Below are 57671 nucleotides of genomic sequence, written 5' to 3'. Positions count from 1 at the left end.
CCCGAGGACGCCGACGGGGAGGTTGAGGCGCCGACCCAACCCGAAGACGACGCCGACGGGGAGGCTGAGCCGCCGGAGAAGTCTGAGGAGCCCGAGGCATAAACGCTCATTCGGCGCATCCTCCTCCCCTGTTGCGAACCGACCGGGAGACGCACATCACCCACACATTATGCGGTCCATGTCCGACTCTCGGTCGGGTTTGTGCCCGAATCGTCACAGATCCGGATGAGCGCTACCCCGCCCCCTGAACCTGCCAGCATCGTGCCGCAAGCGGGCCGCCCCTCCCCAACCCGGGGTCGAACATCACCCTTTGTTTATGCGGCGAATGTGCGACTCCCGGTCGGACACGCTCCCCGTTGCGCACCCGCAAACCCTCATTACGAACCTCCCCACATCGCGAACCCCCGGCGCCCCACAACCACACAACCACACAACCACAACCCGCACCCCTCCCAACTCACGCATCAACTCCCAACATCGCGCCCCCCCCCAACTCAAACCCGCTCCCTACGCCTCTTCCTGAAATACATCCATCCCAACACCACACTCCCCGGGAAGCATGCCCCCAGCGCAAACACGATTAGAAGATACGCCACAAAGTTCTTCCAATAGATAGAAATCTCTTCTTCGCTCTCTCTGTAGACCGGCCACACATCATCACACGAAAGATCAACCTCCAGAGAGTCGCTCCAGATCTCAACTTCACTGCCCGGAAGGTGTGCTTTCATCTGTACGGTATGCGTACCTTCTGACAACCCGCCCCCCTGGTTGTCCTCTTCACACCCGGCGTAGATCAGCGCTCGACCTCGGCCCGACAGCCCCTCACCCACCGGGCCTCCAAAGCCCGCGAGCGAACGGGAGTACTCCCAGCGCTCCCCATCCACATAGGTCGTGAAAATCAACAGCTCCCACCAGGGCAACACCTCTTCGGAGGGGAGGAGTGCTACCAGGGCCTGGTCGGCCGCGATCTCCCATGAACAACTTCCCGATGTTGTATCGACCTCCAGCGGCGCATCCGGGCGCTGATCCACACGAAGTCTTCCCAATTTCTCGGGAAATGGGGCGGGCTCCGTCGCCTTGAAGACATGCTCCATCACAGGTTCTGGCGGGTCCTCACAGAAGTTGGCTCCGCGCACCCGATAGGTAGCGCCGGGCTCAAGGGCTTCCAGCGGCTTCCAAAAATAGATGTTATGGTAGGAGGGCGAGCCTTCGTCGGCCTCGACTTTTTCCAGCACAACCGGGATGTCGACTTCTTTTTCACCATCCAAACGCGTCAGACGAAAACGTTCTTGGAGTGTTTTAATAGAAGGCGCTCCTTGTTCCAACGTGGGAACCCAGTACCCGCCTTCAAAATTGGCCGGCGCCTGATAACGAGGCAAAAACTCTTCGTTAAAACACTCCATTGCCGGTGAGCACGCGTCGGCCTTTTGATATAAACCTACCGACACACCCACAATAGCCAACGCGACCCCAAGATAATATTTAACTCGTCGCTCTACCAAAAGTGCACCTCTGACCCAAAGAGTGACAACGAAGAAAGCGCCCCTTTACGCGTGTGCCCACACTAGCAAAGGGAGATTTTCGCGTCTTCTGACAACTGGCCACCCTTTGCGCCCCCCCCAACGCACGTTTCAACTCCCAACATCGCGAACCACCGGCGCCCCCCCGCGCTCTCACAACTCGCGATGCGCCGGATAAGGCTCCAGGTGCTCGACCATCGCGCCGTCACCGAGCTCGCCGTTGTAGTTGCTGCCTTTGCAATGGGCCTGCCCCTCCATATCGAGCACACAGAGATGTTCAAACCCCATCGACACCGCGCTCACCTCAAAGCCCGTGTCCAGGGACCGCAACGCACCAACAATTTGCGAACCTCCCGCCACGATAAGCCCGTCCACATTCCAGCCGGCACAGCTCACCTCCCCATCACGCAACGCGCATAGGGTCTGATCGTAGAGCGCGATCTCATCCCAGGGACCGCCAAGCTCGATCGGCTCGGTGACCGTGGTGCTTCCTCTCGGCCCTCCGAAAAGCTCGCGGGTTCCCCAGCAATGCACCTCTCCCTCGTCGGTGCGCGCGCAGGTGTTGTACTGACCGGCCTCCACCTCCACATAGACCTCCTCCGAGGCGATCGTCTCAGGTGCTTTCCAATTCTGACTCGCCGCACGTCCGAGCTGGCCGTAGGCGTTGCTGCCCCAGCAACGGATCTCCCCGGCCTCCGTAAGCCCGCAGCTGTGGTGAGGCCCGACAGCGACCGACACATAGTCGGTGCGCGCCTCAACGCGCCGGGGCTCTGCGGCACTCATCCGGGGATCCATGCCGACCTCCCCATTATAGTTGGTCCCCCAGCAATACATCTCGCCACTGGCGGCGACGCCACACGCATGAAACTGGTTGAGCGCCAGCGTTTGAAAGTTCAACTCTCTCAGATCCGCCCAGGCCAACGCATGGCTCGCCTGGTTTGATGAATCTGATCCCAACCCCTGATGTTGATTGCTGCCCTGACACCTGGTCACGCTCTGCTCCCCCTCGAACGTGATGTTGCACGCGGTCCATCGGCCTAACACCAGCAGATCGTAAGTGGTGGCTCCGGTGGCGATGGAGGTGGGAAGGGCCAGGTCGCCGGCTTGCAAACGGTCCAGCTGCCCCTCGGCGTTGCGTCCCCAGCAATGCCAGCGGTCCTCGCCACGGAGTTGCCCACAGTTACTGCCATAGCCGGAGACCAACCTTGAGAAGCGCGCTTCCCCCTCAACCGGTCGAAAGGAGTTCCCACGAACCTGACGTCCATCCCCCACCTGCGCAAAAGCGTTCTGCCCCCAACACCACAGCTCGCCATCGCTATCAAGACCGCAGGTGGTTAACCCTCCCAGCTCCACCTGCATCCAGCGCAAATCACCGGCAACCTTGTCGGGCTCGGCGTCCCAGCTCTTTGTTCCGTGTCCGAGCTGACCACGGCGATTATCACCCCAGCAGTAGAGCTCGTCGCCAGTGGTGATGCCACACGCCGACTGAGTATGGAGGTGCACGGTGCGCAACGCCGGAACCGACGTGCTCCGGGTAGGAGGTTGCACCCCGTTGCCGGCGCGCTCCCCGGTCACTCCGGATGGGTTATACCCCCAGCAATACAACTCCCCATTCTCCAGGACCGCACACGCCGCGGTCACCCCCACGCCCACGCTGGTAGCGCGCCCCGGCAACACCAACCTGGAGGGCCGCGCGATCACCTCCTGGTTGCTCTCCGGGTTCACCAGGCCGAAGGTGTTAAGCCCCCAGCAATAGACTTTGCCATCGGTGGTCACAGCACAGGTGTTGTTGATGCCAACCGCCACTTCGGCAATGGGATCATCGATCCCGACCTGGACCGGAAGCGCGGTCGACACTCCTAACCCTTCTCCCACCGCACCGCGCGCGCTGTACCCCCAGCAGTACAACGCGCCGGCACGACTCAACGCACAAGTGTGGTAGGGCCCGGCGTCCACCCGGATGATGTCGTCAAGCTCGCGTACAGGAGTGGGCTCGAAGACCACCTCAGCTCCTTCCACGCCCGTCACTCCGTCGTAGTTCAGCCCCCAGCAGTAGACCTCGCCAGGGCGAGTAACGGCACATGCATGACCGCCCCCGACGGCAATATCGATGACGTCCGGGAGTCCTTCTCGCCGGACCGGCTCCGGGATCGGACGAACTTGTTGGTTCGTAGGCTCAATGATCGCGCCGGTGTTATGACCCCAGCAATAGACCGCCCCCTGCCAGTCGAGCGCACAGGTGAGATCGACAGAGGCCGAGACCTTCCGCCAACGCTCAAACTGCACCTCCACCTCAACAAGCTGCTCCAGCGCCTCATAGCGCACCGTCACCTGCGCACTTCCCTCCGCCACGCCGCGCAGCTGCCCATCCTCCCCGATCGCCACGACCTCGCTATCGCTGGAGGTGAGCTCCACATCATCGAGCAAGGTCGCCGGGTTGAGCCGCGTGCCGCTCGCGTCGAAGAACGCAATGTCGAGCGCCCGCTCCTCACCCACCGCCAAGGTCTGCGTCGCCGGCTCCACCAGCATCTCCTCAACCCAGACGCTGTCCTCATCCTCAACAATGATCAGCGGCTGCTCGGGCGAAGCAGGCTCGCCACATCCCCACAGAAGACCGCCGGCCAGCACAGCGCCTGACACATAAATAAACTTCGATGCGCTCACGTTTTCCTCACCGTTATTCCGGGTCTGCGACGCCACTGCCGCTCCCATTACAAAAATCGCGTTCTTCGTCCCTCATCGCCCACGCAGCGTCCCGGCCCAACATCACCGGGGGCCCCGAAGTCAGACCCGCGACACGTGCCGCGCACACATGCCCGCATGCCGCGCTCCCAAAGAGCAGACGACGATGGCACCTCCATGCCCGAACTGCGTTGTCAAAGGTTCGATGCATCTGTGCTAGCGGCCTACCCCGTAGGTGTCAACAAAACGTATCGTCGAGGTGCGATCGAATCGCCCCCTCCACCCCGACCCGGGGTCAAACATCCCCCTTTATCTATGCGGACTTCCGCCCCTGACCGCCCCCTCTTGCGCACCCTGAAACTCTCATTACGAACCTCCCCACATCGCGAACCACCGGCGCCCCTCAACCACACAACCACACAACCACACAACCACAACCCGCGCTCCCCCCAACACACGCATCAACTCCCAACATCGCGAACCCCCTCTCCCCAACCAGGAGTCTCCCATGCTCTCTCTCACCACCAGCCGCACCCTCGCCATCGCCACCCTCGCTGCACTTGCCTTCATTGCTGCCTGCGGCGATGCAGATCTCGAACCCGAGACCGACAGCACCTCCGCCCCCCTGACCTGCGAGAACCTCATCGAGCGCTTCGACACCTACGCCGAAGCCAACAAATCCTGCGAGGTGGTCGACGATTGTGTGGTCGTCGCCGCGCCCGAGCCCTGTGATTGCACCTCCTCCCTTGGCGACTTTAGTGGTGAAGCCATCAACATCGACGCCGAGGCCGGCGCTCAGCCCTACATCGAACTCTTTAACTCGGGAGATTGCGGCGACATCGGCGCAGAATCGGGCTGCGACATCGGCCCCTACCGCAACCTCGACTGCGTGGAAGGCCGCTGCGTGGTCGATGAGGGTATCGAGAGCTGCCTGCTTCCTGAATAATTTTATTGAAACCGACCACCGAAACCGACCGAGAGTCGCGCAAGGTCCCGATTCTATGCGGATTTGCGCGCCTCCCCCCGTCGTCACCGACCCGACCGGGAGTCACACATCACCCTTTATCTATGCGGACTTCCGCCCCTGACCGCCCCCCTTGCGCACCCGAAAACCCTCATTACGAACCTCCCCACATCGCGAACTACCGGCGCCCCTCAACCACACAACCACACAACCACAACCCGCACCCCTCCCAACTCACGCGACAACTCCCAACATCGCGAACCCCCGGCGCCCCTCAGAAATTGACGTCACCCCCACTCCGCTCTATCTCTGGTGGACCAGATCCCCCCGTAGTCCCCAGAGCTGGAGCCATTGATGGTTCAACCCGCTACTCCTCAAGTAGAGAGCGCCCAGAGCGCCCAGATCAAAAACCAGTTTGGCACCTTCGGCGGCGTCTTCACGCCCTCGATTTTGACCATCCTGGGCGTGATCATGTTTATGCGCTCGGGCTTTGTCACCGGTCAGGCCGGCCTGGGCTCGGCGATGCTCATTCTGGTCATCGCCTCCTCCATCACATTCTTGACGGGCCTGTCCATCTCGGCCGTCTCCACCAACACCGAGATCAAGGGCGGCGGGGCCTACTTCCTCATTTCCCGCTCACTCGGCCCGGAATTTGGCGGGGCGATCGGCCTGGCCCTCTTCTTTGCCCAGGCCCTGGCGGTGCCCTTCTACATCCTGGGTTTTGTCGAGGCGCTGGCCATCACTTTCCCGGCCGCGCAGGAGCATTTTACAGCGATCGGCCTGGCGACCATCGCCGTGCTCTTTGTGATCAACTACGTCGGCGCCAGCTGGGCGATTAAGACCCAGTACGTCGTCTTAACGATCCTGATCTTGAGCATCGGGGCCTTCTTGATCGGCGGGGTGCTCGACTTCGACCCGGCCATCGCTCGCTCCAACTGGGAGTCCGCCTACACCGAGGGTAATAACTTCTGGGTGGTCTTTGCGATCTTCTTTCCGGCAGTCACCGGCATCGACGCCGGCGTCAACATGTCGGGCGATCTCAAGGAGCCGGAGCGCTCCATTCCCCGGGGGACCCTGGCCGCCATCGGCGTGGGCTTTCTGGTGTACCTCTTCAACATCATTGTCTCCGGCGGTTCCACAAGCCGCGCCAACCTCATCGGCGATCCCTTCGGCTCGCTGCTGGCCCAGGCCGGCCCGGCGGCCTTTCTGGTCACCGCCGGCGTGTTCGCCGCGACCATCTCCAGCGCCATCGGCTCGCTGCTGGGCGCCCCGCGCATCCTTCAGGCCCTGGCCCGCGATGACATCTTCCCCGGCCTGGGATTTTTCGCCAAAGGCACCGAGCAGGGCGATGAGCCCCGGCGAGGCCTCTGGCTCTCCCTTGGCATGGGCATTGTGGTGCTGGTGCTGGCAGGCGCCGGAGGCGGCGCGCTCAACGCGGTGGCCGTGGTGCTCACGATGTTCTTCCTCTTTGCCTACGGCATGACCAACGCCGCGGCCTTTATCGAACAGTTCAGCCGCAACCCCTCCTTCCGCCCGCGCTTTCGCTTCTTCCACTGGTCCACCGCCCTCATCGGCGGGGTGGGCTGTCTGATGGCGGCCTTCCTCATCAACGCGCTCGCCGCCCTGATCTCCCTGATCCTTGTCTCGGGCATCTTCCTCTACATCTCGCGTCGCGTGCTTCAAAACACCTTTGGCGACGCGCGCCGCGGCTTCTACTACGAGCGCGTGCGCGCCAACCTCGCCAAGCTCGCCACCTTTGAGAAACACCCCAAAAACTGGCGCCCCACCTCGCTGGTCCTCTCCGGAAACCCACACACCCGCCAGACCCTGACAACCTACGCCTTGTGGCTGGGCAGCGGTCGCGGCATCACCACCATGGTCAACGTCCTTGAGGGCGACCTCTACGAGCGGCTCGACGAGCGCGCCCAGGCCCGCGAGGAGCTCGAAGCCTACGTGCACGACAACGAGCTGCAGGCCTACGTCGACGTCGTGGTCAGCCCCTCCTTTAAGGAGGGGCTTGCAATGCTTCTGCAGGCCCAGTCCATCGGCCCCATCAAACCCAACATGATCGTCTCGGGCTGGCCCTCCAAGCCTCGCGACTACATCGACTTCGCCCACCAGCTTCACATGACCCACGAGCTGGGCATGAGCCAGGTGATTCTGGTCGACCGCGGCCTGCCCGCCGAGCCCAAACGCATCGACATCTGGTGGCGCGGCGAACAGAACGGCTCTTTGATGGTCGTCCTGGCCTACCTCTTAAGCCACAACTGGCTCTGGAACCGCGCTCGCATTCGCCTCATCACCATGCTCGACCCCGGGGAGACCCGCGACGACGCGGCCGCCCAACTCGCCGCCCTCCTCGACGCAGCTCGCCTGGAAGCCGACTACGAGATCCTCCCCCTGGGCGACTTCGCCACCCAGCTCCCCCGGGTCTCCGCGGACGCCGACCTGGTCATGCTCGGCTTTCGCCCCCCCGCCGACGAACACGCCGAGGCCTTCCACAACGCCTACACCGGCTTCCTCAAAGACCTCCCCACCACCATGCTCATCTGCTCCACAGGTGACGTCGACCTCATGTCCTGACCCCGACCGACAGTCGCACACCCACCCGACCGACAGTCGCACATCCCCCAGCTTTTATGCGGCGATGCGCCACTTCTACCCTGGCTCGCATCGCCGCATTCAGCCGAATTCCCCCCCAGATTTCACCGCTCTCATCCACACCCAGGCTCCCCGCACCAAATTCGCCCTGCCTTCGCCCCCCTCAACACGCATTTCCCCCCAAGAATCTCACCCCACCGCCCCCCCGAACCCCCAACCAGCCCCCACCCCACGCAGAGCTTGGCCTCAAGCGCCCATCACGCGCCCGAAGCCAGACTTCCCCCACGTTTTTACCCTTCCCGCAACGCCCCCGAAGTCGCGTCGCCACGCATCTCCTTCAGCTTCGTCACATCTTCTCAGCAGCACGGCGCCACATCTTCCCGGCAGCGCAGCCCTGCATCTTCACAGCCCCGCAGCCCCTCGCCACCTGGCTCAACCCGCCAGCGACACCCCCGCCGCCCCGCCACACGCAGGCCGCATATTCGGCGCGAGCCCCGCCTCAGTCGGGTCGCGCTCCTGGCACTTCACCGGCGCATTTTGCTTGAGCCAGAGCGTCCCGCTGGGAAACACCACCCGCTTTTTGCCCTGCACCCACCGCTCCCGCTGGCGCGTGTACGCTGCGTAAAACGCCCGCTCCCGCTCGATCGCAGCCCGCATCACCTCGGGATTCTTCGACGCAAAACGCGGGCGAATCCCCCCGGCCTCTGACTCGGTCGCGGGCCGAAACGTCGGCAGTTTTGCCAGAATATCGGCAATCCCCGCCACGCGCCGCTTCTCGCGCTCCCGCGCGGCGATCAGCTCGTCTTCCTTCTCTTTGATGCGCCGCTCAAAGTAGGCCACAAGCTCCTCGAGCGTCATATGGTCGTAGCCCGGCGGCCGCTTCGCCTTGAACTCAATAAACTCGGGCTGGCGCTTGCTGTAAAAGTCCTGCGGACGCGGCACTTTGACCGTCTGCTCCCAGTCGGCGGGCCGGATCATAAAGCCCGGCCACTCCTCCACCCGGTCCACAAGCTCAGAGAGCACCGGGTTGAGGAAGGTGTAGAGAAGTTTCTCCTCCATCGCCTCATGGTCCAGGAGCACCGTGTCGCAGTAGGGCCCCTCATCCCAGAAGTAGCCGCGCCGCCCCAGATCGGCGTTGCGCGCCCGGGCAAAGCCGGCCATCGCATCGCGCATAAACGCGCTGCGTTTGGCCTTCGGATCGGTCACCACGATATGCACATGGTTCGACATCACCACCACGCCATGCACCGAGACCCCGCTGCGCTCGGCGGAGCGCGCGACCTCGTAGTTTGCTATCGCGTTCATCGTATCGTCGGCGCGCAGCAGGAACTTCCGATCCAGGCAACGACGCGTCATCATAGCGACCTGTTCTTCAACATGACGGCGAGGACGAGTCATGGGGCTCTCCGGGCAAAGAGGTAAACGAGATGAATACGTCGTCTGCCTGTTATCGAGAGCCCGAGCGCGATGTTGCGGCCGGAACGCAAAAAAGGTGGGTGCGTGTAGGTCTTCGCAAGACCAGCCTTCAATCACTCCAAAATGCCGATCACCCGCATATCCCCTGGACCTTGCACGACCCCCGGTCGTTTTCCATCACCCAACCTCATACCGACCGGGAGTCGAACATCCCCCTTTATCTATGCGCCTCATCGGCCATTCCCGCCCACAAAATGCATCCGCGTATCAACCCGCTAAAAAAACGTCGCCCTGGCTCCACAAACCCGCAACGATCCCCTCGACTCTCACCTTGCCCCAGTCCGTGGACCTTGCACGACCCCCGGTCGTTTTCCATCACCCAACCTCATACCGACCGGGAGTCGAACATCCCCCTTTATCTATGCGCCTCATCGGCCATTCCCGCCCACAAAATGCATCCGCGTATCAACCCGCTAAAAAAACGTCGCCCTGGCTCCACAAACCCGCAACGATCCCCTCGACTCTCACCTTGCCCCAGTCCGTGGAGACCAACGCCACCGTCGTCCACGCCACTCGTATCCGCCGCGTAGCGCTCTCGGCGAATACATCCCCCCTCCCATCCCTCATCATCCGCCACCCAACCCCGCGCTCACCCGCATATTTACTGGACCTTGCACGACCCCCGGTCGGTTTCCATCACCCAACCTCATACCGTCCGGGAGTCGAACATCACCCAGTATCTATGCGCCCCATCAACGCTTTCCCGCTGACCTCCACGACCCGCACCACTTCCCACCACCCTCACTCCCCCCAACTCCGCGCTCACCCGCATATTTCCTGGACCTTGCACGACCCCCGGTCGGTTTCCATCACCCAACCTCATGCCGTCCGGGAGTCGAACATCACCCTTTATCTATGCGCCCCATCAACGCTTTCCCTCACCTCCACAACCCGCACCACTTCCCACCACCCTTATTCCCCCCCCAACTCCGCGCTCACCCGCATATTTACTGGACCTTGCACGACCCCCGGTCGGTTTCCATCACCCAACCTCACTCCGACCGGGAGTCAAACATCACCCCCTACCTATGCGCCTCACAGCCCCCTCAATCTCACATTCTCACTCCGTCCGGGAGTCAAACATCACCCCCTACCTATGCGCCCCACAGCCCCCACGCCCAACTTCCCCCCCCACGCCCCCCCTCCTTGCATTTCCCCCCACCACTCCGTAACTTCCCCGTGTCCCGCACCGACCCTCACACCCGCCCCGACAGTACCGCCGTGAACTCACTCCCGCTGCGCACATGGGCCATCGCGCTCTTATGGATCTTCTGCGTCGGTTGCGATTCCGAACTCACGCAAGAGTGCGACTCCCCCACCGATTGTGACACCGAGCAGACCTGCCTCGGCGGACGCTGCGAGCTCACCGACACGTCGCTTCCCGACGTCGGCGAAGACGCTCCCCCCTCAAGCGACTGCCGCGTCGACCCCTGCGCCGACGGCCTGCTCTGCAACGCCACCACCGGCGCCTGCGAGAACTGCACCCTCGATGAGCAATGCGACGAGTACGCGGTCTGCCACGCCACCGAGCGCGTCTGCACCTGCCGCGCAGGCTATGTGCGCTGCGACGGGCAATGCGTCTCTCAAGACTCCGTCGAAAGCTGCGGCAGCCAGTGCCAGCCCTGCCCCGAGGTCGCGCATGGCGAGCCTATCTGCGTGCAGCAGACCTGCTCCGCGAGCTGCGATGAGGGGTATTTCCTTTGCGAAGAGGGCTGCGACGGCCCCCCCGGCACCTGCGTCGAATGCCTGGACCACACCCACTGCACCGACCCGCTGGCCCCTGTCTGCAACCGGGGCAGCTGCGCCGGCTGCGCCTCCAACCAGGACTGCGCCGACGTGGACGGAAAAAACGTCTGCGACCTGGAGTCAGGCACCTGCGTCGAATGCCAGCTCGACCAGGCCGAGGCCTGCGGCACCTTCTCCTGCGACCCGCAGACCGGGGCGTGCACCGACACCTCGCTTGGGAGTCGCACCAGCTGCGAGAGCTGCCGCTCCGACGCCGAATGCGCCTCCGATCACGTCTGCGTCGCCATGAACTTCCAAGGTTCCCCGCGCAACTCGGCCTACTGCCTGCGCGTCGACCGCGCCCCCACGGGTGAGACCGACTGCCAGGAGCCCTTCACCGTCCTCGACATCAAAGAGAGCATCACCACCGCAGAGCTCGAGATCGTCTGTGGCGTCAACGAAGCGATGACCACCTGTGAGGCCGTTCTCGATTACGACAGCGGCTGCGCCGAAGATGACGACTGCGGCGCCCCCGGCCTCGACGATGGCCTCTGCGAACCCATCGAATTTGAAGGCGCACGCTGCACCTTCCCCTGCGACACATCCCTCGAATACCCCCAGTGCTACTCGCCATTTAGCTGCGCCACCGGCATCGACGCCCAGTACTGCGGGGCCTACTGAGATGTGTGTTCCTGCATCTGCCAGACTCGCCATCTTCGCCCGCATCGCGGCGTTACTCGCCACACTGATACTCACAGCCAGCGCCTGCTCCTCTCCCTCCACCGTCAGCTGCAGCGACGACCAGGAGTGTTTCGACAACGAAGAATGCCGCGCCGGCATCTGCGTGGCGGTCGAAGCCGATAGCGGTGAGCCTGACTGCGTCGAGAACATCGGCATCTGCGGCGAGGAGTTCTGCCACCCCGAGCTGCGCCGCTGCGTCGAATGCGTGCGTAACGACCACTGCCCCGACCAGCGCGTCTGCGACCCTACCACCAGCCAATGCGCCTGCCCGGCCGGCACCCACCTCTGCGGTGAGACCTGTGTCGACTCCAGCTCTCCTTCCCACTGTGGCTCCCGCTGCGAGCCCTGCCCCACCGAGCCGGGCGCCGAGGCCACCTGCTCCCAGGACAGCTGCGGGCTCGCGTGTGCCGAAGGCTTTTTCCCCTGCACCGGCCCCGACTGTCCGGCCCAATGCGTGGAATGCTCGCGCCACAGCGACTGCACAAGCCCCGAGCGCTCCCGCTGCTATCAGGGGCGTTGCCAGGGCTGCGCCACATCCCAGGACTGCGCCGACCGCCCCGCGACCCCGGTCTGCAACCCGCAAAACGGCACCTGCATCGAGTGCACCCCCTCCGAATCCGGCGCCTGCGACGGCGACTCCTGCGACCCGACCACCAACCGCTGCACCGGCACCGCCACCCGCAGCCTCGACACCTGCGATCGCTGCAAAGCCGACATCGAATGCCAGGACTACCAGCGCTGCATCCCCATGAACTTTGCCGGACAAGACCGCCCCGACGGCTACTGCATGAACATCGAGAGCCTGGGCGCCTGCCAGCAACCCTTCCCCATTCACCTGGAGCGCGTCAGCCTCTCCGGCCATCCCCTCACCCGCTACTGCGGCGTCCGGGAAGAGAAGATCACCTGCGAGGCCTACCAGGATTTTGGCAACCGCTGCGAAGAAGACGACGACTGCGGCACCACCGGCCTCGACGACGCCAACTGCACCTGGTTCTCCGGCGGCCCCGAGCCCCGCTACCGCTGCTCCTACCCCTGCACCAACAACGAGGACTGCCCCAACGGCGCCTTCTGCACCAGCCCCAACAACGGCTTCTGCCTCGACACCAACCGCTTCTAAAAAAACGCGTTACCACCACGACAAAGTGGCCCCCATAATCGGCGCATCACCGCATAAATACTGAACCTTGCACGACCCTGGGTCGGTATCAAACGCGAGCTTCTATTATGACAAAACACCGCATCTACACCACCAGCTTCGCCAGCGTGTACCCCCTCTACGTCAAAAAAGCCGAACGTAAAGGCCGCACCCGGGCCGAGGTCGACGAAATCATCTGCTGGCTGACCGGCTACTCCCCCGACGAGCTGGCCGCCCACATCGAAAAAGAGACCGATTTCGAGACCTTTTTCGCCGAGGCCAGCAACATCAACCCCGCACGCACCCTCATCAAAGGCGTCGTCTGCGGCGTCCGCGTCGAAGAGGTCGAAGAGCCCACGATGCGCGAGATCCGCTACCTCGACAAACTCATCGACGAGCTCGCGAAGGGTAAGGCCATGGAGAAGATCCTCCGCGCATAACGCCACTCCCCCCAAGACCACAAAAAACGCCGACCTCCCACAACGGGAGGCCGGCGTTTTTTTTCGCTTCACTGAACCGACCGGGGGTCGCGCATCGCCCTTTATCTATGCGGCGATGCGCAACTTAGCCGCGCTTCTCACCGGGCGAACCCCCCACCACCGAGCTTCCGCCTCACCCCCATCGCGGCCAGCAGCATCATCGCCCAGCCCCCCCCTCCTCCACCTGCACCCTGGTCGACAACCGCACAACCGCCCGCGCCTTCCTCTTCACCACCGTCGTTTTCTTCATCCCCCTCACCCGCATCGGGACCGACATCGTCCCCGCCTCCAACATCCTCCCCACCACCAACATCGCCCCCATCATCACCATCATCCCCGCACGACACCCACTCCGGCCGCTCGTCTCGCTCGACCTCCTCAAAGCTCGTCCCCTCCGGCGCCTCCACGCACGCCGGCTCCAACGTAAACGTCTCACCTGTCGCCAGACGCGTCACCTCCACATGCGCGCAATAAGGCGACGCCGCATCCGGCGGATAGACAATCGTCGCCCCGACCGTCCCGGCGCGGCTCATCCACCGCTCCACAACCGCCTCGCCATCCCCATCTTTGATCTCCACCAGATACTGCGCCGCATCCGCCGCCGGCGCATCGATCTGCAAGGTCGACGTCACCGTCGGATGCGGCGCAAACGTCACTCCCCAGCAGTCCGCGCAATCGCTGCCCCATTCACACGCCGCAGGCTCACACTCCCGGGCGCAACATTCGCTGCGCGTCGCCCGCTCCGAGGTCGAAAACTCCGTGTCCACAAACGCAAACGCATCCTGCGACGCCATTGTCGCCTCACCAGTCGTGAAGCTGGCCTCCGCCCGCTCCCAGGGCTGCCCCGTGGCGTAGTCGTTCTCAAGCTCAATCACCACCGAGTAGCTTTGCTGCGCCTCCCAGTGTTCATCGGGCGTCCACACAAGAATCGCCTGGCGCCACTCGTACTCCTCCACCACCCCGTAGCTCACCACCTCAGTGGTGCCCGCGACCACCTCCCCATCCTCGCGCGTAACCGTCACCCCCCAGTCATCCTCACCCCGATCCAGCGACGCCACAATCGCCCCGTCGAGCGGCATCCCCTCCAGCCTCTCCACCTCAAGCGTAACCCCGGCCTGAGGCTCCGAACACGCCTCCGCCTTCTCCATCCCCGCGCTCCACACACCACCGGCAACCACCGCCCCGACCACAACATATCGCAGCATACCCACGCTCCTGTGTGCCATCCGCTCACCCATCATTCAGCTCACTCCGATCATCAACGCATTCAAATATGCCAGGCGCCGAGTTCTAAGCAGAACACCTCCCACTCACTCCCGACCTCCGGGAGACACGCGCCACACCCCATAAACGAGCGCTACCGAAACACATCCCCTCGCCGCAAATCGTAGACGCTCCTCGCCACCTTCCGCCAGATCCCCGCTTCACCGCACATCGACCGCCCCCGAAAAAACCGGATCACCCGCATAAATCAACAACCTTGCACGACCCCCGGTCGGTTCATCTAACCGCGGTCAGTTCATCTGCCCGGCACGACGCACTCCCCCTAACCCGAGCGCAGCCAGAACGTGGATGGCAAGGACGCTGGGATGAAGCGGGAGCAGCGTTACTGCGAATCCCAGACGCCCCCTCAGCAGCGTCATTCTGGGGCGTTCGTCCCCCCGCACATGGGCTCAAAACGCTCCCGATACTCTGCCATCGGCTCCAGCCCCACCTCGGCCCGACGCGCATCCAACTCCTCCGGCGCCTCAACCTCAAAAGGCTCCCATCCCGACGGGCCGCACTGCCCCTGGGTGCCATAGCGCTGCGCCTCCCCCCGATGCATCGCCACCCGATCCTCCAGCATTGCCACATGATGCGCGGCCACATGCCCCTCCTCCACCAGCCCCTTCAGGCGCTCCAACACCGCCGCCTGAAACTCCGGGGCATAGTCAGCATGTTGCACAATCCGCCACGCATCCGCCGAAGCCTGCTCCCCGACCTCTTTCATCGAAGGCCAGGAGTGGTCCTGCAGATACGCCCGCAACTCCCCGCTCGTCTCCCGATCCCGGGCCGTCCCACGGCTTGCCAGCTCATGCTCCAGCGCCAGCATCTCTTCGGCCTCCCAGTCGCCACTGAGCACCGAGAAGGCCGCGCGCCAGAACCCATCGATCTCCCGCAGATACGCCAGCCGCGCGGCCACATCTTCGGCCCCCTCACCGTCGCCCAGCCGCGGCGGCACCTCACCCTCGGCGTGCGCCTTAAGCTCCGCCTCCAACTCCGCCAGCGTCGCCTGCACCCTCGCGCTGCGCCCTTTCTCCACCAGCGCCGCATACTCCGCATCGGTCACCTCCCCAAAGCCCGGCACCTCAAAGGTCTCCTCCACCGGCGCCTCTGCGGCCGTGGCGGCCGACGTCGCCGCCTCACTCCCCCCCTCGTCTCGTACCTCCGGCTGCGACTGCTCCACCGGCGCCTCGCTCTCAATCCCCCCGCTCCCGGCCGCACACCCACTCAGAAGCACCCACACACACCCGACCACCGCACCACGAGACATCGCCACTCCTTCGCTCGGACTCCCACATCACCACAAACCTTACCGATGCCCCCAATCTAAGAGCGCCCCGCCCTCCTGTTCAACATCACAAACCTTCACCGGCCCGCATAAACACAAGGCGATGTTTGACCCTGGGTCGTGCACGAGTACCAGATCGAGGACGAGTACCAGATCGAGGACGAGTACCAGATCGAGGACGAGTACCAGCCCGAGGTCGAGGACGAGTACCTGCCCGAGTCCGAGCTCGAGTACCAGCCCGAGCCCGAGAGCCAGCCCGAGAGAGCGTCCGAGCACGAACCCCGGCCCCCGCCCGCCGCGTCGCATTTGTCATCCCCACTCCCCATCAGCTATGGATGCCCCCGTCACCAACACCGCATCACCGTCACCACCGTGCTACGCACCGCACTCCATCCAGGGTGGTCTCCTATGGCCCGCATTCTATCGCTCCTCATAGCCACACTTCTCCTCCTCGCCGCCACCCCGGCCATCGCCCAGGACTGGTCGCAGACCTTTCACCCCGACTCCCTGCCCGAAGAGCTCCGTGAGATCCGCGTGGTGATCGCCCCCGGCGGCCCCGGTGCCACCGGCACCGGCGCCGCCCTGCGCAAGAGCCTCCTTGAGGCCGGCTCCCCCATGGCCATCATCAACCCCGTCATGAGCAGCGTCGAAGGGCTCGCCGACGACGAGGTCATCGCGCGCCTCAAACACCTGCCGGTCGACGCCATCGTCATCGTCCGAACCTTCGACGACGAACAAGGCGCGATCAGCGACGCACGTGAGGTTGATTTACAGGCTTCCGACTCCCTGGCTTCACTCTTCCGAGAGGCGGACGCTGAGCCCACCGACGCGGAGCCCTCCTCCGACAACGCTGGCCAGGAGGGGGAGCCGGAGATGGCCGACATCGTCACCGACGATCCCGCACTCATCGCAAAACTGGAGGAGGCGGAAGTCCAACAGCGCCGCGAAGAGACTCCCTCCGACGACGCGCAGACCTTGCCATCCGACTCCGTCGACCCCAACCAGGAAGACGTCGTCGGCGGCTTAGGCATGCGCGGGACGTTGTCGGTTTCGCTCGACGACGGCCCCACCGCCTCCATGGCCATGATCACCTTTTACAGCATTGAGGGCGCCGCCATCGCCGGCTTTATGGTTTACCCCGGCGTCCCCCTGACCTCCGAGCAACGCCAGAACATCGGCCGCGGCATCTCACAAGAAGCCGTCGACGCCACCCAGAGCGCCATCGAATCCGTCGTCGTCGGCAAAGGCGACTCCACCACGCAACCTCAGAGCGGGCGACTTCGCCTGCAAAACCAGGGGCGCACCTGGCAGCTTCACGACACCGAGACCGGTGAAACCAGCACCCACGCCGACATCTACCGAACCCTCGGTCGCGACGACCTCGCCAGCACCTACGAGGCCAACGCCCGCAGCAAGGTGAGCCGCACGACCCTGGGTCGCATCACCGGCTACGCCGGCCTGGGCGTCCTGGCGGCAGGCTCAGCCCTGGCCATCAGCACCTACTTTCGACAATTTCCCGCCGACGACCCCGCCGTGGCCATGTGCAACGACTTCGGCCAGCCTGCCATGCAGAACAACTGCCGCGCCCGGGAGTCTTTCGACGCCCTCTCCGGCCAGCGCATCACCGGCCTCTCGCTTGCCGGCGTCGGGCTCGCTGCGGCGATCACCGGCCTCGTCATCCGCGGCTCTGCAGCCCTCTACAACCCCCATCCCCTGAGCCTCACTGAGCTCAGAGACGTCGTGCACAAGACCAACACCGGCGCCACATCTCAGGGCGGTGGCGGCGTCAGCAGCGGCAGGTTAGGGGGGCAGACCGCGCCTCAGACCGATGACGCCGAAGGTATGCGTCTCGAGCTCTCCCCCTACTTCCAGGGCGGCCCCGACACCCGGGGCGGCCTGCAACTCCGAGGGCGCTGGTAATGATCCTCAACCCACACACACCGCCTTACCCCAGGCTTGCACCCGGGGCGCTTCGCCTCCTCCCCATCCTCATCGTCGGCCTCGCCACGACACTTCTCTGCCCTGCGCCCGCCGCCGCCCAGGAGGCCGCCCCGGACACCACCGAGGACGCCGCCCCCAACCCGATGCTGCGCCAGCTCCAACGCGAGCAACGCGCCATCTTCACCCGCGTCGCCCCCTCGGTCGTCTTCCTCACCCACGCCGAGGGCCTGGGCTCGGGCTTCTTCGTCTCCTCCGACGGCCTCATCCTCACCAACGCCCACGTCGTCGGCGAACACTCGCGCGTCGAAGTCGTCCTCCACGACGGCCGTCGCGTCACCGGCGAGGTGATTGAGCGCGCCGAAGACATCGACCTGGCCCTGGTTAAAGTCGACGTCAAAAACGTTCCCACCCTGCGCATGGCCGGCATGCACGACGTCGCCGTGGGCGACTGGGCCGCCGCCGTCGGACACGGCCGCGGCGCCATCTGGACCTTCACCACCGGCATGATCTCCAACATCTACCCCGCCGGCGACGAACGCCCCCTCTTCCAGACCCAGATTCCCCTCAACCCCGGCAGCTCCGGCGGCCCCGTCGTCAACATCGACGGCGACGCCATCGGTGTGGTCACCGCCGGCCTCACCGACGCCCAGAGCATCAACTTCGCCATCCCGCTGCAGCAGGCCATTGCGCATCTGCCCGCCCTCAGCGAGCGCTGCGACTGCCTGGTCGTCAACCTCCCCCCCAACACCCCCCTCTACGTCAACGACGTACTCGCCGGCACCGGCCCCCGCGTCGTCCTCATGGTCGAAGAAGGCTCCTACGCACTCGCCGCACTCATCAACGGCCGCCTCCAACGCCGCACCGTCCGCTGGCCCGCCTCACGCTCCGTCACCCTGGGAGATTGATGATGAACATCCCTACGTTACGCAACCTGGCCCTCCTCATCACCCTGCCGCTGCTCACCATCGCCTGCGGCCCGCCCCTCTTCACCGGCGCCGAAGTCCAGATGACCGTCGATGACGTCGCCCTCGAATACACCACCGACGACGAGATTCGCCACAACGACTACACAAGCTTCGCCGAAGACCGCTACACCCTCGACCTTAACGACGAAGGCCTCTCACTCGGCTGGCCCTCCATCGAACCGGGCATCTACACCGCCGACATGATCGCCCTGGAGTGGGAGGTCGAACACAACTACAACACCCTCTACTACTCCCTCGACCGCTGCGACAGTTGGGAGACCCACTCCGCAAGCTCCATCACCATCTCCGCCAACGACTACGGCCTGGTCGCCGGCTACTTCGAAGGCTACGTCTGCCGCTACTGCGGCTATGAGTGCGAAGACCGCATCTGGATCGAAGGCAGCTTCGCCGCGAGCATTGAAGAGAGCTGGTACTAAAGCTGGTGGTTGGGTGGTTGTGGGGCGCCACGCTTCGCGATGTCGGTCGATTCGTGCGGGCGTTGGGGGGCTCGCTTTGAGGTTGGTCTGGTGGTGGGGTGGTTGGGTGGTTGGGTGGTTGGGTGGTTGTGCAACGCCACGCTTCGCGATGTCGGTCGACTCGTGCGCGCGGACGGGGGTTTGCGCACACCCCGACATCCCCACCACCCACGACCGTAGGGGGCCCCTTGTGGGGCCCCGTCGGCCTGCCAATCTTATTAATGGATTGAAGAACTCCCCGCGCTCGGCCCCTCACCCTTCTTCGACGAACCGCCGCTCTTCGACGAACCGCCACTCTTCGACGAACCACCACCCTTCGACGACCCGCCCTTCGCCTTCGCTCCACCCTTCGCCGACCCGTACTCCGACCAGGCCTGCCCCTTCTTCGCGGCGCTCTTCTTGATCTCCTGGCTCTTATTCTTGCTCAGCGCCTTATTCTCCTTCTCCACCCGCTTGAGCTCCTTCGCCGAGCCATTCATCTCCCCGCTCTTCTGCCCCTTCGTCTCCCGCACCTGGCGCACCGGATCTTCGACATACTCCCACGACTCGACGATGTCCGTCTCTCGGACGGACGATGTCCCCCGGACGGTCTCCCCCGGCGAGTCTCCCGCGCGTCAACTACGCGTGGCATCCGCGAGCGCTCGACGGAGCAACTGATCCGCATATGAGATGACCTTCTCCGGAAGCTCAATGCTCAAAGGTCCAGCGACCTTGTCGAACAACTCCAGACTCCACGTCCAGGTCTCGGCGTAAGCGCTGCAGAGCGCCACCGGATCTGCTCCCGCCGTACACCTCACATACCGCTCGTAGACCGGTGCAGCGAGGTCTGCTTCCAGAGCGCGCGACGGTGTCGGCCAATGCTCGGTCCTCCCTTCGTCGAGGCGAACGAGCTTGAGCAGGTTTTCGTGCGCTTTGCCCAGTAAGGGCCAGGCGCGCGCATACTCGCCGCGGTTCAACAGGTTGGCACCGAAAAGAACCAGGCTGATGAGGTTCAACGCGAGCCCTTCGACCAGCGGAGCCCCTTCGCGAACCGGCGGCCCTCCCACCAGCACGCGGGCATGCTCAGACAAGGCGCCGGATCGATCCAGCATCACCGCCGCCTCAAGTGTGGGAAACCATCCGTAGCCCTTCCAGGTCGAAATCACAGGGATCTCCGACCCGCGCAAAAAATGAAACTCGCCGCGAATGCCGTTTTCAAAAAGGGCGGTGCGATGTCCGAAATCATCCAAAAAGTACGCCGCCACCGGGCTGACCGCGTTCAGCCAGGCGCCCTGATCGAACCCTTCCAGCGCCTCATCTTCAATGAACACGGCAAATTCAATGTCGGAGAACTCGTCACCCTCTCCCGTCGTAAAAGATCCGAACATGAGCGCGGCCACCACGCGGGGCTCATCCTCAAATGCCTGCCGAAATCGCTGAATCATCTCGTTTTGAAGCATGGTTCTCTCCTAATCATAGCGTCGCCGCGAAATGTTTGGGGGCTTTTCTCCCCCGCCCCGACACCCCTTATATACGCCACAACCTCACGTTTTAAAAAAACGCTATCACTCGCCAGAACTCGCCCCATGCCGCCCCGAACCAAAACCACGATCACCCGCATAAAATTTGGCCCATGTCCGTCCCTCGGTCGGTCATCTCCGGCACCCAGACGCTCGGCACTTACCGCACACTAAAAAAACCGAGCGCCCCGGGTAAGCACACCAAAAACGCCCACATCACTCCCCTTAAAACTTAAATTGGCATTCACGCCCCCGGCTGCTATCAGGTTTTTATCGCTTAAAAAAAAGGGCCTTACGAAGTCTCCCTTTTGAGAAACCATCACCTTTCCGTGCTCTTTGCATGGCACCATTCAGGACATCTTCATGGCTACGCCGCAACGCACCTTTTCGATAGTTCTGTTGACGACCCTGACACTCCTGGCCGCCGCCTGTGGCGGGGACTCCAACCCCACCCCGATCGTCATTTGCGAAGGCCCAGACTGTGAAGATGCCGGCGACCAGACCGATACCGAGGAGCCCGACGCCGGCGACGAGACCGATACCGGGGCCCCGGGGCTGCTTTGCACCGACACCTGCGGCTCGGCCGGCGATGGCGAATGCGACGACGGTGGCCCCAACTCCCTCTACGATGTCTGCGCCCTGGGCACCGACTGCAGCGACTGCGGCCCCCGCGACCCCGACGCGACCTGCACCCCGGATTGCACCGGGCGCAGCTGCGGCGACGACGGCTGCGGCGGAACCTGTGGCCCGGGCTGCGCCGCCGATGAGTCCTGTACGGTCGCCGGCCAGTGCATTGACGATACCTGCGTGGCCGAGTGCGGCTCGCGCACCTGCGGCGCGGACCCGGTCTGTGGACTGAGCTGCGGAACCTGCGAAGACGACGAATCCTGCAGCGCGGCGGGCAGCTGCGAATGCGCCCCCCAATGCGACGGACGCGTCTGCGGCGACGACGGCTGCGGCGGAACCTGCGGCTCGGGCTGCACCGGAAGCGAAAGCTGCAACGACGCCGGCCAATGCGAGCTGGACATGCGCAGCTGGAGCGGCGCCACCGCAAACCTGCGCCTGATCCTGGGCGACGCCCTGGGCGCCACCGCCGGCCGAAAGGTGTGCATTTACGGCACCGACGACGACCGCCCCTACCTGGTGCTCAACAAGCTCGGACTCTCCTCAGGCCAGGTCGTCACCGTGAACGCCGACTACGTCGACGCCCCGGCCGGCGTTAGCCTGCGCGTCTCCCACCACTTTACACTGGGCCTTGGCGACGACACCCCCGTGGATTGCGACGCGAGCCAAGCCACTCCCCTGGGCTCAGGTGCACTGGCCGCCAACGACTTCTACTCGGTCGTGGTGCGCACCTACGACGAGTTCCTCAACTACCCCTGCGCCGCCAATTCCTCAGTAGACTTCTGCGAGTTTTACACGCGCGCCAACACCTCACTCCCCGAGGTCCCCTGTGCCACCCAGCAGCCGGTGTTGATGAAGGATGGCAGTCGTCTCAACGGCAGCGGCTACAGCGGTGGCGTGCGCATCGCAAACTTCACGACCAACGCGTCGGCGATTTCCAGCAGCTTTAGCGACAGCTCAAGCTCCCCCCGCGGCAACCTCTCCGGCGGCTCAAACGTCGGCATAAACTACGAGGTTCCCGCCGAATCAAACCGCTTGCGCATCTGCCCCCAGTACCTCACCTGCGATCCCCGCATCGATGACGTGGATTACCTCCTCGCCAACCTCGCCTGCACCAACGATGGCGATAGCGACTGGATGCTGGCCGAGGCCACCAACTCCCGCTTTAGCGCCCCGGACAAAAACACCACCGTGTATGTCTTCGGCAACGCCGGCCTGCTCAACCAAGCACAAACGGGCATCCAGTCCAATGACGTGTTTTTGGTGGTTGCACACGACGTAAGTGACGGCCCGCTGCCCTGACAACGGCGGCAAAGAGAAGCATTCCAGGCTTCTCCCGCCGGGCGTTTTCGACGCCTTACCCGCAATTCTGCTCCACGAAAAGAGCCGGTCTCCCTTCCCTGGGAGACTCGCCATTCCCGCTCCGTAGCGGAAGACTGCATGTGGGTAAAAACAAAAAAGCCCCCGGCCGCACTCTGCGACCGGGGGCTTTTTCACCTCTGCACCTCACCCATCACCGAGGCTCGTGCTCACTTCATCCGACTGCTCGACGGGCTCGGACCGCCCCCCTTCTTCGACTTCGCGCTGCTCTTCTCCTGCGAATACTCCGACCAGGCCTGGCCCTTCTTGGGCATGCTCTTCTTGATCTCCTGGCTCTTCATCTTGCTCAACGCTTTGTTCTCCTTCTCGACCTTCTTCACATCCTTGGCCGACCCGTTCATCGTGCCCTTCTTCTGACCCTTGGTCTCCATCACCTGCTGCACCGGGTTCTCGATATACTCCCACTCCTCGCCGCTCTCCCACGGACCCTGGCCCTGGTTCCACGAGCCGCGCACCTCCGTGCCGTTGGACATGTTGTAGTACTTATGCGTGAAGCGCGGATCGCCCTTGAGCACACCCGGCGGAAAATTCTCCTCGATCTCGCTCAAGGCCGCGCGGAACATATTCATATGTGCCACCTCCCGGGTCATCAAAAACCCCAGCGTCTCCTTCACATCGCTGTCGTCGGTGAACTGCATCAAATACTCGTAGACGATCTTCGCCCGCGACTCCGCCGCGATATTCGAGCGCAGATCGACGGTGGGATCGCCGTTGGCGTTGACGTAGGTGCCCGACCAGGGATTGCCCTGGCTGTCGGTGAGCCTGGGCCCGCCGCCGCTCAGCACCAGGAACTGCGGATCCATGATCGCCTCATGAATGAACTGCTCCTTCTGAGCCTTTCCGCCCCCCATCACCGTCATCCACTCCACGGCGTTGGCCGCGTCCTTGAGCTCCCCGTTGATGCCGTCGAGCAGCATCGTGATCAACGCACCCACCATCTCCAGGTGGCTCAGCTCCTCGGTCGCGATGTCCATAAGCATGTCGTACTTCTCCGGGAAAGGACGACGGCAGCCAAACGCCTGCACGAAATACTGCATCGCCGCCTTCAACTCGCCATTGGCCCCCCCGAACTGCTCGAGCAGAATGCTCGCAAAACGCGGGTCGGGCCTCTCAACGCGCACATCGAACTGCAGGTCTTTGACATGGGTAAACATACGCTCTCCTGATCCGTGATGGTGATACATCAACGAGGGAAAACGTCCGTCCACACGACTTCGCCCCGAGCCTACGCTCACAGGGGTTTTAGGGAACGTCGCAACATCAACCACTCCCCCACAACGCGGTGGAGAGACGGCGAGCCAGCGGAAGGCTCCGGGTGTTGCAAAAATACAGCGTTTGATTTGGACCCCGGCAACGTGCGCGCCGCCTTCTCAACTTCAAGATCTTTTCGAGCAGCAGAACGCTTCGATCGCCGATCCCCCGCATAAACAAAGGTCGATGTCCGACCCCCGGTCGGTACGTTGTCGGTGGTTGGGTAGTTGGGGGGCTCGCTTTGAGGTCAGTCTGGTGGTGGGGGGGTCGGGTGGTGGCGCAACGCCACGCTACACGACGCTGGTCGATTCGTGAGCGCGATGGGGGGTTCGCACGCAAAATAAAAAACCCGAGCGCATCCAGGGCGGCGCCTGACAAGGAGATTGGGATGAAGCTGTAGCAGCGCTACCGCGAATCCCTATCGACGCCGTCAGCGTCGTCCTGGATGCGCTCGGCACGTGGAGTGCTAACCTTCCGGTGAGCACAGGAAGCGGTGCACTACTCTGCCAGCCGGAGCATCAACGCCAATGGACGACACGAGCGGACAAAGAGAAATCCCGAGTCAAGGCTCTCGCACTTGCTCAACCACCACGCCAATCTAGCGCTGCCCCTCAACAAAATGAGACCTCCACGACCACGCTGGCACTGAAGGTGCAATTAGGTCCGGTCCCGGATGCGGGAGACACCTGATCTGGGACGCATCCCTGACGGTAACGTGCTCATGAGGAGCCAGCACCGTGCGTCCCACACGCTGGATGGAGAATGTAATGATGAGTCCTCTTTCGAAACGTTTAAGCCTGATGATGCTGGTCGGTGCGCTGGCCGGTGGCCCGGTGGCCTGCTCGGACACTGCCGATGAACACCCCAACACCGAGGTCCCCGACGCTGGCCAGCCCGACGCCGAGCTTGATGCCGATCCTGATCCCGACGGCGGTGATCCGGTCGAGACCCGCGCGCTCCCCCTCTCTCTGAAGGTGCAAGACCAGGCGGGAATGCCCATCGCCGGCGCCAGCGTGATCTACCAGGGCCAGGCCCACCTCACCGATCTCGGCGGCCAGGTGCTCATTGAGCCGGCCGCCGGCGCCGAGACCATGATCGTGCAGATCGAGGCCGAAGGCTACGCCCCCTCCAGCGCGGAGCGACCGGTGGTGGAGGCGGCCGAGGGTCAGCAGATGAGCGCGCTGGTACGCCTGCTGGCCCTGGGAGAGGCGCAGAGCTTTGATGCCGAAGCTCCCGCCACCCTGGAGGTCCGCGGTGTCCGCATCAACCTCCCGGCCAACGCCCTGGTCGACGGTGAGGGCAACCCCGTGGTGGGCCAGGCCGAGATGACCTTCGCCGGCATTGAGCCCTCCAGCGATGACCTGCGCTTTATGCCCGGACCCCTCATCGGGGTGCCCTCCGAGGGCGATCCGGTGGATCTGTTGAGCGTCTATATGGCCGACATCAGCTTCTGGCAGAATGGCGAAAAACTGCAACTGGCCGAGGGCATCGAGGCCCAGCTGGACTTCCCCATCTCCCAGGCCTTCTCCGACTATGCGGTCGGCGACACGATCCCCTTCTGGAGCTTTGATCTGCAGCAGGCCCGCTGGGTCTATGAGAGTGAGTGCGAGGTCATCGCCGGCGATGGCCTGGTGGCCTCGTGTCGCGCCTCCCACTTCAGCTGGTGGAACGTCGACAAGCCCCTTGGGACGCGCAACTGCGTGGAAGTCACCGTCATCGACGCCGAGACTGGCGAGCCCATCCCCGGCGCGACCGTTGAGGGCGAGGCCCAGAGCTACCTGGGCCGCGTCGCCCCCTTTGGCGCCACCGACGATATGGGCATCACCTGTGTGGACTTTATGCGCGAGGGCACCATCGAGCTCAGCGCGCTGCACTCCTTCTACTACCAGAATGCAGACGGCCCGCTGACGGTCGTCGGCAACGAGACGGCGGCGAGCTGCCAGTCGGAGGAGGGCGGGGAATGCCTCAAGGTCACCATCGAGATGAGCAACGCCCGCGGCTGCCTCAGCGGCATCCTGCTCAATGAGGACGCCGAACCGGTGGCCGGCGCCCCCGTCTACGGCCTCTATGAGATGATGACCGGCCCCGCCTCCGCCCTCACCGAGTCCGGCGACGACGGCACCTACTGCCTGGCCCTGCCGCCGGTCGACGAGGTGGAACTTGTCTCGGTGCATGACGACGCCGCCGCTCAGGCCATCATCAGCCTGGACTCCGACGCCTTTACCGAGGCTGCCTGCGGCTCCGATGGCTGCGAAGACGCCGGCGAGCTTGTGCTGGAGAGCGGCTCGACGACCTGCGTCGAGGGCATCCTCAACTCCTACACGACGCAAGACGATGAGTATGTCGGCGTGCCCCGAGCCGACCAGCCCGTCTACATCTACCTGGGCGATGTCGAGCTCACCTGCGGCCCTGATGTAAACCCCGAAGATCGGGGCCAGATCCTGGCTCAGGGCATCACCGACGCCGATGGAGGCTTCGCCCTGGACCTGCCTCTGATGACCGACGTACAGGTCACCGTGGTCATCGGTGAGTGCCATGAGCAGTTCGGTCGAGAATGCCTGGCCTTTAGTAACCAACCCACCGGGTCTGTCATCTTTGACATCGAAGGGATCGAGGCCAGCGTCGAAGACGGGGGCTGCCAGGAGCTTGGTGAGTTCAGTACCCCGCCGATGTGCTACCAGGACTAAGCACAGACATCGCGGGTCTGGCGCTGCCTCGGAACGAGAGAACGAGAGAACGAGAGGTCGCCAGACGCCGCACCATGCTCCGCCAAAAGAGGCGCCCCTTACACTCGGGGGCGCCTCTTTTTATATCGGGCCCCCCGGGAAGTCGCCGCCTCTGCAGACGTCCGCACCTCACCCCCTGCACGTTTTATGCTTCGAGACGTCCTCACGCATCCAACCTCCTCTTCGGGAGAGGTCGAATTGACGATTGATTCTATGCTTCTCATTATGCGAAGAAATGTAACGCTCGAACACCACCCGTGCCAACGTCTCCCCAACCCATCCGCACCAGGAAATATCCCATGCGCGTGTCCCCGTCCGCCTCTCTCAAATCCTCCTGCGTCGCCCTCATCCTGGCGGCCCTCGCCGCCTTCAGCGCCTGCGGCGACGCCACAGTCACCTCCAACCAGGGCACCCGCGACGACGGCGCCGCCTGCGAGCGCGACGCCCAATGCGCAAGCGACTTCTGCCACCCCACCGACGGCCTCTGCGCCCTGCCCTCCTGCGGCGACGGCGTCGTGCACGAAGGTGAAGACTGCGACGACGCCGACGAATCCGAAACCTGCAACGACGATTGCTCCGCTGCCCAGTGTGGCGACGGCATCCTCAACGCAAGCGCCGGCGAAGCCTGCGACGACGCCGGCGAATCCGCAGCCTGCAACGACGACTGCTCCGCCGCCCAGTGTGGCGACGGCATCGTCAACGCAAGCGCCGGAGAAACCTGCGACGACGCCGGCGAATCCGAAGCCTGCAACGACGACTGCTCCGCAGCTCAATGCGGCGACGGCGTCCTCAACGCAAGCGCCGGTGAAACCTGCGACGACGCCGGCGAATCTGCGGCCTGCAACGACGACTGCTCCGCCGCCGAGTGCGGCGACGGCGTCCTCAACACCGCCGCCGGCGAAGCCTGCGACGACGGCAACGATATCGACGACGACACCTGCACCAACGCCTGCGCCCTTCCCACCTGCGGCGACAGCATCGTCCAGTCCGGCGAAGGCTGCGACGACGGCAACGACATCGACGACGACGCCTGCACCAACGCCTGCGCCCTGCCCACCTGCGGCGACGCCATCGTGCAAGACGACGAAGCCTGCGACGACGGCAACGACGACAACACCGACGCCTGCCTCGACACCTGCGTCGAAGCCACCTGCGGCGACGGCGCCGTGCACGAAGGCGTCGAGCAATGCGACGACGCCGGCCCCTCCGAAGCCTGCAACTCCAACTGCACCGCCTCCCAATGCGGCGATGGCATCCTCAACCCCGCCGCCGGCGAAACCTGCGACGACGGCAACCTCCACGACACCGACGCCTGCACAAACGCCTGCCAGCCCGCCTTCTGCGGCGACGACATCGTGCACGAGGACTTCGAAGAGTGCGACGACGGCAACCTCCACGACACCGACGCCTGCTCCAACGCCTGCGTGCTGGCCACCTGCGACGACGGCATCCTCAACCAGGACGAGTCCGACCTCGACTGCGGCGGCCCCTGCGCTCCCTGCGCCGTCGGCCAGCAATGCAACGTCGACGCCGACTGCGCAGCCGGCATCCCCTGCAGCGACACCGGCCACTGCGGCCTGCCCTCCAGCTGCCTCGACCTCCTCTCCTGGGACTCCACCCTCACCAGCGGCGAATACCTCATCGACACCGGTGGCGATCTCCCCCTCGAGGTCTACTGCGACATGACCACCGACGGCGGCGGCTACACCTTCCTCAAACTCAACCCCGGCACCGTGCTCTACGCCGCCGATGCCGAAGCCCTCTGCGCCGCACACGGCATGCAGCTGCACATTCCCCGCTCCCCCGCCCACCTCGCCAGCACCATCGCCCTGGCCCGCAACCCCAACGTCGGACCCGACGCCCACGACGACTACGCTCGCCTCTTCGGCATCTACCCCGACTTCAACGGCGCCACCTGCACCGCACAGCCCCTCAACTCCTCCAACGCCAGCTGCGGCTGGAGCGCCAGCGACGACGGCCCCTTCTACATCTCCGACCGCTCCGACATCACCGAACCCAACGGCGACAACACCACCACCGCCTCCATGTTCTACTCCTGGGACGCCAACGGTGACATCGACCACTACAATGACATCGTCGCTCCCGGTTACAGCACCACGCGATTCATGTGTCAGGTGGGCGATAAGCTGCCCTGAGCGCCCGGGTTCGCGATGGCGGGCGATTCGTGCGGGCGCCGGGGGGGTCGCTTTGTGGTCAGGTGGTTGGGTGGTTGGGTGGTTGTGGAGCGCCGGGGTTTGCGGCAGTGGTCGATTCGTGTGGGCGGTGGGGGGGTCGCTTTGTGGTCAGGTGGTTGGGTGGTTGGGTGGTTGTGAGGCGCCACGCTTCACTACGCTGGTCGATTCGTGTGTGCGGCTGGCGTCCTTCGCAAAATAAAAAACCCGAGCGCATCCAGGGCCTTCGATAGCAAGGAGCCAGGACGAAGCTGTGGCAGCGCCACCGCGAGGACGCAGCGACGCAGCTAGCGGAGCGCTGGGGCGCTCGGCACCGAGCGCATCCAGCGCGGCGATGACAAGGAGCCAGGAGGAGCAAGTAGCTTTAGCTACGGCGACGACGCAGCGACACAGTCAGCGTCGTCCAGGGCCGCTCGGCACCGTCCAGACGCAGGTACCAACCGAAAGAGGCGCCCCGTGCAACGCTCGGAGGCGCCTCTTTCGGTTGGTGTTAACGCTGCGGCAACAGACATCCTACACGCACTCGACACCTCCCTCTGTTGTGGGATACACCCGTAACGTTCTGAAAACACGTTCGCCCACACGCATTCACGATTGAGGTCTCTGATGGTCGTACGCCCTCCCACCCTGAAGCGCGCGCTCTTCGCCACACTCATCCTGACCGCTCTCACCGCCCTGAGCGCCTGCGGCGATAACGCCGACACCACGCCCACCGAAACCCTTCGCGACGATGGCGCTTCCTGCGAGCTGGACGATCAATGCGAAAGCGACTTCTGCCTCCCGGAAGACGGCATCTGCGCTCAGCCCTCCTGCGGCGACGGCGTGATTCACGAGGGTGAGGACTGCGACGACGCAGGCGAATCGGAAACCTGCAACGCGGACTGCTCCGCGGCCTCCTGCGGCGATGGCACCCTCAACGCCTCTGCTGGAGAAGACTGCGACGACGCCGGCGAATCGGAAACCTGCAACACGGACTGCTCTGCGGCCTCCTGCGGCGATGGCATCCTCAACGCCTCTGCTGGAGAAGCCTGCGACGACGGCAACGACGACAACACCGACGCCTGCACAAACGCCTGCGCCCTCCCCGCCTGCGGCGACGGCTTTGTGCAGCCTGGCGAGGGCTGCGACGACGGCAACGACATCGATGACGACGCCTGCACCAACGCCTGCGCTCTGCCCACCTGCGGCGACGGCGTATTGCACGAAGGTGAGGAGTGCGACGACGGCAACGACGTAGACACCGACGCTTGCCTCTCCACCTGCGTGGTCGCCACCTGCGGCGACGGCATCATTGAGGAGGGCGTCGAGGCCTGCGACGACGGCAACGACATCGACGATGACGCCTGCACAAACGCCTGCGCCCTTCCCACCTGCGACGACGGCATCCTCAACCAGGACGAGAGCGACACCGACTGCGGCGGCCCCAACTGCACAGCCTGTGAAGACGGCGCTTCCTGCACCTCCGGCGATGACTGCACCTCCGGCCACTGCGCCTACGGACGAAGCTGCGCCCCCAACCCCGTCTCCTGCCTCGATCTTCTGCTCGGCGGCACCACCACCAGCGGCGTCTACAGCATCGACCCCAACGAAGACGGCACCCTCGAAGACGTCTACTGCGACATGGACACCGACGGCGGCGGCTGGACGCTCGTCGCCTCCACCTTCCAGACCCTACTTCGAGATGAGGCATCCGCCTACTACGCCGACCTGAGCACCCTCGACCCGGCCAGCGGCCAGACCGGCATCTGGAGCGGTCTGCGCGCTCTCGTCGATACCACCGGCGATATGCGCTTTACCTGCAAAGTCGACGCGGCCGCCTCTCAGGGCCCCACCTTCGACGTCGACCTCTCCTTCTACGACGTCTCCTGGTACCAGACCCTCACCACCGGCTCTCACGCCGACTCCTGCTTTGAAGAGAATCAAGGTGCAGGCTACACCGGCCCCTGGAATCGCCGTAACAACCTCACTGGCGACTTCAAGTCCAACCTCGACGAGTACGCATCAGGTTTTATGGAGGGAGAAGACCGCTGTGACGCTGACACAGACTTCACCGTCGACTTTAACGATCGCGGCATGGACTCCAACCAGACCGACGGCACCGACTGGGGCAGCGACGACGGACGCGCCAAATGCGGCTCCACGGAAAACATGGAGAACGGCGCCTGGCATATCTGGAGCCGGGAGACCACCTGCTTCGACGGCCGGCAAAGCGGCGATGAGAGCGACACCGACTGCGGCGGCTCCTGCGCGACCTCCTGCCAGAGCGGGGCGAGCTGCCGCGTGGATGACGACTGTGCCTCCTCCGACTGCTATCTCGGCGTCTGCCAGCCTGACCTCTGCAGCAACGGGGTGCAAGACGCTGACGAGAGCGATCTCGACTGCGGCGGCTCCTGTGCCCCCTGCTCCACTGGCGAGCAATGCGCAAGCGACGCCGACTGCGGCGGCTACACCTGCGACGCCGACAACACCTGCGACATCCCCACAAGCTGCCTCGACGCCCTCACCGACACCCCCGGCCTGCCCGACGGCACCTACCTCATCGACCCCGATGGCGAGGGCCCGCTCAAAAGCCTTGAGGCCTACTGCGATATGACCAGTGATGGCGGCGGCTACACCTTCCTCAAAATCAAGACCGACACCAACGTCTACGCCTCCGACGCCGAGGCCCTCTGCGCCGAGCACGGCCTGCAGCTGCACATCCCCCGCTCCCAGGCCCACCTGACCGCCACCCTCACCCTGGCCCGCGCCGCAAACATCGGCCCCGACGCCAACATCCACTACGCCCGCATCTTCGGCATCTACCCCGACGTCGACGGCGCCACCTGCATCCGCACGCCCTTCAACTCCTCCAGCGCCGACTGCAACTGGAGCGCCAGCGACGGCGGCCCCTTCTTTATCGGCACGCGCGCGAACATCGCCGAGCCCAACGGCGACAACACCACCGCTGGCTCTATGACCTACGCCTGGTTCCCCGACGGCACGGTCGAAGGCTACAACGACCTCCCCGGCCCGGGTGCCTCCTCCGACCGCTTCATGTGTCAGGTCGGCGATAAGCTGCCCTGAGCGCCCGGGTTCGCGACGTTGGGCGGCTCGTGCGGGCGGTGGGGGGGGTCGCTTTGGGGTTAGGTGGTCAGGTGGTTGGGTGGTTGTGGGGCGCCACGCTTCGCGATGTCGGTCGATTCGTGAGCACCACCCAGCCGCGCGGTTCACGCCCGAGATCGAGATCGAGCCCGAGATCGAGATCGAGCCCTACCCACAAAAAACCCCCGGCCGCCACGCGCGACCGGGGGTTTTTCATTCATTCACACCGCAAACCTCAGACGACGACGTCAGCCTCGTCCCGGGGCTCTCCGCTCTCCTCCAGCTCGCCAAGGTCGGCCTCCTCCACCAACCCCGCACGCCTCCTGGCCGTCGGCCGCACCCGCTCGGCGAGCTCAGGCATCTCGGCGAGCCGGAAGAACCCTTCGATGATCGAGGCGACGGGGCTGTAGTGGGTGCTCCACTGGGCCTCGGCCTTGTCGCGCTCCCGCAACGCCCCCTGCGTCTCCCGCTCCTCCACGCCGTAGGCGTTCACCGCCTGCTCCAGCGCCGCGGCCCGCGCCTCGATCGCCGCGGCCAGGTTGGCCGGGTCGGGGCGGCCCAGGTCGAGGTCGGAGGGCATGTCGACCTCGTAGTCATCAAAGCCCCGGCCGAGCTTTTCCCGAACATTGCGCGCGTAGCTCAGCAGCAGCTCCGCCGTCTCCGGCGTCGTTCCCACGAAACCCACATCCTGCGCCGCATACTCGCCCCAGTAGTTCACGATGGCGCCGCGGGCCTTGATCAGCACCTGCCGCAGCGCCACAAAGCCCGCGTCACGCGCCTCCCGCAGCCGACGGTCCTCGCTGCGCTCGGTCGCCAGAAAACGCTCCGCCCCCTCAAAGGCTGCGGCGTTGCGACGGGTCACATCGCCCACGGCCTTCACCACCTTCGCCATCGTCAGATCGGCCGGCACCCCGTCCGGAAAGAGCAGCCGGTCGAGCCGCGCTCCCACCTCCTCATGATTCACCTCCACCGTGCTCCCGATGGTCCGGCTGATCGCGCTCTTCTGGGCCGTCGTACGAGAAATCTGAGCCATAACTCACCCCTCTTCAGGCATTCGCATGCCAAAAGGTCCCCCGGACAGGCGGCCCTGACCTATTCAAGACCTCCCCCGACGTCGAGGACTCATGTTGTGGAATGACCCCACGCTAAACCCATCGCTTTTGACGCGCAACACATGAAAACGCCGCGCCGAAGCGAACGACGATCCTTCCTACGATTGAAACACCCGCGCCGAACCGCACGACGCCCCATCTCCGGCTTAAAACACCTCCGTCGAAGCAAACGACGACCCTCCCCACCACTGAAACACCCTCGCCGGACCGCACGACGCCTCTCCCCCGAATTGAAACACCCGTCCCGGACCGAACGACGCACCTGTTTCAATTCCAGGAAACCCCATCGAAGCGAACGACGCCGCTCTTTCAATTCCAACAAGGCGCGTCGGACCGAACGACAGACCTGTTTCAACGCGCAAACGCCTCGTCGGACCGAACGACGCACCTGTTTTAATTCCAGCCTCCCCCGTCGGAGCGAACGACGCATCTGTTTCAAAATAAAAGAGCCCCGTCGGAGCGAACGACGCACCTGTTTTAAAATGAAAGTGAGGCGTCGAAGCGCATGAGGGCTGGGGGATCGAGAGATCGGGGGTTCGCGATGTCGGGTGTTTCAGCCGGGCGGCGGGGGGGACGCGGTGTGGTTGTGTGGTTAAGTGATTGGGTGGTTGTGGGGCGCCGGGGTTTGCGGCGGTGGTCGATTTGTGAGGGCGGTGGGGGTTCGCACACCCCGGGAACCCGCTCCCCTCCCGTAGGGGGGCCCCTTGTGGGCCCCCGCCTTTCATCCACACGCCGGCGCCCGGGAGGGGCACAAGCCCCCTCACTAGGGATCGGGTGGGGCCCCTCCCCTCAACCCGCCTCAGCCTTAAACGCCTCGAGCACCTCCGGCAGCTCCTCCCCGCCCTGCTCCAGCTCATAAAGATCAACGGCCCGCTGCAGATTCAGCCAGAACTGCGCCGAGGTGTTCACGGCGGCCGCAATACGCCGCGCCATCCCCACGTCCAGCGAGGTATGGCCGCGCACCAGGCGGTTGATCGTCTTCACGTCGCACCCCAGGTGGCGCGCAAACGCGCTCTGGGAGATGCCCGCCGGCTTCAAGAACTCTTCGAGCAGGATTTCGCCGGGGGTGGTGGGTTTGCGGGGGCGGGTTGGGGAACGTGCTTGCATGACGACTCCATGTACGTTCAAGGGACAACTCGATAACCAATCGCCATAGCACTTCGTTTTACATCGCCAAGGAGCTCAGGCTGATTGAGCGCCCGTATAAACTGCGGCTCCGTTGGCATCGCTGCTTCAGCCCGCTCATAGAGCGCAATGCAGGGCTGGTTCGCGTACATCGACGAGGGGTAATAAAGCCCATCAATCTCGGGGAACGCCTCATAGAACTGACGTGACCATGCGCGCGTTATCGGACGAGGCCCGGTGTTGATCTTCATGGAGGCGCCAGCGCGCGTGGGCCAGCTTCCGGTGAGGTCGAGAAGGCGAAGCGCCCGCGTGGGCGCAAACACGGCAAGCCACGGCGCCCGGCGGCTCAAAGAGATCGTGCGCGTGTCTTGAAAGGTCTCGGCGAGGCAGGTCGAAAGCTCCAGAGCAGCATAGTAGATCCCATGTTCCGGATGCACCTGTGATGGTTCGGGATGGTGATCAAAGCGTGCGTTCACGGGCCCAAACCTTCGATAGCTGTCCCACTCACAGGGATAGTCGCCTCCCCGCGAGTAGATTCGCAGCAGACTCTCCCCTTCAAAGAACTCGTAGATATCGGGGCCGATGTTTTGCAACTCCTCCACCGAAGGCGGCCTATGCGGAAGTTTTGGCACAGTCCCCCCTCGTCAGGACAAACGACGAGCAATCTCGACCACATCGTCGACCCGGTAGCCCGCACGCAACCATTGAATGGGTGAGACCGGCTTGTCGTCATCCACCACCAGATCAGGACACGGCGACTCAAACCAGGTGACCACTTCGAGCGGATGCAAAGCCGTGTCGAGCACCGCCAGCACCCGATCCAGGCCCCGAATCACGCCGCTCGTATCAAACTGAAAGCGAGGAATCCGCCAGGACGAGCGCGCATCGGGCTTGATACCATAAAGGCGCGCCGGCGAGGCGGTCAGAAGCTGGCGCACGCGACTGGCATTCACCCCCATAATCCGGGCCGCCTCCGCCGTCGACAAACTCGCTGCCAGCACGTCGCTGTACGCCGCGATCGTGCTCGCCAGGGGATCGTTCTCCCCTTCAAAGGGCTCAAAGGTGATACCCAACGCGCGCAGTCGCTCCCGGGTCTGCCGCTCCGGCAGCTCCGGCCGGGTGCGCTCCTCGACATCCGGCAGTTCGGCGACCTGACGTAAGACCAGCTCAAAGATCTCTGCCACGGACATATCGATGCCCTTTCGGCGCAGCAGCTCTTCGGATGACAACGCGATGCCCTTCTTCCGCAAAAGCGCGTCGGAGATGACATCAAGGGGTTGCGGGTCGTGATCAATCATCGGGGCCTCCAGGGGCAAGTCGAGCCAGCTACTAACGAACGCTAACGCGTTAGACTGCGTTAATCAAACGTAAGGCTGCTTGAGGATCATTCCAGGAGGGCTGAGCGTTTGTCTTTTGGCGTGCCCCCCCAACCCGAGCGCCTCCTGGGTGGTGGAGGGTTCGCTTTGTGGTTAGGTGGTTGGGTGGTTGGGTGGTTGTGGGGCGCCGGGGTTTGCGGCGGTGGTCGCTTCGTGAGTGCGGTCGGCGTCTTTCGCAAAATAAAAAACCCGAGCGCATCCAGGGCGGGGATGACAAGGAGCCAGGAGGAGCGAGTAGCTTTAGCTACGGCGACGACGCAGCGACACAGTCAGCGTCGTCCTGGGGCGCTTGGCGCCTTCATCCCTGCCAACACGCACGCTACCTCCCCGTAACACACCGGCCCCCGACTCGTTTTGACGATCGCCCCCTTCCCCGCGTTCGGTCCCACCTTGCCGACGGCCTCCGCGATGATGTTGCGTTGCTTCTCGGTAACAACGTGCTCGACGGGAATCAGGCCCACCTCGATGGCGGCGGCCAGGTGCGTGCGGATCGTGCTCTCCTTGAGCTGGCGCTCCTTTGCGACCCTGTGGACGGAGTGTTTCGCACGCCACAACCGGTAGCTCTCGGCTTCAGTTTTAGAGAGGCGTTGAATCGCCGCCTCGTCGGCCTTACTGCCGCTCGCAGACATCTTCTTCGCCGCGTTTTGCGTCGGCGCGCTCACACTCGCCACAGCCTTCGCCGGGGGTGTCCACGTCTTCACGGGCGCGGTCTTCTGCACGGGCGCGGTCTTCTGCACGGGCGCGGCCTTCTGCACCGGCACACCCTTTGGCTTCGGCGACGGAAGCTCCACGAACTCCGACTTTTTGAACAGGTTGAGCGCCTGGTGAAACACCCCGTCGTAGAGCTCCGGGTGCCTCTGTCGATCGATGCAGAGCCCGAACTCCACGCTCTCGCGGCTGCCCGACAATAGATTCATCGACGTGAGCAGCGCCTGCTTATCGCTGATGTAAATCTTGGCGTGCAGCCTTTTCAGCGCCAGGGGCTTGAGCTCCAGTTCCCGAAAATGGCGGATGACTCGTTTCTCCCGCATCTGCTCCTCGCGGATCAGAAACTTGATCTTCACCCCGGCCTCCCGCGCATCCACCAGCGCGTCGCGCAGGTGGCGCCAGGGATCGAAGTAGGGCGAAACGATCATCAGCCAGCTCTCCGCCGAGCGCACCAGCTCCACCAGGGCGTTGGGCACGGCATAGGGCTCCAGAAGGTCTCCCGACGCGCTGCTTGATGCAAAACTCATAGAGGTCCCCGTCTGCAACATTCGTTAAGTGAGGGACTGTATATAAGTCAGCACCGCGGATCCGAAAAGGGGGTACTTCAACGAATCCCACGCCTCGACCGGGGTGGGTGCTTGTACGCCCAAACCTCCAGCGCTACGCTTCGCCCTCCACCGCCACCTACCCCGCAAAACTCCTTCTGCGGGCTTCGCCGCACAGTGTTGAAACCTTCTATCATTTCAAACACTTACTACGCTGTGAGCAGAAGTTGACGCTGGTGGATGCGAAATTGAGAGTGACGCGGACAAGGCGCAAAACGCAGGCGATGCTTTTGCATCGTCGAGGCTTTGCAACGCAGCCCGCGGTGCTCTCAATGCAGCAGACACAGCGTCAACGATAGCTCACGGCGTAATGACCCTCACCCTCATCATCCTATGAAGAACTCAAAAATCCTCCTCACCACACTCGCCGCCACCACCATCGCCTGCGCCACCCCCGCGCCGTCCAGCACCGACCCGAAGAGCGCGTCGCCGCCGGCCGAGCCACCCACGCTCGCGGTCGCTGAAGAGCGCCAGGCCTTTGAAGGCGCGCTTGTCGACTACCTGCGCGTGCTCACCCCCGGCGAGTCCCCGATGGAGGAGGAGAGCCATGCTATCTTTATGGATGAAAAGGGCCCCGGCCTGCGGCGATTGATCGCCGATGCCGAAGACCTCTTCACCGCGGCTAAAGGCGATCGCGAGGTCTTCGGCTGGCATCTTTACCGAAAGATTCAGGCCTCCCTGAATTTCTATTGTATCTTCCCCCTGGCGGTGTATCCCGAAGGCATCCCGCAGGAAGCGCAAGATGAAATGCGAGAGAGCAACAGCGCAAGCGCGCTTAGCGGCATAGAGCGTCATATCTCTAAATTTGAACCTTTCATCGCCGAAGCATCCCCCTCCTGGCGAGTCTACCTTCAAAACGCGCTTCAACTTATATCGACCGAAAACACCTCTGCCGTCGAGATCTGCGAAAACACTCGCCACCTCTGGCACCCCGATGAATTTCACCCCTTCACCGAGCTCGTAAGCCCCGAGCCACCCACCTACGTCGACGACCCGGACGCCCTGCTCGCCAGGCTCAACCCCAGAGTGCCGCCCCTCACCGACGAAGAGGCCCTGGCGTCCCCGGGCGTCGTGGGCTCGCAGATGCTCACCGAAGAGGCCCTTGAGGCCATGCGCGAGAGCGACGAGATCTTTTTAGTTTTCCTGGGCGGCTCCGGGTGTAACCCCTCAGAAAACTTCGCCCGCTGGGCGGCGCCGGTCTTCGAGGAGCACGGGCTGATCGAGCGCACCTATGTGGTCTCGTTCAGGCACCCGTCGACGGCGATCTTGCAGTCGATTTACGGCGCTCGACTGGCGACGCCCACGCTGATCGCGCTCAAACGCGGCGTCCCGGTGGATTACCGAGTCGGTGGATTTCAGGAGGACAACATCGACCGCTACGGCCCAAACTTTCTCATTCAGAACGGCTTTATCGATGACGACGTCACGCTCGAGAGAGATTTTCGCGAGATGAGCGCCGACGAGATTCGCCTCTGGCTCAAGCGCAGCAAGGGCGTGAGCGTCTTTACAAACCTCAGCGGCGTCGATCTGCAAGAGATCGCGTTTCCACACGCCAACTTCTCGGGCTCCATCCTGCGCGACGCGGACCTGCGGGGCGCCGCCCTCCCCCACGTCAACTTCGCCCACGCCGACCTTACCGGCGCAAACCTTGAGGGCGCCGACGTCGAAGGCGCGATCTGGCATGGCGCGACCTGCCCCGATGGCTCGATGAGCGAGGAACATGGTGGGACGTGTGAGGGGACGTGGTGAACGTGCGGGGGGTGGGGTGGGGCGCCGGGGTTTGCGATGTTGGGTGTTTCAGCCGTGCGGTGGGGGGTTCACGCGAACCCAAAAAACCGAGCGCATCCAGGGCGGGGCTGGCAAGGAGCAAGGAGGAGCGTGTAGCAGCGCTACCGCGACGACGCAGCAACACAGCCAGCGTCGTCCTGGGGCGCTCGGAGGTTGGGTGGTTGGGTGGTTGTGGGACGCCGGGGTTTGCGGCGGTGGTCGATTCGTGTGGGCGGTCGGCGTCTTTCGCAAAATAAAAAACCCGAGCGCATCCAGGGCGGCGATGACAAGGAGATAGGGATGAAGCTGTAGCAGCGCTACTGCGAATCCCTATCGACGCCGTCAGCGTCGTTCTGGTGCGGTCGGCGCCAGGCGGACTTCGCCATCGCCGATAACAACCACCTTCTCCCGATACAGCCCCCCAAGCGCCTTTTTGAAATTCTTCTTACTCACCCCAAACGCCTTAAATATGGCGTCCGGCGAGCTCTTGTCGGTGAGGGTGGAGACGCCCCCGTTGTCGCGCAGATGGTCGAGGATCGCCGTCTGCAACGCGTCGCGCGCCGCGGGCGTATGGCGCTGCAGGCTGAGGTTGAGCTTCCCATCGGGGCGCACCTCCAGAATGTAGCCGCGCATCGACTGCCCGGGCCTCAGGTCGCCCAGCATCTGTCGCTCAAAGAGCATCCCCAGGTGCGTGTGGTCGACCACCGCCTTAAACCCCAGGTCGCTGCGCTCCCACAGCAACAGCTCCACCTCATCGCCCTCCCGAAATCCGCGTCCCTCGGTCGACAAAAAGGCGTCGATCTTCTGCGAGGCCGCAATCCGCCCGGTGTTGTCGAGATAAAGATAGACCACGTAGAAACGCCCCTCCTTCATCCGCCCGACCTGCTCGGCAAAGGGCACAAAAAGATCCTTGCCCGGCCCCCACTCCAGAAACGCCCCGATGCGGTTGACCTCCTTGACCCGCAGCCACGCGCACTGCCCCACGGTCGCCTTCGGCTCCCGCGTCGTCGCCACCGGCTCATCCTCAGAATCCAAATACACAAACACCCGCACATGCTCCCCGATCTCCAGCTCCTCGCCGGCGTCACGGCGCGGCAGGGTGACGCGTTCTCTGGCGCCGGCACCTTCGAGGACGTAGCCGTCGGAGCCCTTGGAGATGACGGTGAGGATGTTGTGTTGGCCGATGTTCATGGGGGTGCCGGGGTTTTTTGTTCGGGGGGGTGGGGGGAGGCTTGAGAGAGGACGAGCGAAGCGCGGAACACGCATTCCGCAGCGTCGAACGCAACGGATTATGTACTCGACGCATGTAACTGAGCTACATGTCTGATATTCGAATGCGCGGCTCGGGAGGGGCCGACAGAGTTCGACGACCACCCATCCTCCAGGCCCTTGTGCCAGCAATCACCCGCGATGTCGACGCACAGGAGAGCGACCATGCAGACCCAAACCATCGAACGCTACGAAACCCGCGCGCTGGGTTTCCCCCTCATCATCGAAAACATCAAACTGCGCCGATTTCGCGACGACTGGGTCGCCGAGGTGGATTGGACCGAGATCTCGGAGGTCGTGATGCGCGCGTTACCCCGCAAACCCGCGCCCCTCACCGGCAATGAGATTCGATTCGTCCGCCAGCAGCTCCAGATGACGCTCAAAGCGTTTGCGTCTTTCTGTGAGGTGTCTTCGCACCAGGCCGTGATGCAGTGGGAGTCGCGGGGTGACGAGCCGGCGAAGATGGGTCGGGCCACGGAGATTCTGTTGCGAGCGCGGCTTGTCGCCAGGGCATCGCCTCGGGCGACGATTGCGCGGGTGCTTGCGGATGTGAGTGGGTTTGAAGGTGGTGGGGGTCGGGATGTGGTGCTTTCGCTTGTTGGCGGTGCGGCGGAGAGGTGGGGGTATGCGTATCGGTGAGGGGGTTGATGCGACCACCGATGAGAAACCTGAACAATGCATATCTTTTAACGACAGCCATTCCGATCATTCTGTACGACTCGCACACGGAGGACGTCATGACCAACCAGCTATCCCTCACCGAACTGCGCCAGAACCTCACAGAAAACCTCAACCGAGTTTCTGAACGGGGAGAAAGGCTAATCCTCCACCGCAACGGGAAGCCCTCCGCAGCCCTGATCTCCTGCGAAGACCTCGCGTTGCTGGAAGCGCTCGAAGACCAGCTCGACATCAAGGCCGCGCTTAAAGCCCGCAAAGAAGGCGGGCGAGTCAAATGGACCGACCTCAAGACCGAGCTCGGCCTGGACGACGAGTAACCCGAAGTCGCTCGCCTCACCCCAACCGCCCCCCCACCCCCGAGAACCTCCGCGCCTCGCGCTCCGACCCCACGCGGAGCAGCTCCTCCGACCCCACCAGCAGCACGCCCTTACTCGCCCGCGTGATGCCCGTGTAGAGCAGCTCGCGCGTCAAAAGCGGCATGTCCTGTGTCGGGAGCACCACCGCGATGTGGCGGAACTCCGAGCCCTGGCTCTTGTGGACGGTCATCGCGTAGGCGTGCACGAGGTCGTCGCGGAGCTCGCCAGCGGGGTAGGCGACCATGCGTTCGCCGCGCTCGAAGACGGCGTAGAGTTCGGGCTTTTTGCCCGAGTTTTCGTTGGAGTCTTTGACCCAGACGACGACGCCCTGGTCCCCGTTGAAAAGATCGCGCTCGTAGTCGTTGCGCAGCATCATCACCGGCTCGCCGACGTAATGGACGTAGCGGGTTTGGTTGTCGCCGGCGCCCTCCTTCGCTTCGGCTTTTTTGGAGCCGCGGAACTGGCCAAAGGCGCGGTGGAACTGGCGGTTGAGCGACTCGGAGCCGGTGGCAAAGACGCGGGTCAGGGTGAGCACGCGGGCGCGGGCGTAGTGGGCCATCAGCTCTTTGAGCGCCGCCTGCGACGCCTCGTCAAACGTGCCGTCGGCCTGGCGCGTGTATTTGCGGGAGCTGAGCTTTTTGCAGCGCTCGCTGCCGATGTGGGTCTTGAACCAGGCGGCCACAAAGGCTTTGAGGTCGGCCGTCGGCTTCTCGTCGGTGTCGCCGCCGCGAGACGGCGGGGTCCAGAGCTCGACACCCTGCCAGCTCGCCAGGCTCACGTCTTCTTTCACGCGCTTGATCTCCGAGGGAAGTTTGTCGGCGGGCAGACCTTTAAACCCGTTGCCCACCGCCTGAGCGACCTTCAGGATCGCGCTGCCGGAGGGGTCGTCTTCGCGCATGCGGTGACTTTTCGTCAGACGCACGGCGTTGCGGGCGGTGCGGCCTTTTCCGGGTTGGGCGGCCATCGGGTCGATGGCGAGCTCGCGCCAGGGCTGGTCTGTGGCGGGAACCTCGGGCAGCAGATCGCGCAGCACCGCGCCGGTATCGACCGAAGGAAGCTGCTCGCGGTCGCCCAGGAGCACCAGCTGCGCATCATCGCCGAGCGCCTGCGCCAACGCCTCCATCATAAAGAGGTCGATCATCGAGGCTTCATCCACCACCACGAGCTTCGCGCTCAGGCGGTGGTTGCGGTTGTGCCGAAAGGTGCCGGTGCGCGGCGAGTAGCCGAGCAGGCGGTGAAGCGTGGCGGGGGCGGGGAGGTCGGTGAGGAGGCGATGATCGAGGTCGGTGGGCTCGTGCACCCCTTCGAGCTGCCCGCGGATCGACTCCGCCATGCGGTTTGCGGCCTTGCCGGTGGGCGCGGCCAGCGCAACATCGGCCAGGTCGAGCCCCAGGCGCGCGGCCAGGCGCAGGATCGTCACGACGATGGTGGTCTTGCCCGTGCCCGGACCGCCGGTGATGAGTGTGAGCGGGGCGTAGAGCGCGGTCAGCGCCGCAAGCTGCTGCTCGGCGCCGGGTTTAATCGGGTGAGCGACCCCGTCGACCTCGTAGGTGACCGGGTGCGCCTCGATCACGTCTTTGAACTCCGCGCGCACTCTGGCGCCCTCATAATCGCGGTCGGGGCGCATCAACATCCGCTCGATGGCCTCGGCCAGCCGCTCCTCGTGCAGGAGCATGCGCTGGTGGTAGAGCCTGCCGCCCTCCTCGATCAGCGGCTTAAACTCCCCGGGCTGACCGAGGATCTGCCCGGCGCGCCGCTCGCGACGCAGCGTGTGGAAGGCGTCGATCAGCCCATCGATCTCCCAACCCGCGGGCACCGGCTGCGGCAAAAGCTGACCCAGGGTCACCTTTAAATACTCCCCGCCATCCTCATCGATGGGCATGTACGTGCTCCCCATCGACTGCGCGAGCATGCTGGCGAGCACAACCATCAGGAGCGCGCGGTGCTCGGTGGCGCTCAGGTCGCGCTGCATCGACACCAGGTTCAGCGCCAGATTAAAGCGCGCCTGCGAGATCCCCTGCTCATTTAAGTGGTCAGCGAGCGACGAGACGTCGCGGGCGCTGAGCAGGCTGGCATCGACGCGAAACGAGCGGGCAAAAACCCCGCGCGCCCCGCTTACGACGCGATCTTCGGCGCCATCCTGCGCCTGCTCGCCAGCGCCCTCTCCCAACAGATCCAGCTGTGTCATCGCTACCCTCATCAACCCATCGTCGCCCCGCCACCGGGGCCCATCGATCTATGCCGCGCGCGCACGCGCCAACCATCAACTCATCGCCACATCGTCCCGCTCACCAGGGCTCTCAGGCCTCGGGGGCGGTCGCCGCGTTTGTCTTCTTCACCATCTTCTTCGACGTCTTCGGCATCTCTTCATCCGGCGACTCGCCGCGTTTAAAGCGGGTGATCCGCCCGAAAAGTTTGGCCTCAAACGCCAGGATCTGCTCCCAGCCGGGCCGCGCCCGGTACACCCCGCGGCCGGGGTGATCGGGATGCATGCCGCGCACATAAAAGTAGAAAAGCCCGCCAAATCGCGCGTCGTACTCGGCTTCCGTGGTGATATCGAGCACGCGGCAGAGCGCCAGGGTGTAGAGGTGGGCCTGCTCGGCGTAGTTGGCCGACACGTTGGCGCGCAGCGAGGCGGCGTCGTAGTTGCTCAAAAGGTTCGACTTCCAGTCCGCAAAATAGATCTTGCCCTCATGCCCGAAGAGCAGGTCGACGAACCCTTTGACAAAACCGCCGCTCACGGTCACGTCGTCGTTAAAGCGGCGCAGAATCTCCTCAACCCCCTCCTCGTTTTTGACGGGCTCGGGGATGGGAAAGAGAAACTCGAGCTCACAGGTCACATGCTTCGGATCGAGAAGGTGCAGCGCCTCAAGGGGCGGCACGCCCTCCACGGGCATCGTCACCGGGGCATGCAGCGTGTTGTAGACCGCGCGCATCGCCGGCTCCAGCGTGCGCGGACTTGCCCCGGTGCGGGCGCGCCGCACCTCAAAAAAGGCCCGCATCTCCTCATCTTCCTGCCACGCCTCCACGCTCTCAAAGTCGCGTACGCGGGCAAAGGGAAGGTCTTCGAGCACCCCGTGCACGAAGTTACCGGTAGCCATCCCCCCCGGAAAGGTTTTGGCGCCCTCCACCGCGTCATCATCATCGGGGTCGCCTTTATCCCCCTCTGGCGAGTCGTCCACATCGCGGGAGTAGCTATGCTTGCCGTCGCCGCGCAGCTTGCTGAACGAGGTCACCTCCCAGCGGCGCTCCAGCAGGTCTTTATGCAGCTCCTTCTCATTCTCGGGCTCTTTAAGCCGCTCCAACCCCTCGATCTCCAATCTGGCGATGGCCTTTTTCGCCACCTCCAGGTCCGGCGCGTCGGGCGCCTCATCGAGGTCGACGTCGATCCACTCCAACAGCTCCGCGTTTTTACCGCCGGCGTTCTTGATGGCGGTGAGGCGGTCGATGACGTCGAAGTAGGGGTCGCGGGTTTCCGCGCTCGTCTGGCGTTTTACCTTTGTTTTATCGACGTCGATATAAGGCAGGTAAAGCATCACCTCAGCGCGAGTTAGCGCGACATAATTGAGACGGTTGCCCTCCGCGCGAGCCTGTTCATAAAGCGCATCTTTCCAGCCATCCGGCATATCCGAGGTCGAAGCCATCCAGCGCTTCTGACTTGCCTCCCCATTCTCATCGACGATTCGTAGCTGGTAGTCTTTCCGGCTTGTGTTCACGACCGATGAAAACGCAGGCATCATAAACACCACGCCCCGCTGCAGGCCCTTACTGCCGTGCGCGGTGAGGATCTGCACAGCCTGCGAGTCCACCTCCAAACGCTGCTGATCCACATCCTCGCCTTCCGGCTTGGCGCGCCCCTCGATGTAGCTCATCAGGCGCCCGGCGAGCTCGTCGACGCTGAGGCGCTCGCGGGTGCAGTCTTCGGCGAGTAGCTCGAGAATGTGCTGGTAGTTCGTGAGCTCGCGCTCGCTCACATCGAGGAGAAGACGACGGCGCAAAAGCCCGCTCTCCTCGATCAGCTCGTGAAAAAGCCTGTGGTACGCGCGGCGCTCAGCGAGTTTGGCCCAGCCGGTGAGACGACGGTAGATGGCGTCGGATTCGGTAATGGCGCCGGGGTTATCGAGCTGTCCGACTCGAAGTTCAAAAAAGGGCGTCATCCAGGCGCGCACCCGCGCGCTTCGGTCGTGCGGGTCGGCCAGCGCCATCAGCAGGTCGTAGATGTCACGCGCCTCCGGCGTCTCAAAGAGACCATCCATCTTCAAAAAGGCGAAGGGCACGCCCTGCTCGCGCAGCGCACGGGCCACCAACATGCCATGCGCGCGTCGGTGGCAGAGTACGTAGATCGACTCCGGCCCCACCTCCCCGCTGAATTCGCCACCCTCTTGCTCGCGATAGCGCAGGGCCTTATCCGTACCGCGCGCGTCGATCAGCCCACGAATATGCGTGGCGATCGCCCTGGCAATGCCCGCACGAAGAGGTTTTACATCAATCGACGTCGCATCGGTCTTCAGCTCAAGCACTCGCGCACCGGGCGCCTGCCTCTCACCAACTTTCGCTTCAAACCACGGCTTGCCAGCGCTGACCGGGTATTTGTAAGTGATGCCCTCCCCCAGATCGATGCGTTGGTCTGCCGACAAATCGTCATCAAAAATCGCATTATACGCCCCGATCACCGCCGGCGTGCTGCGGAAGTTCTGCGTCAGCGGCACCGCCTCACGCTTCCCTTCCAGAATGATGTCCCGCGCCTCGATGTAGGTGTGCACATCGCCGCCGCGGAACCCGTAGATCGCCTGCTTCGGGTCGCCGATAAGATAAAGCTCGTGCCCCTCGGTCTTCGCCGCCCCATCGCGACCGCCCACGAAGAGGCGTTCAAAGACCTCCCACTGCACCTGGTCGGTGTCCTGAAACTCATCGATGATCGCGACCTTAAAGCGGCCCCGCAGCACTTTGAGCAGCTCCCCCTCCTCGCCATCCTTCGCCAGCGTGTCGCGCACCAGCGTGAGCATATCGTCGTAGGTGTAGACGCCTTCGGCTTGTTTGATGGCTTCGACGCGTTTTTTGACGAGCGGGCCCAGGGCTTGGACCGTCGAGAGCTCGACATCAAACCCCAGGTCTTGCAATGTTTCGAGATGAGCCACCAACTCCGGGAATTCTCCCATCATGGCATCGTCTAACTTTCCGACCAAATAGTCCGTCGCCTTCTTCAATGAACTATCAATTAAAGCCTTAACGACACTTGGCATCGGCCTTTCAACGGATGAGAGCCCGAATGCCAATGTTCGGATATGATTTTTCGTTGATTTTGAAGTACTTGCATGAACCTTGACCCCCCGAGCTTTAAGAGAGTCGAGATCTTCAGCAAACTGCTTAACATCAAGCGACGAAAAATACGTAACCGCTTGAGCTGTTGGCTCCATAAACGCATCAAGGTCGATATCGGGCTTTGGTAAATACTCCCCTGTTGTATTGACGTAGATTCGCAACGCCTTGCGCAAGTCCTCCGTCTTCTTACCGACGGCCATATACATCTGCAGCCACTTACGCAGCTCCTCATCTTGCGGAGCATCTTCACGCAGCGTCTCAGAGATGGCCCGGTTGATCAGCCGATCCCCATCCACATGCTCCTGCTCCAACAGGCGTTTGTTGGCGAACGCGTGCTCCACCAGAATGCGCTGGCAAAACCCGTGGATCGTATAAATCGACGCCTGGTCAAAGGTGCGCAGCGCGCGACGCAGTCGCTTAAAGCCTTCTTCGTCGATCTCCCCAAAATGCGTGCCGTTGACCGGCGCTCCATCGTCGAGCTGCCCGCCGCGAAGCGTCTTCACCTCGCCAGATTCGAGCGCGCCATAAGCCTCGGTAAGCTCTTGAAGCGTCTCCCGGATCTTCTTCTTCAGATCGCCGGTGGCTGCCCGGGTGAAGGTCACGATCAACACATCCTGCACGCTGAGCTTTCGGCGCAAGAGCAGGTCCACCACAATATGCTGAATCGTATAGGTCTTCCCGGTGCCAGCGCTGGCCTCGATCACAGCATGCTGGCCCCGTTGCAGATGCGAAAGCGCTACCGGCTTTTCATAAAAGAGCGTCGCCATCATTTACCTCCCAGGGCTTTCCACATCACTTTGTATCGACTTTCCAGAATACGCTCGATCTCCTTCTTAGAGGGCGGCGCATAATCCATCCAGCGTTTAATCGGACCGTAGACCGTTGAAGGTTTTGAAGCGTTCGAATCTTCGGGATCAAATTTATCCATCAAAGATTCGATGCCATCCCGATCGTCGGGCACACCCTTTTTAACGATCTCTTCAACCAACTCGATCGGTAAAAAATAGTCGTGCACTTGATTGACCAACTCCGCGCTGAGCTGCCGTAAATAAAGCATCGCCTCGGACGAATTCGGCATCGCAACAGCTTCAACTTTAGATGCGTTGGAATCTTTAAGAATCGCGGCGACAGCAGGCTCCGCCTTCGCCTGGCCCATCGCAAGCAATGCCACCTGCTCAATCGTGCCGTTCACATAATATTTGGCTTTGGGCTTATCGCCGCCGTAATGAAAATCCATCACCAACTGCCCATCCCCCACCACCATCACCTCGCCATGCAGCTCGATCTCCAGCTCCTGGCCCTCGGCGTTGGGGTCGGCGACGACCAGGCGCAACGCCTCAAACGCCTCGACCTGGGCCGGCGCTCCGGCCGCAGCATCCCGGTGGGTTCGGGGCGTCCCGATGCGGATGCGCCGCACCGGCGGGGCGTCGCTGCCGGTCAGTTTTTTGACGCCTTCAGCCCACTCGCTGAGCTCGTTGAGGCAGCGGGTGATCGCCGCCTCAAAATAAAGGTCGGAGGGAAACGCCCCCCGCAACTCCTCCAGCTCCGCGCGCCGGCGAAGATGTGTTTCCAGCGCGGCGTCGCTTAAGTCGCCGGCGATCAGCGCGTCTTTGATCGTGGCGCGCATCAGCACCAGACGCTGCAGAAACTCGGGCTCAAAGGGCTCGTCTTCGGCGTCGATGAGATCGTCGTTGTCTTCGTCGTAGATGCGCAGCCGCGTGCCGGCCGACGCCTGCAACGGACATTGCAAAAACTTGCCGAGTTCGCGCAGCTGCAACACCACGCGCCGACGCTCGTTAGACTCGGTCTCCTGCGTCGGCTCGCTCCAGCGAGTCAGGTCGACGAGCTCCTTATAGGCGTCGCCAGTCTTTGCGCGCGCGCCCTCGGCCAGCTCCACCATCGTGGGGCGAAAGCCCGTGGGAAGCTCCCTGTCGAGCGCCTGGCGGTTCTTGCGCACCACCGCTTCGGCCAGGGCCTCGCGGTGGTGATTGGGCAACACCTCCAACGCCGCATCGTCCTGACCTTCGCCGCTGAGTTCTGGAAAATAGCGCGCGTCGTAGCGGCGCAGCGGATGGCGCACAAAACGCGCGGCGACCTGCTCCCTGCCCTCCAGCGACTCCGCCATCTCGCGCATCGCCAACACCACCGAGGCCGGCTCCAGCGCATCGCCCGTCTGCGCATCTCGCCCCACCCAGGAGAGCACCATCTGGGAGCGCGTCGACATCAGCGTCTCCAAAAACATATAAAAATCCTGGTCGCGCGGGCGCACATCGCTCAAACGCCGCTTATCTTCGCGCAGATCCAGCGAGTCGGGCGGCGTGGGCGCCGGGAAACTCCCCTGCCCCAGCCCCGTCACAAAGACGACCTCAAAGGGAATCGGCCGCATCGGCTTAAACGATGAGACCACCACGCCGTCGGCCAGGTACTTGCCATAGCGATCTTCGAGGCTGCCCAGCGCGGCCATCGCAAACTCATAGGCCGTGCGGTAGCCCACCGGCGCCTCGGGGCAGCGGTCGGCCCGCGCGATGCTCGACAGCTCGCCATGAAGGCGCAAAAGCGTGCGCTCCTCCCCGCGCCCGCTCGCGCCGATAAAGTCGCGGACCAGCTCCTTAAAATGCGCCATCCACTCGGCCAGCGGGCGCCGCTCTTCGCGCACCTCGCGCGAGCGCACAATCAACGACTGCGCCAGCGCCACAAGTGCGGCGACCTGGTCGCCCTCCCCGTGCCCCGTCTCCAGCGGCAGGTAGGTCGAGTCGCCCAGCGCCAGCACCTCCGGGCTTCCGGCGTCGGGCTGGGTCATAAAGCTCCCGAGCACCAGACGGTCGAGGCCCTGCTGCCAGTTAAAGCGGTCGTGGCGAATATACGTCGCCTCATGATCGCGGCGGTCGGCCCCGTGGAAGATGTTGAGCTCATCGCACCAGCGCACCCACTGGCGCGCGTCCGCTCCGGGATGTTTGGCCACCACGGCCGGGTGCACGAGCACGTTGAGAAGTTCGTTGCGCTTAAAGGTGCCCAGCGGCAGCTCAAAAAGCTGGCGCGCCGCGTCGAGCACCGGCGAGGAGAGCGAGGCGTCGATGTCGATGACGTTGTGGGGGATGCCGTGGGTCGCCTCAAACGCCGCGCGCAGGTGCGTCTGATAAAGCTCGCGCTGCCCCGGCTGCACGACCACGGCGATGTCATTAAATCGAAGATCGTCGCGGCTGGTCACAAGCTCCCAGATCTCACTGGCGATGATCTCGCACTCGCGCTGAATGCTCGGGCAGGCCAGAAAACGCAGGCTCTGCGTCTCTTCGATGAGGGGTGACGTCTCGCGCACCTGGCGCGCATCGGCGCGGTCGCGAATCACGCGTTGCATGCGCTGCAAAAGGGTGTCGTCGGGGCGCTCCTCGCGCTCGGCGATCGTCTTCAAATCCCCCTGGCTCAGCTCCAGCAACATCCTATGAAAATCTCGCCCCGGCCCGCCCCACAACGTCAGCGCCAGGGGAAGCTCATCGCCGCTTAAGAGCTCGCTCTCATCGCCCAGCTCCACCAGCGGATCGTCATCGGCCAGCACCACCGTGCCCCACTCCTCCAGGCAGGGTGAGAGCACGTAAAAGGCCGCGCTGCGGGCCTCATCGTCCCAGAGCGGCCCAAACACGTCGCTGAAAAAGGGCGGCAGGTACGAAAACCCGACCAGGTGCACAAAGGGCGGAAGCGCGAGCTCCTCAAACCCGAAACGCGACACCACATCGGTCAGCGCCACAAGCTCCGGGCCATCTCCGCGGGCCTGCTCCAGCTTGCCGCCGGCTTTAAAGAGCTCCTGCCAGAGACGGCGCTGCCAGCGCTCGGTGGCCGCGTAGGTCGAATCGTCATCGACCATCAGCTCCCCGCTTCGCCAGGCCTCCAGCATGTCGCGACGCGAGAAGCCGTACTCGCGAAAAAGCGCGGCGACGCGGCGGCTGAGCTGAAAGCGTCGGCGCTCCAGCTGCACCTCGGCATCCTCGCCATCGCCGGCGGCCTCAAAAAACTCCGCGACCGGCTTCATCTCCGGCGAACGCAAGAGTGAGCCGTCGCTCAAAAGCTCGATGAGCAGGCGCTCAACCGTCACCGACGCGGCGATCTGCGCCCGCGGCTCCCCCTGCGCGTCGAGGGGCAGGAGACTCTCCAAAAAAGTCTCCATCGTCTCCACGCGCATATTACTCGCCACCCCTCGTCGCGCCGCGATCTGGAAGGTCAGATACTCTTTGAGGTTGGCGTTGGGCACCACCAGACGGTGCTCAAAAAACGCCCGCTCCACCGGATGTTCCGGAGAGGTCGCATCCAGCACTTTGACCAGACCATCGACCAGGTCTTCGACCCGATCCGATTGAAAGACATGCAGCATAAAAGGCTCCCACCACGCGACAGGGGTTCACATCATTGTTGGAGGGTTATAGCCCCAACTCCCCCGAAGATCGAAGGCATAAATGATCGAAATAGGCTTACAAGAGCGCCCAGAAGGCCCGAAAAGCCCGTATTTGAAGGCGTTTAGGCGATTTACAAAAAATCACATCCGATGCACCTCAACGCAAAGCGCCTGGCAAAATCATCGAAACGATCAACCACCTCCGGCGCTCCGAAAGCGCGCCTCCATCACCTCGGCAAGCTGCGTCTCACCGGCCTGGCGGTAGTAGCGCGCGAGCATTTGAAGGCCGAAACGATCGTCTGGCGAGAGTGCGACGAGCTCAAAAAGCGTGGGCGCGGCCTGATGAAAGAGCTGCGCGTCGATCATCGCTCGCGCCGCCGCCCTCAACGAGCGCACTCTCTCCTTCAGATTCGGATCCTCACTTTCGCCCGACCCGAAATCCCGCTCCTCGTCCATACTTTGAGGCGTCGGCGCCCGACCCTCGGTCGTCCTTTCCGCCCCGTAATCGCGCGACGATGTCCGACCCTGGGTCGCACCATCGCCAGCATGGACGCGCCCCACAGGCCTCTCACCACTCAGCCCCGCCCCCTCCGAGCGCCTCCCCGAATTTTCGGAAAAACTCGACCGCAGCCGATACGTCCGCTCCAGCCGACTCGCCACTTCACTGACCTTTGAGCCCCCCGACGACGCCCGGCCAAACGCCTCGTCGCCACCGCTCTGCGCCCCGCCACTCGCCCTGGTCGCCGCCGACGAAATCCCCCCCGTCGAATTTTTCGACGTACTCGACGAAGCCCCCCTCATTGTACTTTTTGAAACACCTCCGACCGCCTCGATCTGCGCCGCCAGAAGCGCCGCCATCGAGACGATATCGTGACGATTATGCTCCAGCATCCCCCGCATCTTCGGCACCGCCTCCCCCCGCTCGAAACGCTCCCACAACGCCGGAATCTCTCGCCCCGGCACATCATCCACGCGGTGGAAATTGAGAATATCTTCTTCAAGACTGGAGAGTTTGTAGCGCTTTCGCCCCACAAAATGCCGCCTCGCGGTGGGCAAAAGATCCAGATGCTGGCGCCCCCCGAAAGGATCGCTCATCTGATGGCGCGCATAGCGACGCGAGAGCAGCGGCACATCAAAACGCCGGCCGTTAAAGGTCACCAGCATATGCCGCTCCCGCAGCATGGTTGCGAAATACGCCAGCATCGCCCGCTCCCCGGCCGGGTCGCTGCTATCGAGCAAAAGCTGCTCCACCACAAAGTTTTCGCCCTGCCAGAACCCGATGCCCACACAAAAGGCCAGCGCCCCCTGCCCGAGCCCGCTGGTCTCGGTGTCCATATAAAGCAGCCCCTCCGGCCGCACCCCCGGGCAGCCCGGATCGACTTTTGAGATCAAGCGATGGTCAGCCCCCAGGCACTGCCGCACGGTGTAATTTCCATGCACCTCCCCTGCCGCCACATCCTCGCGCAGCAACCAGAACTCCCCCTTTTTCTCCGCGCCCCACTGCCCCCAGCTTTTTTCAGTCAGGGAGCTTCGGTCGTCGCTATCGTAGCCAGCGTTTGCCCGTGCTGATGCCCCCGCCCGCGCCCCTCCCGACGCGCTTCGACGACGCGACCTCCGCGCCCCTCCCGAGCTTCTCCGACGCGCGCGCGCGCCTCCCCGGGACGCTTTTTTCGACGACGAGCGCACGATCGACCCCGAGCTCGTCCCCGCATCATCAAATCCTTCCACATCAGAAGCGCGCTCGCCATTCACCTGGCGCACTTCACTCTCCCCCACCGCCCCGGCCTCAAACACCCCGCTGGGCCCCGACTGACTCTCGCGCCCCCTCTGGTGGGCGTCATGCAGCCGCTCCAGCCGATTTCGAAACTTGCTCGACATCTTTTGCCTTTTTCCAACATGCGCCGGCGCTTCACTCGCCAGGTCGCGCCAACCTTACGCCGCGAGCCCCCGAGCTTCAAACCCGGATTCCGCAATTAATTTCAGAACTTGCAGCCCCAACCCCTCATTCAAATCGTAGCCCCTGGTCAAAAGAATCTGCCACCTTTGCTCAGCCTGTGCACGCGTTCATACCCTCGTGATGCGATCGAAATGTTTGCCCGCCATGGCTCAAAACGCCTCCCCGACCGCCGCGGTCGGCCCTTCCCCACCTGAGCCCCTCATCCCGACCGCCGCGCACACGTCGCCCCGGATCAAAACATCGCGGCGAGTGCCGCGCTAAGCCCGTCCCCACCCGAAAACGTCGCCCCGACCGCCGAACGCGCGTTTTGAGTTTCCAAAACGCGCTCGCCGCTCACCGAGCTCTCCTTTTGCAGAATTAACTCGCGTTCGCGACGCTCGCCCTCGTCGCGTGGAGCAGGTCGGTCGCGTTCGCGACAGTCGCCCTCACGATTTTCTGCACTTCAGCGCGTTCGCGACGCTCGCTCTCGTGTTTTGAGAACGCACTGCCCCGCCAACGACCGCCGATCTCGCGTTTTGGAAACTCAAAACACCTTCCCGACCGCCGATCTCACCTGTTGGGCATCAAAAGGGAATCGACAGCTCCAGATAGGCCGGATGCGCCGGAAAACGCGCCGGCCAGGGCTCATCGCGATAGAGCTCAAGAAGATCGCGGCGCAGCCCGTCTTCGACGACCCGCATCGCGTCGCGGTTAAAGCGGTGCGCGCCGCCCACCGCGCCAAAGATCGTGCCCCCGTACCAGATCGACTCCACAAGCCCGATGAGCACGGCCTGCCCGTAGCGCCCGGCCAGCACCGAGTCGACGATGGCGTAGATAAACGCGCCGTTCCACAAAAATGCCACAAAGGCGCTCCCGTACTGCCCCAGGTACACATGCCCCAGCCCCGGCACGATCGACAGGATGCCGGCCAGCGCCGGGCTTTTTCGGGGAATCTCCAGCCCCTCCACGAGATCGGCGATCTCGGCAGCATCGCCGGCCAGCGGGCTCACCCCGGGCATCGCGCGCAGCCTGCGGCTCGCTGCATCAAAGTCGTGGCGCACCGCCTCCAGCCTGGCAAGCCCCAGGGTGGCGGCGCTGGAAAGCTCCAGGCATTCGCGGATCTCCGGATCGTCGGTGGGCTCACCAACCCGCGCCACATAGGGCTCACAGGTTGTGATCACCTCCTCAAAAGCACGCTCGGCCAGCGGCCGCCGATCCGAGGCCAGGGCGACCTGCCCGTAGTAGTAGCGCGCCCACCACCCCACGATAACGTCCTCGGCCTGGGCCGCCAGCCGGTCGAGCTCGCGGGCGGCCTCCCCGTGCTCCCCCACATTGAAATAGACCCAGGCCATCTTCAGGCGCACCCGCTCGGCGCGGCGGTCGTCGGGGGCTTCGCGCAGAAAATCTTTGTAGGCGGTCAGCGCGCGGTAGTAGTCGCCCTCGTAGTAGTAGGCGTCCCCGCGCAACAGACCGGTCTCCGGTCCCTGATAAGGCTCAATCATCTGGGCGCTGGCCGAGACACTCCACCCCAGCACCACCAGCGCCACCCACACCACCACGAGCCTTCGCATCACCACCACCTTCATTGAACATCCCATCGGGTCTGCGCGCGCGGCAGATGACCCTCTGGCCATCATTCCTATCGCGCGCTAAGTTGGGCGAGTACGCCCCGCTCTCGAACTTTCAGCAGCGCCGGGATACCCCAACCTCAACCCCCGGGACAAGATCATGACCCAGCTTCCCTCTCTGGAAAAACGCGCCGTTCTCATCGTTCTGGACTCCGTCGGCGTTGGCGAGTTGCCCGACGCGGCCGACTACGGCGACGTGGGCTCGCATACGCTGGGGCATATCGCCGAGGCCATCAGCGACTTTGAGATCCCCAACATGCGCGCCTTAGGCATGGGCAACATCGAGGGCATTCCGCAGCTTGAGCCGGTCGCCAGCCCCTCGGCCCACTACGGCCGCATGGCCGAAAAAGCCCACGGCAAAGACACCGCCACCGGCCACTGGGAGTTTGTGGGCATCATCCCCGACAAACCTTTTCGCACCTTCCCCGACGGCTTTACCGACGAGATCATCCAGGAATTTATCGAAAAAACCGGGGTCCCCGGCGTGTTGGGAAACCGCGCCGCCAGCGGCACCGTGATCATCGAAGAGCTCGGCCAGGAGCATATCAAAACCGGCAAGCCCATCGTCTACACCTCCGCCGACCCGGTCTTCCAGATCGCCGCCCACGAAGACGTCGTGCCGCTGGAGACCCTCTATAAGTGGTGCGAGATCGCCTACGACATCGTCATCCCCCGCGGCCAATCCCGCGTCATCGCCCGGCCCTTCGTCGGCGAATTTCCGGACTTTAAGCGCACGGCCAATCGCAAAGATTTTACCTTTCCGCCGCCCAGCGAGACGGTGCTCGACCGCCTGCAGGCCGCCGGCATCCGCACCACGGGCATCGGCAAGATCGGTAATATCTACGCCCACCAGGGCTTGAGCGACGAGCTCAAGAGCAAAACCAACGACCACGGCGTCGAGCTCACCATCGACTGCATCAAAGACCGCACGGGGCTGATCTTCACGAACCTCGTCGACTTCGACGCCCTCTACGGCCACCGCCGCAACCCCCGCGGCTACGCCGACGCCCTGATGACCTTCGACCGCCAACTCCCCTCGATCATCGAGGCGCTCGACGAGGGCGATCTGCTCATCATCACTGCCGACCACGGCAACGACCCCACCTACCCGGGCACCGACCACACCCGCGAGTACGTGCCGCTGCTCATCATCGAAAAGGGCCGCACCGCGCCGGGCCGCCCGCTGGGCACCCGCGCCTCTTTTGCGGATATCGGCGCCACGCTTGGCGCGTATTTTGGCGTGGAATGGAACATCGGTGAACCCATTGATCTGGGCTGATTTTTTCAATCAGGGCGGCATGTTCACCCTCACGCTGATCCTGCAAACCAGACCGACCTAGGGACGGACCTCACCCGCATAAACACTGGCTAACGTCCGTCTCCCGGTCGGCTACGAACGATGTTTGTTGGCACAAAAATCACGACTCACCTGTAAGATCTCCCACCGGAACCCCGTCTTCTCTATGAAGGCCACCAACGAGCCTTCGACATGGGCCCGACATGGGTTTGGGCCTGAGCCTCACATCGAAAAAACTCGGAGAAGACCATGACGGACCTGAACGAAAACACCTGCTGCTCCTCGTGTGAATGTGGCCAACCCGCCGTCGAAGGCGGCTGCTGCTGCGGTGAGACCTGCCAGTGCGGCCCCGACTGCGACTGCCCCCCGGAGTGTGGCTGCGCCGATAATCAGCCCGCCTCGCCCTCAAGCTGCTGCTGAACCAAGCGCCCTGATTGAAAAACCCACCCGGAGTCGACCCATGAGACACCATCCCGACGAGGCCATCGCCGAGTTGATGCGACACTGGGAGCGCTGGGTGGGGCTGGCCGCGCGCAGCCTGCAAGCGCGCGCCGACGCCGAGGACGCCGTCCAGCAGGCGTTGGTGCGCGCGGCCGACCAGCTCCACACGCTTGACGATCCCGAAAAACTCGAGGGCTGGTTCGCCACCATCGTGCGCCGCCAGGCCATCGACCAACTCCGCCGCATGAGCCGCGACGCCCACAAACGCCGCCGCCTGGCCGTCGAGCCCGCCCCCGATCTTCATCCGGCCCCCGACGCCAGCGACGCCACCTGCGCCTGCGGCATCGACGCGCTCGAAGATCTCTCCCCGGCCTACGCCGAGATCCTCACCCGCGTGATTCTCAACGACGAAGCGGTGCAAGACGCCGCCGACGCGCTCGGCATCAGCGACACCAACGCGTCTGTGCGCCTGCACCGCGCCCGAAAAGCCCTGCGCCAGGAGCTTCTGGAGCGCTGCGGCACCACCTCCACCCGCGAATGCTTAAGCTGCGACTGCCCCTGAGCCTCAGCCTCATTTTTTGATCTTCTTGATCTTCGGTGCCCCCGATGTCCACGATCCGCGTCCTCTACAAACTGCGCTGCCGCCCGGGCGATCTTCCAGAGCTCCAAAAAGCCTGGCGCGCTGTCGTCCAGGCCCACGCCCGCGCCGGCCACCAGACCCTGGAGAGCGTGCTGCTCGTCAACGCGCCCGATCCCGACGACGCGGCTTCCGTAAAAGCCCCGGAGTGGATCGTCGCCACCGCCATCTCCCGCTGGCAGAGCCGCCAGGCATGGGAGTCCCAGCGCACCGACGAGGTCGACGAGAACGCCTACGCCCGCTTCCGCGAGCTCTGCACCGTCGATGAAAAGATCGTCTTCGAGGAGCTCGACCTGCTGGTGGGCGGGCTGCCCGTCGCTCCAGGTGAACCATGAGCGATGAGCCCGATCCCGTTTCGCTGATCAAGGGGATCTTCGGTGTGGATGAGGCGCTCGCTGAAGATATTTTGCTGCTGACCCACTGGGTGGATCAGGAACTGGCCTGCGAGCAGTACGGCTACCCTAAAGACAACGCCATCCCCGCGCCGCTCAGCGAGCGGTTGGCGGACGCGGAGTACGTGGCGCGATTGCGGGCGGTGGCGTGTGATCATTGGGAGGTTGGGGAGGATCAGGTGCCTTTTTGAGGGGGCTCGTACTCGTAGCTCGTACTGATCCTCGTACTCGTAGCTCGTTCTCGTACTGGTCCTCGTACTCGTAGCTCGTTCTCGTGCTGGTACTCGTTCGATTTTTCATACTCGTGAATCTCCCAACGCGCTCACGAATCGCCCCTCATCGCGAACCCCGGCGCCCCACAACCCCACAACCACACAACCACCTAATACTGCTTGATTGATTCTTCCGATTTTGATTGCGGCCCTGGTCGAAGCCTGATCTAACGCGCTTATGGACATTTCAAACTTCACATCCTCGTGCGCAGATCTCGAATCCTTCTGCGATTTCGTCTTCGGCGACTGTTCGGGCAAGCCGCTCAGGGCCAACCTCGGAGCGTGCGTTGAGGCGCGGCTGTCGACGGCCAAACGAAAGACCCATCAGCCGGCGGGGATTCAACTGGCCGCGACGCC

40 protein-coding genes and 1 pseudogene (1 of these 41 running past the window's edge) are annotated in these 57671 nt (G+C 63.7%); 22 read left to right on the top strand and 19 right to left on the bottom strand.

Annotated elements, in window-relative coordinates:
• Positions 1 to 102, top strand: the end of a protein-coding gene (locus tag FRC98_RS16965) for a hypothetical protein (RefSeq protein ID WP_146982624.1). 4200 nt of this gene lie to the left of the window's left edge; only the last 102 of its 4302 coding nucleotides appear in the window; the start codon falls outside the window, past its left edge; it ends in the stop codon at positions 100 to 102.
• 392 nt (positions 103 to 494) lie between these two features.
• Here the strand turns inward: FRC98_RS16965 and FRC98_RS16960 are convergent, their stop codons facing one another.
• On the bottom strand, positions 495 to 1502 hold the full coding sequence (locus tag FRC98_RS16960) for a hypothetical protein (RefSeq protein ID WP_146982623.1): 1008 nt from the start codon (positions 1500 to 1502) through the stop codon (positions 495 to 497).
• Between the two features lie 171 nt (positions 1503 to 1673).
• Positions 1674 to 4184 carry an RCC1 domain-containing protein gene (locus tag FRC98_RS16955; RefSeq protein ID WP_146982622.1) on the bottom strand — a complete coding sequence of 837 codons (2511 nt, stop codon included), beginning with the start codon at positions 4182 to 4184 and terminating at the stop codon, positions 1674 to 1676.
• A 526-nt stretch (positions 4185 to 4710) separates the two neighbouring features.
• Between FRC98_RS16955 and FRC98_RS16950 the strand changes: the two genes are divergently transcribed.
• Positions 4711 to 5148: a hypothetical protein gene (locus FRC98_RS16950; protein ID WP_146982621.1), complete on the top strand. Its 438-nt coding sequence runs from the start codon at positions 4711 to 4713 to the stop codon at positions 5146 to 5148.
• Positions 5149 to 5520: 372 nt separating this feature from the next.
• Entirely contained in the window at positions 5521 to 7749 is a 2229-nt protein-coding gene (locus FRC98_RS16945; protein WP_146982620.1) for an amino acid permease, read from the top strand.
• A 450-nt stretch (positions 7750 to 8199) separates the two neighbouring features.
• Here the strand turns inward: FRC98_RS16945 and FRC98_RS16940 are convergent, their stop codons facing one another.
• Positions 8200 to 9165, bottom strand: a complete 966-nt coding sequence (locus FRC98_RS16940; protein WP_146982619.1) for a hypothetical protein — start codon at positions 9163 to 9165, stop codon at positions 8200 to 8202.
• A 1299-nt stretch (positions 9166 to 10464) separates the two neighbouring features.
• Here FRC98_RS16940 and FRC98_RS16935 point away from each other — a divergent pair.
• The 3 genes from FRC98_RS16935 to FRC98_RS16925 all read left to right on the top strand — a co-directional run bounded on the left by FRC98_RS16935 (position 10465) and on the right by FRC98_RS16925 (position 13284).
• Positions 10465 to 11649: a hypothetical protein gene (locus tag FRC98_RS16935; RefSeq protein WP_146982618.1), complete on the top strand. Its 1185-nt coding sequence runs from the start codon at positions 10465 to 10467 to the stop codon at positions 11647 to 11649.
• A 1-nt stretch (position 11650) separates the two neighbouring features.
• Positions 11651 to 12826 (top strand): hypothetical protein, encoded by a 1176-nt coding sequence (locus FRC98_RS16930; RefSeq protein WP_146982617.1) that lies wholly within the window; start codon positions 11651 to 11653, stop codon positions 12824 to 12826.
• Positions 12827 to 12933: 107 nt separating this feature from the next.
• Complete coding sequence (locus tag FRC98_RS16925; RefSeq protein WP_146982616.1) at positions 12934 to 13284, top strand: DUF2200 domain-containing protein; 351 nt, start codon at positions 12934 to 12936, stop codon at positions 13282 to 13284.
• A 137-nt stretch (positions 13285 to 13421) separates the two neighbouring features.
• Here the strand turns inward: FRC98_RS16925 and FRC98_RS16920 are convergent, their stop codons facing one another.
• Positions 13422 to 14528, bottom strand: a complete 1107-nt coding sequence (locus FRC98_RS16920) for a hypothetical protein (protein ID WP_146982615.1) — start codon at positions 14526 to 14528, stop codon at positions 13422 to 13424.
• Positions 14529 to 14962: 434 nt separating this feature from the next.
• Positions 14963 to 15856 carry a DUF6624 domain-containing protein gene (locus FRC98_RS16915; protein WP_146982614.1) on the bottom strand — a complete coding sequence of 298 codons (894 nt, stop codon included), beginning with the start codon at positions 15854 to 15856 and terminating at the stop codon, positions 14963 to 14965.
• Between the two features lie 138 nt (positions 15857 to 15994).
• Between FRC98_RS16915 and FRC98_RS16910 the strand changes: the two genes are divergently transcribed.
• The 3 genes from FRC98_RS16910 to FRC98_RS16900 are packed head-to-tail and all read left to right on the top strand — an operon-like array spanning position 15995 to position 19217.
• Positions 15995 to 17794, top strand: a complete 1800-nt coding sequence (locus FRC98_RS16910; RefSeq protein ID WP_146982613.1) for a hypothetical protein — start codon at positions 15995 to 15997, stop codon at positions 17792 to 17794.
• Entirely contained in the window at positions 17794 to 18720 is a 927-nt protein-coding gene (locus tag FRC98_RS16905; protein WP_146982612.1) for a S1C family serine protease, read from the top strand. Before FRC98_RS16910 ends, FRC98_RS16905 begins: the two co-directional genes overlap by 1 nt.
• 2 nt (positions 18721 to 18722) lie before the next feature.
• Positions 18723 to 19217 carry a hypothetical protein gene (locus FRC98_RS16900; RefSeq protein WP_146982611.1) on the top strand — a complete coding sequence of 165 codons (495 nt, stop codon included), beginning with the start codon at positions 18723 to 18725 and terminating at the stop codon, positions 19215 to 19217.
• Positions 19218 to 19474: 257 nt separating this feature from the next.
• Here the strand turns inward: FRC98_RS16900 and FRC98_RS16895 are convergent, their stop codons facing one another.
• Positions 19475 to 19768 carry a hypothetical protein gene (locus FRC98_RS16895; protein ID WP_146982610.1) on the bottom strand — a complete coding sequence of 98 codons (294 nt, stop codon included), beginning with the start codon at positions 19766 to 19768 and terminating at the stop codon, positions 19475 to 19477.
• Between the two features lie 102 nt (positions 19769 to 19870).
• On the bottom strand, positions 19871 to 20695 hold the full coding sequence (locus tag FRC98_RS16890) for a nucleotidyltransferase domain-containing protein (RefSeq protein WP_146982609.1): 825 nt from the start codon (positions 20693 to 20695) through the stop codon (positions 19871 to 19873).
• Between the two features lie 459 nt (positions 20696 to 21154).
• Between FRC98_RS16890 and FRC98_RS16885 the strand changes: the two genes are divergently transcribed.
• Positions 21155 to 22681: a hypothetical protein gene (locus tag FRC98_RS16885; protein WP_146982608.1), complete on the top strand. Its 1527-nt coding sequence runs from the start codon at positions 21155 to 21157 to the stop codon at positions 22679 to 22681.
• 227 nt (positions 22682 to 22908) lie between these two features.
• Here the strand turns inward: FRC98_RS16885 and FRC98_RS16880 are convergent, their stop codons facing one another.
• On the bottom strand, positions 22909 to 23913 hold the full coding sequence (locus FRC98_RS16880; RefSeq protein WP_146982607.1) for a manganese catalase family protein: 1005 nt from the start codon (positions 23911 to 23913) through the stop codon (positions 22909 to 22911).
• An 864-nt stretch (positions 23914 to 24777) separates the two neighbouring features.
• Here FRC98_RS16880 and FRC98_RS16875 point away from each other — a divergent pair.
• From FRC98_RS16875 to FRC98_RS16865, 3 genes are all read left to right on the top strand, one after another.
• On the top strand, positions 24778 to 26697 hold the full coding sequence (locus FRC98_RS16875) for a hypothetical protein (RefSeq protein ID WP_146982606.1): 1920 nt from the start codon (positions 24778 to 24780) through the stop codon (positions 26695 to 26697).
• A 338-nt stretch (positions 26698 to 27035) separates the two neighbouring features.
• Positions 27036 to 28892: a DUF4215 domain-containing protein gene (locus tag FRC98_RS16870; RefSeq protein WP_146982605.1), complete on the top strand. Its 1857-nt coding sequence runs from the start codon at positions 27036 to 27038 to the stop codon at positions 28890 to 28892.
• A gap of 642 nt (positions 28893 to 29534) precedes the next feature.
• Positions 29535 to 31991, top strand: coding sequence for a fibrinogen-like YCDxxxxGGGW domain-containing protein (locus FRC98_RS16865; protein ID WP_146982604.1), 2457 nt, complete (start codon positions 29535 to 29537; stop codon positions 31989 to 31991).
• A 253-nt stretch (positions 31992 to 32244) separates the two neighbouring features.
• On the opposite strand, the gene FRC98_RS16860 is transcribed toward FRC98_RS16865, so the two are convergent.
• The 5 genes from FRC98_RS16860 to FRC98_RS16840 all read right to left on the bottom strand — a co-directional run bounded on the left by FRC98_RS16860 (position 32245) and on the right by FRC98_RS16840 (position 36806).
• Entirely contained in the window at positions 32245 to 33042 is a 798-nt protein-coding gene (locus FRC98_RS16860) for a hypothetical protein (RefSeq protein WP_146982603.1), read from the bottom strand.
• Positions 33043 to 33910: 868 nt separating this feature from the next.
• Positions 33911 to 34228, bottom strand: coding sequence for a HigA family addiction module antitoxin (locus FRC98_RS16855; RefSeq protein ID WP_146982602.1), 318 nt, complete (start codon positions 34226 to 34228; stop codon positions 33911 to 33913).
• Positions 34229 to 34245: 17 nt separating this feature from the next.
• Complete coding sequence (locus tag FRC98_RS16850) at positions 34246 to 34848, bottom strand: RES family NAD+ phosphorylase (RefSeq protein WP_230467715.1); 603 nt, start codon at positions 34846 to 34848, stop codon at positions 34246 to 34248.
• A gap of 42 nt (positions 34849 to 34890) precedes the next feature.
• Positions 34891 to 35544, bottom strand: a complete 654-nt coding sequence (locus FRC98_RS16845; RefSeq protein WP_146982600.1) for a hypothetical protein — start codon at positions 35542 to 35544, stop codon at positions 34891 to 34893.
• A 347-nt stretch (positions 35545 to 35891) separates the two neighbouring features.
• Positions 35892 to 36806 carry a helix-turn-helix domain-containing protein gene (locus tag FRC98_RS16840; RefSeq protein WP_230467714.1) on the bottom strand — a complete coding sequence of 305 codons (915 nt, stop codon included), beginning with the start codon at positions 36804 to 36806 and terminating at the stop codon, positions 35892 to 35894.
• A gap of 462 nt (positions 36807 to 37268) precedes the next feature.
• Between FRC98_RS16840 and FRC98_RS16835 the strand changes: the two genes are divergently transcribed.
• Positions 37269 to 38684 (top strand): pentapeptide repeat-containing protein, encoded by a 1416-nt coding sequence (locus FRC98_RS16835; protein WP_146982598.1) that lies wholly within the window; start codon positions 37269 to 37271, stop codon positions 38682 to 38684.
• Positions 38685 to 39044: 360 nt separating this feature from the next.
• On the opposite strand, the gene FRC98_RS16830 is transcribed toward FRC98_RS16835, so the two are convergent.
• Positions 39045 to 39893: a CvfB family protein gene (locus FRC98_RS16830; protein WP_230467713.1), complete on the bottom strand. Its 849-nt coding sequence runs from the start codon at positions 39891 to 39893 to the stop codon at positions 39045 to 39047.
• A gap of 243 nt (positions 39894 to 40136) precedes the next feature.
• Here FRC98_RS16830 and FRC98_RS16825 point away from each other — a divergent pair, with 243 nt between their 5' ends.
• Positions 40137 to 40610, top strand: coding sequence for a hypothetical protein (locus FRC98_RS16825; RefSeq protein WP_146982596.1), 474 nt, complete (start codon positions 40137 to 40139; stop codon positions 40608 to 40610).
• A gap of 98 nt (positions 40611 to 40708) precedes the next feature.
• Positions 40709 to 40966 (top strand): type II toxin-antitoxin system Phd/YefM family antitoxin, encoded by a 258-nt coding sequence (locus FRC98_RS16820; protein WP_146982595.1) that lies wholly within the window; start codon positions 40709 to 40711, stop codon positions 40964 to 40966.
• A gap of 16 nt (positions 40967 to 40982) precedes the next feature.
• On the opposite strand, the gene recD is transcribed toward FRC98_RS16820, so the two are convergent.
• From recD to FRC98_RS16795, 5 genes are all read right to left on the bottom strand, one after another.
• Positions 40983 to 43193, bottom strand: a complete 2211-nt coding sequence (gene recD / locus FRC98_RS16815) for an exodeoxyribonuclease V subunit alpha (protein ID WP_230467712.1) — start codon at positions 43191 to 43193, stop codon at positions 40983 to 40985.
• Between the two features lie 112 nt (positions 43194 to 43305).
• Positions 43306 to 47094: a UvrD-helicase domain-containing protein gene (locus FRC98_RS16810; protein WP_230467711.1), complete on the bottom strand. Its 3789-nt coding sequence runs from the start codon at positions 47092 to 47094 to the stop codon at positions 43306 to 43308.
• On the bottom strand, positions 47094 to 50690 hold the full coding sequence (locus FRC98_RS16805; protein ID WP_146982592.1) for an exodeoxyribonuclease V subunit gamma: 3597 nt from the start codon (positions 50688 to 50690) through the stop codon (positions 47094 to 47096). Before FRC98_RS16805 ends, FRC98_RS16810 begins: the two co-directional genes overlap by 1 nt.
• Before the next feature lie 213 nt (positions 50691 to 50903).
• Complete coding sequence (locus tag FRC98_RS16800) at positions 50904 to 52589, bottom strand: ribonuclease H-like domain-containing protein (RefSeq protein WP_146982591.1); 1686 nt, start codon at positions 52587 to 52589, stop codon at positions 50904 to 50906.
• A 642-nt stretch (positions 52590 to 53231) separates the two neighbouring features.
• On the bottom strand, positions 53232 to 54218 hold the full coding sequence (locus FRC98_RS16795; RefSeq protein ID WP_230467710.1) for a tetratricopeptide repeat protein: 987 nt from the start codon (positions 54216 to 54218) through the stop codon (positions 53232 to 53234).
• Positions 54219 to 54393: 175 nt separating this feature from the next.
• On the opposite strand from FRC98_RS16795, the gene FRC98_RS16790 reads away from it, so the two are divergent.
• The 6 genes and pseudogenes from FRC98_RS16790 to FRC98_RS22295 all read left to right on the top strand — a co-directional run.
• Positions 54394 to 55554, top strand: coding sequence for a phosphopentomutase (locus FRC98_RS16790; protein WP_347342170.1), 1161 nt, complete (start codon positions 54394 to 54396; stop codon positions 55552 to 55554).
• 267 nt (positions 55555 to 55821) lie between these two features.
• Entirely contained in the window at positions 55822 to 55992 is a 171-nt protein-coding gene (locus FRC98_RS21665) for a hypothetical protein (protein ID WP_230467709.1), read from the top strand.
• 40 nt (positions 55993 to 56032) lie between these two features.
• On the top strand, positions 56033 to 56575 hold the full coding sequence (locus FRC98_RS16785; RefSeq protein WP_146982588.1) for an RNA polymerase sigma factor: 543 nt from the start codon (positions 56033 to 56035) through the stop codon (positions 56573 to 56575).
• Positions 56576 to 56619: 44 nt separating this feature from the next.
• The gene (locus FRC98_RS16780) at positions 56620 to 56985 is read left to right on the top strand and encodes a hypothetical protein (RefSeq protein ID WP_146982587.1); all 366 of its coding nucleotides are present in this window, start codon (positions 56620 to 56622) and stop codon (positions 56983 to 56985) included.
• Positions 56982 to 57233: a hypothetical protein gene (locus tag FRC98_RS16775; protein ID WP_146982586.1), complete on the top strand. Its 252-nt coding sequence runs from the start codon at positions 56982 to 56984 to the stop codon at positions 57231 to 57233. Before FRC98_RS16780 ends, FRC98_RS16775 begins: the two co-directional genes overlap by 4 nt.
• Positions 57234 to 57492: 259 nt before the next feature.
• Positions 57493 to 57671, top strand: a pseudogene (locus tag FRC98_RS22295) (IS701 family transposase); the annotation flags it as partial.

It is taken from the genome of Lujinxingia vulgaris (assembly GCF_007997015.1).
Taxonomy (GTDB): domain Bacteria; phylum Myxococcota_A; class Bradymonadia; order Bradymonadales; family Bradymonadaceae; genus Lujinxingia; species Lujinxingia vulgaris.
This window is presented reverse-complemented; position numbering and strand designations above follow the sequence as displayed.

Bases quoted from the DNA above. Each gene is read 5' to 3' on its own strand.
- FRC98_RS16795 (WP_230467710.1), bottom strand. From the start codon at position 54,218: ATGCGAAGGCTCGTGGTGGTGTGGGTGGCGCTGGTGGTGCTGGGGTGG.
- FRC98_RS16925 (WP_146982616.1), top strand. From the start codon at position 12,934: ATGACAAAACACCGCATCTACACCACCAGCTTCGCCAGCGTGTACCCC.
- FRC98_RS16940 (WP_146982619.1), bottom strand. From the start codon at position 9,165: ATGACTCGTCCTCGCCGTCATGTTGAAGAACAGGTCGCTATGATGACG.
- FRC98_RS16915 (WP_146982614.1), bottom strand. From the start codon at position 15,856: ATGTCTCGTGGTGCGGTGGTCGGGTGTGTGTGGGTGCTTCTGAGTGGG.
- FRC98_RS16810 (WP_230467711.1), bottom strand. From the start codon at position 47,094: ATGGCGACGCTCTTTTATGAAAAGCCGGTAGCGCTTTCGCATCTGCAA.
- FRC98_RS16830 (WP_230467713.1), bottom strand. From the start codon at position 39,893: ATGAACATCGGCCAACACAACATCCTCACCGTCATCTCCAAGGGCTCC.
- FRC98_RS16855 (WP_146982602.1), bottom strand. From the start codon at position 34,228: ATGCAAGCACGTTCCCCAACCCGCCCCCGCAAACCCACCACCCCCGGC.
- FRC98_RS16860 (WP_146982603.1), bottom strand. From the start codon at position 33,042: ATGGCTCAGATTTCTCGTACGACGGCCCAGAAGAGCGCGATCAGCCGG.
- FRC98_RS16785 (WP_146982588.1), top strand. From the start codon at position 56,033: ATGAGACACCATCCCGACGAGGCCATCGCCGAGTTGATGCGACACTGG.
- FRC98_RS16900 (WP_146982611.1), top strand. From the start codon at position 18,723: ATGAACATCCCTACGTTACGCAACCTGGCCCTCCTCATCACCCTGCCG.
- FRC98_RS16800 (WP_146982591.1), bottom strand. From the start codon at position 52,589: ATGTCGAGCAAGTTTCGAAATCGGCTGGAGCGGCTGCATGACGCCCAC.
- FRC98_RS21665 (WP_230467709.1), top strand. From the start codon at position 55,822: ATGACGGACCTGAACGAAAACACCTGCTGCTCCTCGTGTGAATGTGGC.
- FRC98_RS16930 (WP_146982617.1), top strand. From the start codon at position 11,651: ATGTGTGTTCCTGCATCTGCCAGACTCGCCATCTTCGCCCGCATCGCG.
- FRC98_RS16945 (WP_146982620.1), top strand. From the start codon at position 5,521: ATGGTTCAACCCGCTACTCCTCAAGTAGAGAGCGCCCAGAGCGCCCAG.
- FRC98_RS16825 (WP_146982596.1), top strand. From the start codon at position 40,137: ATGCAGACCCAAACCATCGAACGCTACGAAACCCGCGCGCTGGGTTTC.
- FRC98_RS16820 (WP_146982595.1), top strand. From the start codon at position 40,709: ATGACCAACCAGCTATCCCTCACCGAACTGCGCCAGAACCTCACAGAA.
- FRC98_RS16875 (WP_146982606.1), top strand. From the start codon at position 24,778: ATGATGAGTCCTCTTTCGAAACGTTTAAGCCTGATGATGCTGGTCGGT.
- FRC98_RS16880 (WP_146982607.1), bottom strand. From the start codon at position 23,913: ATGTTTACCCATGTCAAAGACCTGCAGTTCGATGTGCGCGTTGAGAGG.
- FRC98_RS16865 (WP_146982604.1), top strand. From the start codon at position 29,535: ATGGTCGTACGCCCTCCCACCCTGAAGCGCGCGCTCTTCGCCACACTC.
- FRC98_RS16775 (WP_146982586.1), top strand. From the start codon at position 56,982: ATGAGCGATGAGCCCGATCCCGTTTCGCTGATCAAGGGGATCTTCGGT.
- FRC98_RS16835 (WP_146982598.1), top strand. From the start codon at position 37,269: ATGAAGAACTCAAAAATCCTCCTCACCACACTCGCCGCCACCACCATC.
- FRC98_RS16780 (WP_146982587.1), top strand. From the start codon at position 56,620: ATGTCCACGATCCGCGTCCTCTACAAACTGCGCTGCCGCCCGGGCGAT.
- FRC98_RS16950 (WP_146982621.1), top strand. From the start codon at position 4,711: ATGCTCTCTCTCACCACCAGCCGCACCCTCGCCATCGCCACCCTCGCT.
- FRC98_RS16845 (WP_146982600.1), bottom strand. From the start codon at position 35,544: ATGATTGATCACGACCCGCAACCCCTTGATGTCATCTCCGACGCGCTT.
- recD (WP_230467712.1), bottom strand. From the start codon at position 43,193: ATGACACAGCTGGATCTGTTGGGAGAGGGCGCTGGCGAGCAGGCGCAG.
- FRC98_RS16870 (WP_146982605.1), top strand. From the start codon at position 27,036: ATGCGCGTGTCCCCGTCCGCCTCTCTCAAATCCTCCTGCGTCGCCCTC.
- FRC98_RS16905 (WP_146982612.1), top strand. From the start codon at position 17,794: ATGATCCTCAACCCACACACACCGCCTTACCCCAGGCTTGCACCCGGG.
- FRC98_RS16890 (WP_146982609.1), bottom strand. From the start codon at position 20,695: ATGCTTCAAAACGAGATGATTCAGCGATTTCGGCAGGCATTTGAGGAT.
- FRC98_RS16805 (WP_146982592.1), bottom strand. From the start codon at position 50,690: ATGCTGCATGTCTTTCAATCGGATCGGGTCGAAGACCTGGTCGATGGT.
- FRC98_RS16920 (WP_146982615.1), bottom strand. From the start codon at position 14,528: ATGCTGCGATATGTTGTGGTCGGGGCGGTGGTTGCCGGTGGTGTGTGG.